This is a genomic window from Streptantibioticus ferralitis (assembly GCF_029223525.1).
Classification (GTDB): Bacteria; Actinomycetota; Actinomycetes; order Streptomycetales; family Streptomycetaceae; genus Streptantibioticus_A; species Streptantibioticus_A ferralitis.
In genome coordinates, this window is sequence record NZ_JARHTQ010000001.1 from 344,665 (window position 1) to 401,457 (window position 56,793).

The following is a 56,793-nucleotide window of genomic DNA, read 5'->3' on the forward strand; positions in this document are numbered from 1 at the left end:
AACTTCCTCGGCTGGCGGTCCGGGGGTGGTCCCCCGGGAAAATCCTGTGGCGAAGCCGTCCGGCTCGGAACCGCTCACCGTGCGGGCAGTACGAGTTCGGCGGCGAGCTCGGGCGCGGGCGCCGGGGTGCGCTGCTCCAGCGGTATCACCGGCGGTACGTTCGCCTGCCCGAGGAAGACATGGCGCACCACCCGCTCGGCGGCGTGGCCGTCGTCGAAGTCGCAGAACCTCCGGCGGAACTCGGCCCGCTTGGCGGTCGCGTGCTCATCGCGCCAGCCGCCGTCCAGGAACAGCCGCTCCATCTCCTGCTGGGTACGGCCGACCGCGCCGGGCGAGAGCTCGGTGAGGTCGAAGTAGACACCGCGGGTGACCGAGTAGGTCTCCCAGTCGTCCGCGAAGACCACTATCGGCCGGTCCAGGTTGGCGTAGTCGAACATCACCGAGGAGTAGTCGGTGATCAACGCGTCGGAGGCCAGGCCGAGTTCCTCCACCGAGTCGTACCGGGAGACGTCGATGATCAGGCCGCGCCGGTGCAACTCCTCCAGCGGGGACAGGCCCCGGTCGTAGAAGTAGTGGCCGCGCACCAGCAGGACGAAGTCCTCGCCGAGGTTGCGGGCCATCCGCTCCAGATCGAGCCGCGGCGTCCAGGCGGCCTCGTAGTCGCGGTGCGTCGGCGCGTACAGCAGCGCCTTGCGGCCCGGGGCGATGCCCAGCCGCTCGCGGATGCGCAGTACGTCCTCGGCGGTCGCGGTGTAGTAGACGTCGTTGCGCGGGTAGCCGTAGTCGAGCGAGGTGAACGGCACCGGGTAGGCGCGCTCCCAGGTCTCGGTCGAATGCGAGTTGGCCGAAACGCTGTAGTCCCAGCGGGCGCAGCGCTCCAGCAGTGCTTCGTAGTCGACACCGCGCGAGGTGGCCGGGAACGGGATCTGGTCGGTGCCCATCCGCTTCAGCGGGGTGCCGTGGTGGGTCTGTACGTGGATCTGGCCGGGCCGCTTGGTCACCGAGTCGGGGAAGTTGACGTTGTTGACCAGGTACTTGGCGCGCGCCATGACGCTCCAGTAGCGGCGGCTGCCCGGCACCACGTAGTCGACACCGGCCGGCACCAGCGGCACGTCCGCCCGCCGCACCACCCACACCTGCCGGATGTTCGGGGCGAGTTCGGCGAGCTTGGCCGAGATCGCCGCCGGGCTGCAGGTGACGCCGCGGTCCCAGTACGCGGAGAAGACCGCGAGGTCCTCCTCGATGGGGTGCCGCAGCTGCTCGCGGTAGGCGCTCTCCTTGGCCAGGTCAACGGCCTTGCGCTTGGCCTTGACTGCGAGCGTACGGACGGTACGGCGCTTGCGGTTGGCGGACTGCAGGGCGCGGTAGCCGGAGTAGGAGTTGCGCTCCAGCATGGCGTGCCGCACACCGTTGAGGTTCGACGGGCGCTGGTAGCCGTGCGGCTTGTAGCGCAGGAAGTGCTCGGAGGCGCGGTGGAAGAACGCCGCCTGCTCCCGCTCGTCCGGGCCGGGCAGGGTGAGCACCTTCAGATAGCGGCGGATCATGCCGCTGAAGACGATGGCCCGGTGCTCGGGCAGCACCGAGCGGCGGCCCAGCAGCTCCCACAGCGCGTCGTACTGCTCGAAGAGGTTGAACTGGCCGCGCTCGCGGACCGGCGTCTCGGGCTCGCGGCGGCGCAGGCAGACCTTGTCGAGTATGGCGATCCGGTCGGCGGCCAGCAGGCTGCCGATGGCGGGCAGCACCTCGGCGTACTCGTCCTTGTCGAACAGCTCGCGGTGCGCCTCGTAGAAGTCGGCGCGCAGCACGCGGTTGCTGACCGTGGGGGTCAGGTGCAGCGTCTCGGGCTGCTGGTAGACGGAGAAGACCTCGCGCCCCGGCGCGATGAACAGCCGACCGTCACCACTGGCGATCGCGTCGTTCCACCAGTGCGAGCGGACGTGGTCGAAGACGACCACGTCCGGTTCACCGGTCCCGGCGATCCGCTGGGCCAGCGCGCTGAGCGAGCCCTCGGTGAGGCAGTCCCGGCCGTCGATGAAGAGAAGGTAGTCACCCTTCGCCTGCTTCGCCGCGATTTCCCGCGCGGCGCCGGTGGGCAGCGGCTTGGGCAGGTGGACGGCGTGTACGCGGTCGTCCCGCTCGGCGTACTCGTCGACGATGGCTCTCGTGGCATCGGTCGAACCGTTGTCCACGGCGATGACCTCGACCCCCTCGGCGGGCAGGGCGAGGGCGCTGTCGAGGCACTCCCGGAGGTAGCCCTGGGCGTCGAGGGCGGTGACGATGACGCTGAACGTTGTCATGGAGTGACGGTTCCTGGTGGGCGCGGCGGGTATGAGGCGGCGGTGAGATCTGGGTGAATTTTTAGCTCTGAAATCCTACGGTAGGTAGTCCATGCCCCGCACATGTGTGTGCCCGGGCTTATCACGGACCGGCCACACCCTACGGGAGCCGCCCCTTAGGGTGTCTGCCATGACGTGGATGATTACAGGCGGTGCGGGGTACATCGGCGCGCATGTGGCGCGGGCCATGGCGGAGGCCGGGGAGCCGGTCGTCGTCCTGGACGACCTGTCCACCGGCTTCCCCGAGCGGCTGCCGCGGGAGATCCCGCTGGTGACCGGTTCCACACTGGACCGGGACGTACTGGACCGCACCATCGCGGAACACGGCGTGACCGGGGTGGTCCACCTCGCCGCGAAGAAGCAGGTGGCGGAGTCCGTCGAGCAGCCGCTGATGTACTACCGCGAGAACATCCACGGCCTGGAGGTCCTGCTCGGCGCCTGCGCGGCGGCCGGGGTCAGGCACTTCGTCTTCTCCTCCTCCGCCGCCGTCTACGGGATGCCGGATGTGGACCTCGTCACGGAGGACACCCCCTGCGTGCCGATCAACCCGTACGGCGAGACCAAGCTGGCCGGCGAGTGGCTGGTACGGGCGGCCGGGGCCGCGTACGGCATGGGCACGACCTGTCTGCGGTACTTCAACGTGGCCGGGGCCGCCCGCCCGGAACTGGCCGATGTGGGCGTGTTCAACCTGGTCCCGATGGTCTTCGAGAAACTGGACGCGGGGGCGCCGCCGATGGTCTTCGGCGCCGACTACCCGACCCCCGACGGCACCTGCGTCCGTGACTTCATCCACGTCCAGGACATCGCCTCCGCCCACCTCGCCGCCGCGCGCCGCCTCGCGGCCGGGGCGAGCGGCGACCTGACGGTGAACATCGGGCGCGGCGAGGGGGTGTCGGTCAGCGAGATGGTGGAACGCATCTGCGCCGTCACCGGACACCACGACGTAGAGCCGAAGGTCATGGACCGGCGCCCCGGCGACCCCGCCCGCGTGGTGGCGTCGGCGGACCGGATCAGCAGGGAACTGGACTGGTCGGCGCGGTACGACGTGGAGGAAATGATCGCCTCCGCATGGTCCGGCTGGCGCCTGCGCCGGGACGCCTCCCACGGGGTCGCCTCCCGCTGAGGGTTCGCTCGCTACCGGGGTGGCCGGGTCCGCCGCGCCGCTGGCGGGCTCGGCTGCGTTGCGGCGGTCCTTCGGGCGGTCGCGCCCGTGCGGCGGGTCTCCCGACCGGGTTGCGGTCGTCTCCACACCCGCCGGTCCACACCGTCATGGTTGCTCGCCGTCGCGGCGGAGAAGAATCCGGTCCCTGGCGGACCTCGTCGTAGCGGCCGAATCCCATCCGGCGAACCACGTCGTTGGGAACCTCGTCCCCGGCAACGCCTTCGCGTGGAAGGAAGCGCCGCCGTCGCAGCGTGAAAACCCTCCGCCGCGACGGCGAACAACCACGACGCCGGACTCCGGCGGTGCCGAACCCGCCGCGAGTGGGGCGGGGCGCGGGGCGGGCCGCAGCCCCACCCGAAACCCCGCCGGGAGGGCCTACCGCTTGAGGCGGCGTTGGAGTACCGACCAGGCGCCGCGCAGGCCGGGGGCGATTCGGAGCGCCATTGCGCCGTCGACCGTGGCGTAGGGCTGGACGAGGAGGGCGCCACCGTGCCGGCTGGGCACCATTGTGCGCCGTAGGCCGCCCTTGACCGCCTGCGCGGCGGTCAAGGTCTGCTCGCCGTCCGCGAAGTGCACGACCAGTCGTAGGTCCCGTACCGCAAGTTCGCCGCCGGCGAGCGCGGCCAGATCGACCGGCACCTCGGCCGTCCAGGCCGACTCCAACGCGCTGAGCCCGGTGGTGCTGGAGGTGATGGTGCGGCCGGTGTGGCGGTCGGTCCACTCGACGTCGACCGCCACCGGACGGGCGGCAGCGACCCGCCCGTACAGGTCGTACAGCCGCAGCCGCAGCGTGCTGCGCAGCGCACCGGTGGCCAGCAACGCCTCGGCGGCCAGCGGGAGTTCACCGACCGGGCGCTCCACCAGGTCGCCAAGGGCGACCTGCGGCAGCTCCGCGCTCCACACCTCCCCTCGCGGGTACGGCGGCAGCAACCGCGCGGGCCGGGCGGCCAGCCCGGCCAGCCTGGGCAGATCACGCGGTTCCGGCGCGGCCAGCACGACCTGGGCGATGATCCGCGCCGGGGCCGGGGCGGCGGCCAGGTCGCCCTCCTCGAAACCGCCGAGGTACTCCCGAGCCAACCGCCACCACTCACGGCGGTACTCGGCGCCGCGTCCGCCCAGTTCGCGTACGTACATCCGCACCGAGCGGTCGAGGAAACTCGCGCGGGCCGCGCGGGCCAGCGTCTTCTCCCCCGCTTCGGTGTGGATCGCGACCACCTGGCGGTGCGCTTCGATACGGGAGCGCCAGTTGTCGATCCCGGCGCGGTCAAGGGAGATCGACAACCGCTTGGCGGCGCGCCGCACATGCCACACGTACACGGTGTCGGGTACCAGGGCGACGCGCGGAGCGGCGGCCAGCACGCGGGCGGTGAAGACGAAGTCCTCGTAGATGAAACGGCCTTCGGGGAAGGCGATGGCGTGCTCGCGCAGGAATTCCGTGCGGTAGAGCTTGTTGACGCACAAGGTGTCGTCCACCAGGCGCGGTTCGGCGTCCGGGCGCTCGATCACGGCCGACGTCGCGTAGAGCTCCGGGCGCCAGCGGGTCTCGCGCCCCTCGGGCAGTTCACGGCGTACGCACTGGCCCGCGGTGACGTCCGCGTGAGTCATGCGGGCGGCGGCGAGCAGTGCGTCGACGGCGCCCGGCGGCAGTACGTCGTCGCTGTCCAGGAACATCAGATACGGGGAGGTGGCGGCGCGCACGCCGTCGTTGCGGGGGGTGCCGCAGCCACCGCTGTTCTCGGTCCGCCGCAGCACGCGCAGCCGGGGCTCGTCGGCGGCCAGCCGCTCCAGCACGTCACCCGTGCCGTCCGACGAGCAGTCGTCCACGGCGATCACCTCGGCGACGGCCGGGCCCTGGGCGAGCGAGGAGCGCACCGCGTCGCTGATGTACGCGGCGTCGTTGTAGCCGATCACCACGACGGTCACGGCGCCGCCACTGGACGTTTCGCTGGTCGTCATGCCCTAGACCGTACAGCGGCGCGAAGCGCCCCGATTGAGGGCGGTGGCGGGCGACGGGCGGGAGTACAGCGGCGCGAAGCGCCCCGATCGAGGGTGGTGGCGGGCGACGGGCGGGAGTACAGCGGCGCGCAGCGCCTACAGATACAGCGGTGGGCGCCGGTCCCCTTGTGGGGATCTCGGCGCCCACCGCTGTTGTGCGGCTCCCGGAATGGTCCTGGGTCAGCTCCGGTACACGTGCATACCGGGGATGGTCAGGGTGCCGCCGAACTGCCCGGCCTGGGTCACCGTGCAGTTGCTGAAGATGGCCAGCGGGACGTTGATCGGCGGCGGGCTCTGCGGGCTGAAGGTGACCGGGATCAGCCCGAAGAGGTTGCCGGAGATCTTCTCGGTGTACATGGTCACCGTGCCGTTGCGGATGGTCGACGTACTGCCGTCGCGCGCCTGCACGTTGTAGTGCGCGCCGAGCGACGCCTCCGTGATCTGGTGGAGGTTCTTGATGTCGACACCGGAGGAGGTGAACTTCAGGACGTCCTTGACGGTGCCATTGGCCGTCTTGACCTTCACGATGCCCTTGTAGTCCAGCCCCATCAGGGTCAGCAGATCCGTCTTGAGGATCCACGGCTGGTTCGGCAGCAGCGACGGCGTCTGCTCAAGTCCCGCCTCCGCCAGCGCCTTGGCGTTGTACGTCGGACACGGGAACGGCTGCGGGCCGGTGGACGACGACGGCGAGGGGGCGGTGGACGGGCTGTCCGACGGCGACGCCGAGGGCGCCGCGGACTTGGCCGCGTTGGCGGCGTTGTCCACGGTGCTCTTGACGGCACCGGTCGCCCCCTGGACCGTCCCGCCGCCCGAGCCCGCCGAGCCGTTGGCCGTGGGGCTGCTGCTCGGCGTGGGCGTGGCGCTGGGGGTGGGCGTCGCGGTGGGCGCCGACGTGGAACCGGACCCGGTGACGCCGCCCAGCAGACCCTTGAGGGCGTTGCCCACACCCAGCGGATCCAGGGGGTTCTGCGACTGGGTGGCCGACGGGGGCGGACTGGCGGCCGGCTGCGGCGCGTTGCCCGGCTTGGTGCCCTGGGTGGTGGCGCCGTGCGTCGGGCCGGCGGTCGGCTGACTGCTCTTGGATGTGTCGGCCTTCGGCGTGGCCGAAGCGCTGGCCGACGGCGACGGTGTGGCGGACGGCGACGCGGAGGGCGAGCTGTCCGGCGACGGGCTGTCGGACTGGCTGACGCAGTGGTCACCGCTGAACGGGTTCTTCGGCAGTTCGTCGGCCTGCGCGAGCCGGGGTGTCAGCCCCATGCCCATCAGGACGGCGGTGGGCATCGCGGCCAGGGCGATGGCCTTGCCGACGGGGGCACGGTTGAGCAGCGACCTACGCGGAGCCGCGTGGCGCGGCCCCGTTCTGGCACGAGGAGCGCTGCTCTCCTTCTCGGGTTGAGCCTCGTCACCCCGCACGGTTCCTCCCGTTCGTTGTCTCGTCGTCCAACCCGTTGCCGGAGAGCACGGGTCCGGCGATGACCGGCTCGGGTTCCGCTTCGGCGCCGGGCTGCGTCGGCGGCACACCGGGCGCCCACGCTACGGACAGGCCGCCGCCGATCAGGGCTAGCAGGAAGCCCATGAGGAAGCCGCCGAAGTTGGAGACCACCAGCGACACCAGGCCCAGCAGGATGGCGGCCACACCGGCGAAGACCCGGGCCGTCGACTGGAACCACATGGTGAAGCCGAGCACCACCAGCAGCACGCCGATGATCAGCGAGCCGGAACCGGCGGTGGTGGCCATCCGAACGGTCAACTGGCCGACGGTGAGGTTGGCATAGGGGAAGTACATGATCGGCAGTCCGCCCAGCAGCGTCAGCAGGCCCGCCCAAAAGGGGCGTTGGCCACGCCACGTACGGAAGGACCGGCGCCAACTGCCGATTCGGTCACGCAGTCCTCGCGACTCGGCGCTCATTGAAAACAGCTCCCTGCGACCGGCGATCGGTGAATCGATGGGGATGGCCGAGCGAGGGACAGCGGACCGTCCCCCACTCGCCCTTCTCAGTGCGAGTGCGTCAGTAGCACTCTTGGTCGCCCTTGAGGACGTGCATGGACAGGCCACTGAGCTTGAAGGTGCCCGCGCTGGTGGCCCAAGCGGTCTGCTTGACGCCGGTGAGCGTCGCAGAGTCGGCTTCCTGGGCGAAGCCGCCCGGGTCCGCGTGCTCGCCGCCGCCCTTCATGCCGGGGCCCTTGGTGCTGTCCCCGGCGGCGACGCCGATGTTGATGTTGTTGAACTGGGCGTCGGCGTTCAGGTTGTCCAGGTCGATGTAGAGGTTCTTCGCCTCGACCGCGGTCCCGTTACCACCCGCCTGCAGCTTCATCGTCACATCGCCGACCAGCGGGATGCCCGGAATGACCACGGACTGGCACATACCGGTGATGCTGGCGCTCTTGAACGACGAGACGGCGATGGGGATGTTCTTCCCACCGTGCTGGACGTCGTAGGCGCCGTACTGCAGGAAGCCGGTGCCCTCAAGCTTGTTGGCGCTGACCTTGAACTGCTGGCCGGAGACGCTGAACGACGCGGCGAGCGCGCCCTGCGCCAGCGCGACGCCGATCGCGGCGGTGGCCGCGACGCTCGGCACCATGACGACGGCGAACCGCTTCCATCTGGTACCGCCACGAGTCTGCTCTGACTGCATGACATTCCTCCTTCTCGGACGTACATCTCCGGTCCGGATCGACAGAGGATCCTGACCTGGGATGGGAGAAGTGCTACGTCCTCGGGAAGGAGAGCGCCGTCATCGGCGGCCGTCGCGTGCAGGCGGACGACGCGTCCGAAGTATCGGCGATCACCCCCGAGCGACAACCACTGGCCACGCTCTCGCGCAACCTTGCGGACAGGCCCTGCCCGGGTGAGGCGGGGACCCCCCTGTCCAAGAGCGGCGGCGGGTGGCCGCGCGCCCTGCTCGGTGGGGAATCCTTCACATGGCGCCGACTGGCTGCCGGGCTGTGTGACGGACCGAGCGTGCGCCTGATCGTGGTCCATTCGCGGCCGGGGCACAAGGCCTTTCATTACCAGCGAGTAACGCCGAGATATCCGCGGTGCGACCGAGCAGCATAGTGCAGACACGGAGAGTGTCCGAGGGGCGGTCGCCAGAGCCCGACATGAAGGGGCATAGCGGGACAGAAAAACTCGCTTGACTTACTAGGGGTAATGGCAGCCGCCTTTCATCAAGATTTGATAAAGGCGGCTACCGATCGCTATCCCACCCCGGCCCCTAGTGGCGCGGGGTGCCCGGACGTTGACGCCCGGTCATCAACTGCCGATGTCCGGTCAGAACAGCACGCGGGCCAGTGCGGCGCGCGCCGACACCACCCGCGGCTCCTCGGCGCCGACCACGTCGAACAGTTCGAGCAGATGGAGCCGGGCGCGCTCCCGGTCCTCACCCACGGTGCGCTTGACGGTGTCCACCAGCCGCCCGAAGGCGTCCTCGACATGGCCACCGACCAGGTCGAGATCGGCCGCCGCGATCTGGGCCTCCGGGTCGGCGGGGCTGTCGGCCGCCGCCTTCCGTACCGCCTGCGGGTCCGCGTCCTGCACCCGGCGCAGCAACTCGGCCTGCGCCAGCGCCAACTTGGCCTCGATGTTGCCCGGGTCACCGGACAGCACGTTCTTGTACGCCTGGATGGCGCCGCCCAGGTCACCGCGGTCCAGCGCGTCATGGCCGGCGGCCAGCGCCGGGTCGATCGGCGGCTCGTGCTCGGCGGCCGGAGCGGCGCCCTCGACCGGGATACCGGTGATGCCGAAGCGCTGCTCGGCCACCGCGATCAGTTGGTCGAACACCTCGCGGATCTGCGCCTCCGGCGCCGCGCCCTGGAACAGCGGCATCATCTGGCCGCCGATGACCGCGAAGACCGCGGGGATTCCCTGGACACCGAACTGCTGGAAGAGGAGCTGGTTGGCGTCGACGTCGATCTTGGCGAGCAGGATCCGGCCCGCGTACGACTCGGTGAGGCGCTCCAGCAGTGGACCGAGCTGCTTGCAGGGCTCGCACCACTCCGCCCAGAAGTCGATGACCACCGGGACCTCGTTGGAGCGCTCAAGCACATCGCGCTCGAAGGTCGCCTCGGTGACATCGATCACCAGCTGGGAGGGGGCGACGCCCTGGTCGTTCTGACCGGCTCCGCGGGCGGCCTGCTCCCGGCGGGCCTGCTCCGCCTTCTGCTTGGCCTCACCGGCCGCCTTCACCGCGGCGAGGTCGACCACGCCGCTCATGGACATGTTCCGTGGCTGCATGAGGCCAATCCTCCCCCCTCGCCGGGATAAGCGTGAACAGCCCCTGGATACCCCACCGGAATGCGGGATATCCGTAAACCGCTCACCTTGTTCGTCGCGTTTGCGTTATGCGCGGATCCCCACCCGCGCGCGTGGTTGTCGCTCTTTCGCTACGGGTCGTAGCGTAACTGGCCGGTACCCCGCCGCCGCAAGGGGGGACCGTGACTTTCACGTGATCTCCCTCACTGTCTACTTGGCGGTAGTGTCCGATGGGTGACCAGAACCGGACGCCCGCGCAGCGCGGAGACCGATCTGGCGATCCTGGAGGCGACCCGGGCCGCGCTGGTGGAGCTCGGCTGGGGCAAGCTCACGATGGGCGACGTCGCGGCGCGCGCCGGGGTCGCCAAGACCACGCTCTACCGTCGCTGGGCCAACAAGAACGAGTTGGTGCTCGACGCCGTCGCCGCGCTCTTCGACGAACTCCAACTGCCGGACAGGGGAAGCCTGTTGGCGGACGTCGAGGGTGTCGTCATGGAGTTCGCGGAGCTGCTGGAGCGGCCGGAGACCAAGACGGCGCTGATGGCGGTGATCGCCGAGTCCACGCATGACGAGGCGCTGCGGGTACGGATCCGCGAGGCCATCGTCGACCGGCAGAAACGCTTGGTCGTACTGGGGCGCCAGCGGGCCCAGGCCCGTGGCGAGCTGCCGCCGGACGTGCCGCCCGACGGCGGTCCGGACAGTCCGCTCGCCGAGCAGGCCGCCGCGCGCAACGCGGATCTGATCTTCGACGTGATCGCCGGGGCGGTAGTGCACCGCATTCTGGTCAGCGGCGAGCGGGTGGACTTCGCCTGGGCACGTATGTTTTCGGCCCTCCTGGTAGGCGGCCTCCCAGCGGCGATGGCCGTCGCCGCACGGTAACGCCTGCGGCGGGCGGGGGTGCGGTATCGCCTGCGGCGGGCGGAGGTACGCGCAGTTGCGGCGAGCCCCGGCGCGGTAACGCCCGCGGCAGGCGGAGGTACGCGCAGTTGCGGCGAGCCCCGGCGCGGTAACGCCCGCGGCAGGCGGAGGTACGCGCAGTTGCGGCGAGCCCCGGCGCGGTAACGCCCGCGGCGGGCGGGCGGGTTGCGATTGGGTTGCGGCGGGATCGACAGCGCCGAGCCACGCCGTTGTGGTTGCTCGCCATCGCGGCGGAGATCTTGTTTGCCGTCGCTGTGACGGCACTCACATCCCGCCGCGACGGCGAGCAACAACGACGCTCCAGACCGGCGGTCGTCGACTACCGCAGCCCAGGACCCCGACCGCCGACGCCCAACCAGCCGCAACCGGCCCGCTCCGCCCCCGATCCGCCGTGCCGGAACCGGCGCGAACGCCCCGCGATCCGGCCCGCCCCGGGCCGTAGGTGACCGGAACCCGCCGTACCGGCCCTAAAAGCGCGCCGGTTCCGTGTAGCTGCCCCACAGGTCGCGCAAGGCGTCGCAAATCTCGCCCAGTGTCGCCTCGGCGCGAACCGCGTCCAGCATGGGCGCGATCATGTTGCCGTCCCCGCGCGCTGCGGCCACCATGGCCGCCAGCGCGGAGCGCACCGCCGCGTCGTCGCGTGCGGCCTTGCGCGCCGCGAGGACGCGGACCTGTTCGCGCTCCACCTCATGGCTGACCCGAAGGATCTCCAGGTCCCCGGTGACCGATCCGCTGTGGCAGTTGACGCCGACCACTCGCTTGTCGCCCTTCTCCAGGGCCTGTTGGTACTGGAAGGCGGACTCGGCGATCTCGCCGGTGAAGAAGCCGTCCTCGATACCGCGCAGGATGCCGGAGGTGATGGGCCCGATGTGGTGCTCCCCGGTCGGCACGGCGCGGGCGCCGAGCTCCTTGATCTTGTCGAAGATCCGTTCCGCATCGGCCTCGATGCGGTCGGTCAGCGCCTCGACGTACCACGAACCGCCCAGCGGGTCCGCCACGTTGGCGACGCCGGTCTCCTCCATCAGCACCTGCTGGGTGCGCAGCGCGATCTCCGCGGCCTGTTCGCTGGGCAGCGCGAGGGTCTCGTCCAACGCGTTCGTGTGCAGCGAGTTGGTGCCGCCGAGCACCGCGGCCAGCGCCTCCACCGCGGTCCGCACCACGTTGTTGTACGGCTGCTGCGCGGTGAGCGAGACACCCGCCGTCTGGGTGTGGAACCGCAGCCACTGCGCCTTGTCGGACGTGGCGCCGTACACGTCCCGCATCCAGCGGGCCCAGATGCGGCGCGCCGCGCGGAACTTGGCGATCTCCTCGAAGAAGTCGACATGCGCGTCGAAGAAGAAGGACAGTCCGGGGGCGAAGGAGTTCACGTCCAGGCCGCGGGACAGGCCCAGTTCCACGTAACCGAAGCCGTCGGCGAGGGTGTAGGCGAGTTCCTGCGCGGCCGTCGCCCCGGCTTCGCGGATGTGGTACCCGGAGACCGAGAGCGGCTTGTACGCGGGGATACCGGCCGCGCAGTGCTCCATCAGGTCGCCGATCAGCCGCAGGTGCGGCTCGGGTGAGAACAGCCACTCCTTCTGGGCGATGTACTCCTTGAAGATGTCGGTCTGCAGGGTGCCGTTCAGGACCGAGGGGTCGACGCCCTGGCGTTCGGCGGCGACCAGGTACATGCAGAAGACCGGGACCGCGGGGCCGCTGATGGTCATCGAGGTGGTGACGTCGCCGAGCGGGATGTCCCTGAAGAGGATCTCCATGTCGGCGGCGGAGTCGATGGCGACGCCGCAGTGCCCGACCTCGCCCAGCGAGCGCGGGTCGTCGGAGTCGCGGCCCATCAGGGTCGGCATGTCGAAGGCGACCGACAGGCCGCCGCCACCGGCGGCCAGGATCATCTTGTAGCGCTCGTTGGTCTGCTCGGCGTTGCCGAAGCCCGCGAACTGGCGGATGGTCCAGGTCCGGCCGCGGTAGCCGGTCGGATGCAGGCCCCGGGTGAACGGGTACTCACCGGGCCAGCCGATCCGTTCGAACCCGGGCACCACGGCGCCCGTCGGCGGCCCGTACACCGGGTCCACGGGGTCCCCGGACAGCGTGCTGAAGTCGGCCTCGCGCTTCTTGGCCTGGTCGTAGCGGGCCTGCCAGCGACGGCGGCCTTCCGCAATGGCTTCGGCGTCCATGAGGCAAATTTACTTGGACGTCCTACTAATTGTCGATGGCTAACGCTCCCTGACTGGCAGGGAGCGTGTCGTCAGGCCTGGACCGGCTCCGCGACAGCCTCGAACTGCGGCTCCAGCTCGCGGGTGATCCGGCGCTCGACAAAGAACGCGGCGGTCGGGATGGTCCCGGCGAGCAGCATCCACAGCATCTTGCCGAACGGCATCTTGGCCTTGCTGCCCAGGTCGAAGGCGAGCACCAGGTAGATCACATAGAGCCAGCCGTGCGCGATACCCACGATGCTGACGAACCCGGTCGCCCCGCTGACGTTGAGCAGGTACTTCGCGACGCAGCCGATCGTCAGCAGGATCAAAAGGACACCGGTCACATACGCCATCACGCGGTACCGGGTCAGGACACTCCGCTTCATGACAGACGAGCGTACGCGGCCCTGGAAGCGATCTTTCCGCCAGCCCCACCCGGCGGCGCGGAGCGTTCGCGACTCACTCCTGCGTGAAGTCACCCGCCGCTATCCGCAGCGGCCGCAGCAGCGCGAAGATCTCCCCGCACTCGTGCGCACCGTAGGTACCCAGCCCGAAGTCCATCGCCATCAGGTCGCGGGTGGCGGCCTCGACGACCTCGCGGCCCTTGTCGGTGACGGAGGCGAGCGTGCCGCGCCCGTCGTTGGGGTTGGGGCGCTTGTCCACCAGTCCGGAACGCACCAGCCGGTCCACGGTGTTGGTGACCGAGGTCGGGTGGACCATCAGCCGTTCACCGATCTTGGACATGGGGAGTTCCCCGGCCTTGCTGAAGGTGAGCAGCACCAGCGCCTCGTAGCGGGCGAAGGTCAGCCCGTACGGCTTGACGACCGCGTCGACCTGACCGAGCAGAATTTGCTGGGCACGCATGATCGAGGTGATGGCGGCCATGGAAGGCACCGAACCCCACCTTTGCTGCCACAGTTCGTCGGCACGTGCGATGGGGTCGAAGGGCAGGCTCAACGGCTTTGGCACGCCCAGAGCCTACCCGGCGGCCACATGGCGGTCAGGTCCGTTCCGCGATCCGGGACGGACGGCTACCGTGCGAGATGCCGCTCGACCGTTTCGACCTTGCCGGTGAGCGCGTCGGTCACGCCCGGCCGGATGTCGGCCTTGAGCACCAGGGAGACCCGCGGGGCGCGGGCCTCCACCGCGGCGACGGCGCGCTTGACGACGTCCATCACCTCGTCCCACTCGCCCTCGATCGAGGTGAACATGGCGTCGGTACGGTTCGGCAGCCCGGACTCGCGGACCACCCGTACCGCGTCCGCGACGTACTCGCCGACGTCCTCGCCGACGCCGAGCGGGGTGACGGAGAAGGCGACGATCACGCGTTGATCACGCCTTCCTTGCGGGCCCTGGTGGCGATCACTCCGGCCTCCTCCTCCTTCTTGATCATGCGGTCACCGAAGAAGCCGCCGGTCGGAAGGACGGAGAGCAGGAAGAACAGGCCGACCCGGCCGCGCGTCCACTTGGCCTTGCTCCACACATCGGCGAGGAAGACCAGGTAGAGGATGAACAGCACGCCGTGGATCATGCCCAGCGGCATCACCAGGTTGATGCTGGAGACCCGGCTGAGCACCGAGCCGAGAAGCAGCAGCGCGAGGAAGGAGATGGCCTCGGCGATCGAGATGATGCGCAGGCGGCGCATGGCGGCGGCGGTCTTCACGTCCACGAGGTACCTCGTCTGGAAGCTGGGGCAGTGGTCCGGTCGATCTTGTGAACGGGGGTTCCCCATGCCGAAGGCCAGGGGCGCACAAGCTCAGCCATTGTCGCAGTCCGGTACCAGCCCGCCCGACAGGGGTCGGCTGTCGCCGCCCGCCACTAGCATCGTCCCGGAAAGTGATCTACGGCCCACGGGGGACGACCCAATGAAGCACGACTGGAACCGCCGCACCTGCGCCCGGCGCGGCCACATCACGTACGCGCCGCAGGAGCGGACGCTGCGCGAGCGGCTGCAGGCGACGACCGCCGCGGGCGAGGCGTGGCGCTGCCTGCGCTGCGGCGACTTCGCCCTGGGCGCGCCGCACGGCTCCGGTCCGGCGGACCAGGCACCGCAGGTGCTGCGCGGGCGGGCGCTGCGGGACCTGTTCATCCTGCGGCTGCTGGCCTTCGAGCGGGCGGTGCGCGGGGTGTTCATCGTGCTGGCCGCGGCGGCGGTGTGGAAGTTCAGCAACTCGCAGACGGCCGTGCACCAGTTCTTCGAGCAGAACCTGACCGTCATGCGGCCGGTCGCCCAGCACTTCGGTTACGACGTCGACCACTCCCCCATCGTCGACACCATCCGCAAGACCTTCGACTACAAGCACTCGACGCTGGTCATCGTGGCGGCCGCGCTGCTCGCCTACGCGCTGATCGAGCTGGTCGAGGGCGTGGGGCTGTGGTTCGCCAAGCGCTGGGCGGAGTATCTGACGGTGGTGGCCACCGCCGCGTTCCTGCCGCTGGAGATCTACGAGCTGGCCGACAAGGTCAGCGGCCTCAAGATCGCCACACTGGCCCTCAACGTCATCGCGGTGCTCTACATCGCCTTCGCCAAGCGGTTGTTCGGGCTGCGCGGCGGCGCCAGGGCCTTCGAGGCTGAGCGGCGCGGCGCCTCGCTGCTTGAGGTCGAGCAGGCCGCGGGGACGGTCGGCGAGCCCGGAGCGGCCGGTGCGCAGGGCGCGGCGATGGCTTGATCGACCATGCTCCGGGACAGCCGGCACGGCTTCGGATTGTGAGGAGTGGCCTGCGGAGTGTAATGTCGAACAATTGTCGGCATGATCACTTACCGGTACGCCATTTATTCAAAATTCAACTTAATTGGGTAGACTGGACGCTATGGAGACCGAGAACGGCGCCCGCTGGCTCAGCGACGAGGAACAGCGCACCTGGCGGACCCACCTTGAGGTGTCGCGGCTGCTCACGTACCAGCTCGAACGGGATCTGCAGCCATTCGACCTGACCTACAACGACTACGAGATCCTGGTCAACCTCTCCGAGGCCGAAGACCACCAGATGCGGATGAGCGACCTGGCGCGCGCCACGCTCCAGTCCAAGAGCCGTCTGTCGCACCAGATCACCCGGATGGAGAACGCCGGGCTGGTCCGGCGGGAGAACTGCGAGTCCGACCGCCGCGGACTGTTCGCGGTGCTCACCGACTTCGGCTGGGAGACCATGAAGCGGGTGGCACCGCATCATGTCGCCGCGGTGCGCGAGCACTTCATCGACCTGCTGTCGGCTGATGGGCTCATGGCGTTGCAGGAGGCGTTGGAGCCGGTCGCCAAGCATCTGCGCGCCACGCGCGGGCGGGGTTGACCGCCCGCCCCCGCACGCGTTGCGAACGTTCCCGCCCGCCCGTTGACCGTGACGGGCAGGCGGCATGGGAACCGGGACCTACGACCCGTTCGTCAGGCCCTCGATGAGCTCGTCGGCCGCCGTGTAGGGGTCCGTCTCCCCGGAGATGATCCGCTCGGCCAGCGCGTCCAGTCGGCGGTCGCCGTGCAGGTCGCCGATTCGCCGGCGCAAGGCCGTGACCGCGATGTGCTCCACCTCGAGCGCGGCCCGCCGCCGTCGCCGGTCCGCCAGGACCCCCCGCTCCTCCATCCAGGCCCGGTGCTTCTCCAGCGCCTCGACCACCTCGTCGATGCCCTCACCGCGCGCGGCGACGGTCTTGACGATGGGCGGCCGCCAGTCGCCGGGCCCGCGGGCCTCGCCCAGACCCAGCATGTGGTTCAGCTCCCGCGCCGTCGCGTCCGCGCCGTCCCGGTCGGCCTTGTTGACCACGTAGACATCGCCGATCTCCAGGATTCCGGCCTTGGCCGCCTGGATGCCGTCGCCCATTCCGGGCGCGAGCAGCACCACCGAGGTGTCCGCCTGTGCGGCGATCTCGACCTCGGACTGGCCGACGCCGACCGTCTCCACGAGGATCACCTCGCAGCCCGCCGCGTCCAGCACCCGGATCGCCTGCGGCGCGGCCCAGGCCAGGCCGCCGAGATGGCCGCGGGTCGCCATGGAGCGGATGTAGACACCGGGGTCGGAGGCGTGGTCCGACATCCGGACCCGGTCGCCCAGCAGCGCGCCGCCGGAGAACGGCGAGGACGGGTCCACCGCCAGCACCCCGACCCGCTTGCCGCGCTTGCGGTACGCGGTCACCAGCGCCGACGTCGAGGTGGACTTGCCGACGCCCGGCGACCCGGTGAGCCCGACCACGTACGCGCCGCCGGTCAGCGGCGCGAGCGCGGCCATCACCTCGCGCAGTTGCGGGGACGCCCCCTCCACCAGTGAGATCAGCCGGGCCACAGCGCGCGGCCTACCGTCGCGCGCCTGCTCGACCAGCGTGGGGACGTCCGCCATCGGTGCTCCGTTCCTGAAAGGGACTGGCCGCTTACTTGGCCGGTACGTGGATGATCAGCGCGTCGCCCTGACCACCGCCGCCGCACAGTGCCGCCGCGCCGGTCCCGCCGCCGCGCCGCTTGAGCTCCAGCGCGAGATGCAGCACCAGACGCGCACCGGACATCCCGATGGGGTGGCCGAGCGCGATGGCGCCGCCGTTGACGTTCACCGTTTCGACGGAAACGCCCAGGTCCTTCATTGACTGCACGGCGACGGCCGCGAACGCCTCGTTGATCTCGATCAGATCGAGGTCGTCAACCGTCAGCCCGGCCTTGGTCAGCGCGTGCTTGATCGCGTTGGACGGCTGCGACTGCAGCGAGTTGTCGGGACCCGCCACGTTGCCGTGCGCGCCGATCTCGGCGATCCAGTCCAGGCCCAGCTCCTGCGCCTTGGCCTTGCTCATCACGACCACGGCGGCGGCGCCGTCGGAGATCTGCGAGGCGGAGCCCGCGGTGATGGTGCCGTCCTTGCTGAACGCCGGGCGCAACTTGCCGAGCGATTCGGTGGTGGTCTCGGCGCGGATGCCCTCGTCCTTGCTGAAGACGACGGGCTCACCCTTGCGCTGCGGGATCTCCACCGGAGTGATCTCGGCCTCGAACAGGCCGTTCTTCTGGGCGGCCGCGGCCCGCTGGTGGGAGAGGGCGGCGATCTCGTCCTGCTCGGCACGACCGATGCCCAGGCGGGTGTTGTGCTTCTCGGTCGACTCGCCCATCGGGATGTTCTCCCACGGGTCGGTCAGACCGTCGTACGCCATCGCGTCGAGCATCTCGACGGCGCCGTACTTGAAGCCCTCACGGGACTTCGGCAGCAGGTGCGGGGCGTTGGTCATGGACTCCTGGCCGCCGGCGACCACGATGTCGAACTCGCCGGCGCGGATGAGCTGGTCGGCCAGCGCGATCGCGTCGAGGCCGGAGAGGCAGACCTTGTTGATGGTGAGCGCGGGAACGCTCATCGGGATCCCGGCCTTCACCGCGGCCTGCCGGGCCGGGATCTGGCCCGTGCCCGCCTGCAGCACCTGGCCCATGATCACGTACTCGACCTGGTCGCCGCCGATGCCCGCCCGGTCCAGCGCCGCCTTGATGGCGAGACCGCCGAGATCCGATCCGGAGAAGCTGCGCAGGGATCCGAGGAGACGGCCCATGGGTGTCCGCGCACCGGCGACGATCACGGACGTACCTGACTGGCTGGTCATGGCGCTGACCCCTTTGCGATGGGGAGTTAACGAGGGTTAAGGCCAATGTACTTACGGGTAGGACGCCGGTCACCGGCGATTCGATGTGATCGCGCGCACGTTGCGTGATCGCGCGTGTGAGCGGTGCACTGGAGCCATGCTGACGCGTATCGACCACATCGGGATCGCCTGCTTCGACCTCGACAAGACCGTCGAGTTCTACCGTGCCACGTACGGCTTCGAGGTGTTCCACACCGAGGTCAACGAGGAGCAGGGCGTTCGCGAGGCCATGTTGAAGATCAACGAGACCTCCGACGGCGGCGCCTCCTACCTCCAGTTGCTGGAGCCGACCCGCGAGGACTCCGCGGTCGGCAAGTGGCTGGCCAAGAACGGCGAGGGCGTCCACCACATCGCCTTCGGCACCGCGGACGTGGACGGGGATGCCAGTGACATCCGCCAGAAGGGCGTGCGCGTCCTCTATGATCAGCCCCGCACCGGATCCATGGGATCCCGGATCACCTTCCTGCACCCCAAGGACTGCCACGGGGTCCTCACCGAGCTGGTGACATCGGCCCAGGACCCCGCCGAAGATCACTGACCGGTCGGGCCACCGCCCAGGTTCACTGACCGGGAGGGTCCCGCCCCGGTACTGTGTCCCCCGGGGCTGGGTGCCGGGGGACGGGCCCGGACTGCGGTGAAGATCTGACACCATTCTCCTGAATGGCTATGTTCACCGGAGAGCTCACCCGGTTGGCGGGTGGGCAGTCCAGGAGACGGATGGGACCGCGGAGTGCGGGGCTACGACCGCTACGAGGCTGACGACCACCTCTCGCAGTTCGAGGCCGAGATGGAGCGGCTGAGGACGGAGCGGGACAAGGCCGTCGACCACGCAGACGATCTCGGCTACCAGGTCGAGGTGCTGCGCGCCAAGCTGCACGAGGCGCGGCGTCAGCTTGCCCAGCCGCGGGCGTACGAGAACGTCAGCCACCAGGCCGAGCAGTTGCTGCGCAACGCGCAGATCCAGGCCGACCAACTGCGTGCGGACGCCGAGCGCGAGTCGCGTGAGGCCCGCGCCAACACCCAGCGGATGCTCCAGGAGCAGGCCGAGCGGCAGTCCCAGCTGGAGGCCGAGTGGCATGCCGAGGCGGTCGCCCGGCGCCGCCGCCTCGACGAGGAACTGGCCGAACGCCGCAGCACTGTCGAGACCCACGTCAACGAAAACGTGGCGTGGGCCGAGCAGTTGCGCGCCCGCTCCGAGTCGCAGGCGCGCCGTCTGATGGACGAGTCGCGCACCGAGGCCGAGGCGGCACTGACCGCCGCCCGCACGGAAGCGGCCAGACTGGCCGAACAGGCCCGCGATCGGCTGGAGTCGGCCGCCGTCGAGGCCCGCACCGAGGCCGAGACGATCTTGCGCCGGGCCCGTACCGACGCCGAGCGGCTGCTGACCCTCGCCGGGACGCAGGCCCAGGAAGCCACCGACCACGCCGAGCAGTTGCGCACCGGGGCGCGTACCGAGTCCGAGGAGGCGCGCCGCGAGGCCGCCGAGCTGGGCCGCCGCTCCGAACAGGCGCTGGCCGAGGCGGAGAGCGCCCTGCGGGAGGCGCGCGCCGAGGCCGAGCGGCTGCGGTCCGAGGCCGAGGAGACCGCCGCCAAGCGGCTGGCCAACGCCGAGGCGGACAACGAACAGCGCACCCGTACCGCGCGCGCCCAGATCGCCCGACTGGTGGCCGAGGCCACCAAGGAGGCGGAGGCACTCAAGGCGGAGGCCGAGCAGGCCCGCGACGACGCCCGCGCACAGGCCGAGCGGGCGGTCGCCGAGGCCCAGGAGGCGGCCCGGTCCGCGGCGGCCGAGGAGGCCACGGAACGGCTGGCCAAGGCCGCCCGTAGCGCCGAGGAGATCCTCGCCAAGGCCTCGCACGACGCCGAGGCGACCACCAAGTCGGCGGCAGAGGAGGCCGAACGGATCCGGCGCGAGGCCGACGCCGAGGCCGAACGGCTGCGCGCCGAGGCCGCGGAGACCGCCGAGCAGCTCAAGGGCGCGGCCAAGGACGACACCAAGGAATACCGCGCAAAGACCGTCGAGTTGCAGGAGGAGGCGCGCCGACTGCGCGGCGAGGCCGAGCAGTTGCGCGCCGAGGCCGTCGCCGAGGGCGAGCGGATCCGCGGTGAGGCACGCCGGGAGGCGCTGCAGCAGATCGAGGAGGCGGCGGGCACCGCCGAGGAACTGCTCGCCAAGGCCCGTACCGACGCCGACGAGCTGCGCCAAGGCGCCGCCACCGAGGCCGACCGGGTACGCGCCGAGGCCGTCGAGCGCGCCGCGACGCTGCGCCGCCAGGCCGAGGAGGCGCTGGAGCGGGCGGGCGGCGAGGCCGAGGAATTGCGCGGCGAGGCCGAGGAGGCCGCCGGGCAGCTCAGGGACGACGCCGAGCGGGCGGCCCAGCAGGTGCGCGAGGACGCCGAGGAGGCGGCGCGCCGGCTGCACGAGGATGCCCGCGCGGACCTCGAACGGCAACGTGCCGAGCTCCAGCAGCGGTTGACCGCGGCTGAGGAGGCCCTGCACGCCGCGGGTGACGAGGCGGACCGGCTGCGTCGCGAGGCGGCCGAGGAGGCCGAGCGGCTGCGCACCGAGGCGGCTGAGCGGGCCCGGGCGCTCAGCACCGAGGCCGAGGAGGAGGCCGAGCGGCTGCGCACCGAGGCGGCGGCCGACGCCTCCCAGGCGCGCGCCGAAGGCGAGGCGATCGCGGTACGGCTGCGCGGTGAAGCCACCGCGGAGGCCGAGGAGTTGCGTACCCAGGCGCGCGAGGCGGCCGACCGGCTGCGCACCGAGGCGGCGGCCACCGCGGAGCGGACCGAGGCCGAGGCGGCCGAGGCGCTGGCGGCGGCCCGCGAGGAGGCGGCCAGGCGCCGCCGGGAGGCCGAGGAGCTGCTCGCCGACGCGCGCGCCGAGGCGGAGCAGGAGCGCGGCCAGGCACGCGAGCAGAGCGAGGAGTTGCTGGCCGCCGCCCGCAAGCGGGTGGAGGACGCGGACGCGGAGGCCGAGCGGCTGGTCGCCGAGGCGGAGCAGCGTGCCGCGGAGCTGGTGGCGGCGGCCGAGCAGACCGCCCAGCAGGTACGGGAAGCGGTCGCCGGGCTGCACGAGCAGGCCGAGGAGGAGATCGCCGGGCTGCGGTCGGCGGCCGAGCACGCCGCGGAGCGGCTGCGCATCGAGGCCCGCGAGGACGCCGACCGGCTGCACGCCGAGGCCAACGCCGAGCGGGAGCGGGCGGGTTCGGACGCGGTACGCATCCGGAGCGAGGCCCACGAGGAGGCCCAGCTCGCCAAGGCGCTCGCCGAGCGGACCGTCACCGAGGCTCTCGCCGAGGCCGAGCGGATCCGCGACGAGGCCCGCGAGGACGCCAACCGCAAGCGCAGCGAAGCCGCGCAGCAGGCCGACGAGTTGGTCTCCGGCGCCGCCACCGAGGCCGAGCGGCTGCACGCCGAGGCCGAGGAGCGGGTGGCGCGCGCGGAGCGGGACGCCGAGCGCATCACCATCGGGGCGGAGAAGCTGCGTGAGGCGGCCGAGGAGCACGCCGCGCAGACCCGCGCCGAGACCGAGCGGGCGGCGGCAGCGGCGACCGCCGAAGCCGAGCGCATCGTCGACGAGGCCCGCGAGGTGGCCAACCGCAAGCGCAGCGAAGCCGCCGAGCAGGCCGACGAGTTGATCGGCAAGGCGACCACCGAGGCCGAGCGGATCAGCAACGAGGCGCAGGAGGCGGCGGTCAGGGCCGCCGCCACCGCGGAGGAGCAGGCGGACGCCATGGTCGGCGCCGCCCGCGCCGAGGCCGAACGCGTCATCACCGAGGCGCGCGGCGAGGCCAACGCCATGGTGGAGCAGTCCCGCACCGACGCGGACACGCTGCTGGCCGAGGCCCGCAGGGACGCCACCTCCACCAGGGAGCGGACCGACGAGCTACGCGCCCGGGTGGAGGCCGAGGTCGAGGAGTTGCACGAGCGGGCCCGCAAGGAGTCCGCGGAGGCGATGAAGTCGGCGGGCGAGCGGGTCGACAGGCTGGTGACCGTCGCCACCGAGCAGTTGACGGAGGCCGAGGAGAAGGCCCGCAAGCTCGTCGCGGACGCCGAGGAGGCGGCCGAGGAACTGTCGACGGCGGCGAACAGCGAGGCGAGCAAGGTCCGCATCGCGGCGGTGAAGAAGGCCGAGGGGCTGATCAAGGAAGCCGGTCAGAAGAAGACCGAGGCCGAGCGGACCGCGGAGCGCACCATCGCCGAGGCCCGCGCCGAGGCGGAGCGTATTGTCGACGAGGGCCGTCGCGAGCTCGATGTCCTCAAGCGCCGCCGCGAGGACATCAACGCGGAGATCTCCCGAGTTCAGGATGTGTTGGAGGCACTGGAGTCGTTCGAGGGAACCGGGTCCGGCGGGAGCAAGAAGTCGGGTGACCGCAGGGACGGACAGGGCGCGGTAAAGGCGGGTGCCGGCGCCGGTGTCACTCGTTCGGGTGGCAAGCGCTCCGATGACACGCCACTCGATTGAGCGCACATTCTCCAGATCCCTAGCGCAATGACTCGATGACACGCCGTCCTCACCCCTAGGATTCCCTCTATCACCTCACCGGCCTGAATTGACAGGAACCCCATGAGCGACACTTCCTCCCCCTTCGGCTTCGAGCTCGTGCGGCGTGGTTACGACCGCGGACAGGTGGACGACCGCATCACAAAGCTCGTCGCCGACCGAGACAGTGCACTGGCCCGGATCAGCGCCCTGGAGAAGCGCATCGAGGAACTGCACCTCGAAACCCAGAACGCGCAGGCCCAGATCAACGACGCCGAACCGTCGTACGCCGGTCTCGGCGCCCGCGTAGAGAAGATCCTCCGGCTCGCCGAGGAGGAGGCCAAGGACCTGCGCGAGGAGGCCCGTCGCGCCGCCGAGCAGCACCGTGAGTTGGCGGAGGGGGCCGCCAACCAGGTGCGCGCGGATGCCGAGTCGTTCGCCGCCGAGCGCAAGCAGAAGGCCGAGGACGAGGGCTCGCGGATCGTCGAGAAGGCCAAGACCGACGCGAGCCAGCTGCGGGCCGAGGCGAACAAGGACGCGCAGAACAAGCGCGAGGAGGCGGACGCCCTCTTCGAGGAGACTCGCGCCAAGGCCGCCCAGGCCGCCGCCGACTTCGAGACCAACCTCGCCAAGCGCCGCGAGCAGTCCGAGCGCGACCTCGCCTCGCGTCAGGCCAAGGCGGAGAAGCGTCTCGCCGAGATCGAGCACCGCGCCGAGCAGCTGCGCTTGGAGGCGGAGAAGCTGCGTACCGACGCCGAGCGCCGGGCCCGCCAGACGGTGGAGACCGCGCAGCGCCAGGCGGAGGACATCGTGGCCGACGCCAACGCGAAGGCGGACCGTATCCGCAGCGAATCCGAGCGCGAGCTGGCGGCGCTCACCAACCGCCGCGACAGCATCAACGCCCAGCTGACGAACGTCCGAGAGATGCTGGCCACGCTGACCGGCGCGGCGGTGGCGGCAGCCGCCGCCCCCGACGACGAACCGATCTCCCGCGGCGTGCCCGCACAGCAGAGCCGCTGACGCCCGGTCCAGTCCAGTCCAGAAGCCCCCGCCTTCGGCGGGGGCTTCTTGCTGGGGTTGCGGGTTCCTTCCGGGGGCAAGCCCCCGGACGCCCTGAAGGGTGGGTGGGAAGAACCCGCCGCAGGCGAAAAGCTCGCGACCGCGGCCCCGCCCCCTTAGCGTGTTGAACATGATCGAGCTGCAAGCTCTGACCAAGCACTTCGGCGACAAGGTGGCCGTGGACCACCTCACGTTCACCGTGCGGCCCGGCATCGTCACCGGCTTCCTCGGCCCCAACGGCGCGGGCAAGTCGACCACCATGCGGATGATGCTGGGGCTGGACCTGCCCACCGCCGGTGATGTGCGGATCAACGGCAAGCACTACGCGGATCTGCGGGAGCCGCTGACCTACATCGGCGCGCTGCTGGAGGCCAAGGCCTGGCACCCGGGGCGCAGCGCGTACCACCATCTGCTCTGCCTGGCGCAGTCCAACCGCATCCCGGCGCCACGGGTGCGCGAGGTACTCGACACCGTGGGGCTGACCTCGGTGGCCAAGAAGCGCACCAAGGGCTTCTCGCTCGGTATGGGCCAGCGCCTCGGCATCGCCGCCGCACTGCTCGGCGACCCGCGGGTGCTGCTCTTCGACGAACCGGTCAACGGCCTTGACCCCGAGGGCATCCACTGGATCCGCAACATGATGAAGGGTCTCGCGGCGCAGGGCCGTACGGTGTTCGTCTCCAGCCACCTGATGAGCGAGATGGCGCTCACCGCCGAACACCTGGTGGTGATCGGCCAGGGCAGGCTGCTGGCGGACACCTCGATGGCGGAGTTCATCGCGCAGAACGCACGCTCGTTCGTACGGATCCGCACCCCGCAGCCCGAGGCGTTGCGCGACGCCCTGCATTCGACCGGGATCACCGCGATGGCCTCGTCCGACGGCGCGTTCGAGGTCTCCGACGCGAGGGCGGCGCAGCTGGGCGAGCTGGCCGCCGAGCACCGGATCGTGCTGCATGAGCTGTCACCGCAGCAGGCCTCGTTGGAGGAGGCGTTCATGCGGCTCACCGCGGAGACGGTGGAGTACCACGCACACGACGGCGAGGAGCCGCCCGCCGAGGGGCGACCCGCCTGGGGCGAGGGCTGGAAGCAGAGCGAGGGAGCTTGACGATGGCGGCGACAGCGGCGGTCCTGAAGTCGGAGTGGACCAAGATCCGGTCAGTACGGTCCACGGTGTGGACACTCTCGCTCGCGGCGGTCATCACCATCGGACTCGGTCTGCTGATCTCGCTGCTCGCCAACAACGAGTTCCGCAAGATGCCGCTGCAGGAGCGGCTGACCTTCGACCCTACGTACATCAGCTTCGCGGGGATGGGTATCGGCCAGTTGCTGATGATCGTCTTCGGTGTCCTGGTGGTCTCCAACGAGTACTCCACCGGCATGATCCGCAGCTCGCTGGCGGCGGTACCGCAGCGCGGCCAGTTCCTCTTCGGCAAGATCACTATCGCCACCCTGCTGGCCCTGGTGGTCGGGGAGATCACCTCCTTCATCGCCTTCTTCGTCGGCCAGGCGATGCTGGGCAGTCACCGTACCCAGATCAGCAACCCCGGAGTGCTGCGCGCGGTGGTCGGCGGCGGGCTGTACATGGCGCTGATCGCGATGTTCGCGATGGGCTGCGCGGCGATGCTGCGCAGCCCGCTGCTGTCGCTGTCGATCCTGATGCCGTTCTTCTTCCTGATCTCCAACATCCTCGGCAGCGTCAGCGCCACCAAGAAGGTCGCCCGCTATCTGCCGGACCAGGCGGGCCAGAAGATCATGATGGTGGTCACCCGCAACGACGGGCGGCCGTACGGGCCTTGGGTGGGCCTGCTGATCATGGCGGCCTGGGTGGCCGCCGCGTTGCTCGGCGGATACGCGCTGTTGAAGAAGCGCGACGCCTGAGCGCTACGCTCCCGGTGTGGTGACACAACCGCGGCCGCGCAGCCTGGAGGCGCTCGGGCTGGACACCATCGCCGCGCAACAGCCGCTCAGCTACCCCGGCACGCCGGTCCACGAGCCCGGCCTGCTGCACCGCGGCGAACTGCTGCCGCTGCGCCCGCTGCCCGGCCCGGTGGGCCACTGGCGCGTCGACCCGCCGGGCCGCCGACTGGACGAACTGCTGGCGGAGTTGGAGCTGCCGCCGGTCGCCGAACGCGTCCCGGTCATGGCGGTCGGCTCCAACGGCTCCCCCGGCCAGCTGCGGAACAAGCTCACCTCGGCCGGGCTCGTCGCGACGGTCCCCATGATCCCGGTCCGGATCACCGGCATCGCGGTCGGTGTCTCCGCGCACATCAGCGTTCTGGGGTACGTCAGCGCCTCCCCGTACCTGGACAGCGGACGGGAGTCGACGCTGGTCGCCTCCTGGCTGGACGTCGATCAGCTCAGCACGATCGACGCCTCCGAAGCGCTCAACTTCCGCCGGATCGAGGTCTCCGGCGATCGCTTCCCGATGCGGCTGCCGTCCGGAGACGCACTGGCGGTGGCGTATTTGTACGCCAACATCCACGGCGTCCTCGCGCTGAACGGCCGCACCCCGCACCCCACCGGGAAACAGCGGGCCCTGCTGACCGAACTGCTGCGCGCCTCGGACCGGTTGCGTGAGCTGTTCGGACCCGATCCGGGCAGCTGGGTGGAGCGGGCCGCCGCGGATCCCCGGGCGCGCGCCGAGGGCAAACGGGTCTTCGTCGAGGAGGGCTGGACGCTACCCCAGCCCGGGCTGCTCGCCTTGCCGGGAACCACCACGCCCCCGGTAGCCTCCTAGGCACGGGGGGACGGGGGGCATCGCCCCATCTGCCGGTAGCGGGCGGAGCACGATCGAGGCACCGGGCCATACCAAGCGATACGGCGAGAAGACGGCCGTCTACACCCTGTCGTTCCAGGTACGTCCGGACACCGTCACCGGCTTCCCGGTCCCAACAGCGGGACCCGGGGCCGCAGCCCCAAAGCGGGGACCCAGAGCCGCAACCCCCAAAACAGGCCCGGGGGCGCAGCCCCAAAGCGGGGGCCAGGGGGCGCAGCCCCAAAGCGGGGGCCAGGGGGCGCAGCCCCAAAGCGGGGGCCAGGGGGCGCAGCCCCAAAGCGGGGGCCAGGGGCGCAGCCCCGAAGCGGGGGCCAGGGGGCGCAGCCCCAAAGCGGGGGCCAGGGGCGCAGCCCCCAAAGCGAGGCCGGGGCCGGAGCCCCCAAGCGAGGCCGGGGGGCGCAGCCCCCAAGCGGGGCCCGGGGCCGGAGCCCCCAAGCGGGGGCCCGGGGGCGCAGCCCCCGGTTAATGGCGTGGTGCATTACGGGACCGCTGGAGCTTCGCACTCCGGCGGTCCCTCGCATTCCAGCAAGCCCGATGCCAGTGCCGTCGGTCGTCCACTCCCCCGTACTCCGGCCAGGCCACGACATGGCCGACGCCCGGCGGGATCTCCTGGTCGCAACCGGGGCAACGGTAGGTCTTGCCGACGCTCCCCGCGACCGGGCGCATCACCCACTCCTCGCCCTGCCAACTCTCGGTGCGTTCAAGGCCGTGCCGGTCGCCCTCCGGCCGCGGATCGAGCTTGTCGGCCCGGTACGGGCGATTTCGGCGCGGCGACACGGGACACCTCACGGACAGGCGGCTTTCAACGGGTCCCCACCAGCGTACGCGGCACCGTCCCGCCCGGGTAACCAGCGGAATCCCGATCGACACCGGTCGGACAATCACGCAGTCACGAAATAACGGCGCTCACCCGTGCCTTCGGCACGTGTCGCGCGTTAATGCCACTGGGGAGCCTCGTCGGGCAGGGAAGAGGTGAATCACAATGCGCGTAGGGGTATTCGCGCTCTCGGCCCAGTTCCCGGGCCAGGGCCATCTGGAAGCGCTGCACCGCACGCTGCGGACCGCGGGTGCCGCCGAAGCCGCCGGACTCGACGCCGTATGGCTGGCCGAACACCACTTCATGCCATACGGGGTGTGCCCACAAGCCGCCACGCTGGCCGCGATGCTGCTGGGCCGTACCCGGCGGATCGGCGTCGGCACCGCGGTCAGCGTGCTGCCGACCGCACACCCGGTCACCCTCGGCGAGCAGGCGGCACTGCTGCATCTGACCTCCGGCGGGCGGTTCACGCTGGGGATCGGTCGCGGCGGTCCATGGCAGGACCTGGAGGTCTTCGGCACCGGCGTCGGAGCGTACGAGGAGGGCTTCCCCGAAGCACTTGACCTGCTGCTGCGCTGGCTGCGGGAACCGCGCGTCGGCGCGGACGGGCCGCGCTTCCGGTTCCGCGAGGTCCCGGTGGTGCCCCGCGCCGATGAGTTGGAGGAGTCATCGGGCCCGCCCGTGGTGATCGCCTGTACCTCGCCCGCGAGCGTGCGGCTCGCGGCGCAGCGGGGTCTGCCGATGCTGCTCGGCATGCACTGCGGGGACGAGGAGAAGGCGGAGATGACCGCGCTGTGGCGCAACACCGCGCTGGCGCTGGGACGTTCACCCGAAGAGGTGGCACAGGTAGCGCATGTCTCCGCCGGAGTCGTCCAGTTGGCGGACACCGAACGGGACGCCGTCGAGACGCTGAGCAAGGCGATGCCGGAGTGGCTGCGGCAGGGTCTGGCCGCTCATGTGACGGTGGACGGGCGGGTACGGCCGAAGCGTGACGCGGACGCGTACACGGAGTTGCTCTGCCGGCTGCACCCGGTGGGCACTCCCCGGCTGTGCGCCGACCGGCTCGCGGCGACCGCGGAGCGCACCGGAATCAGCCGTTTCGCGCTGCTCGCCGAGGGCTCCGGCGATCTGACCGGTACTGAGTTGAACGTCGCACGGCTGGGCAGTGAAGTGCTCCCGCTGCTGACGTAGCAGCGGGAGCGTCAAGAGTGCACAGGAGTCTCAGCAGTCCCTCAACTCCGGGGACTGGTTGAGCAGTTGTGCCCGCACCGAGGTGAAACGGGCATACGTCGGGTCGACGGAGGAGTCGAGCGGGAAGACGGCGACCCGATGGCAGTTCTGGAATGCGAGCCGGACCCCGAAGTGCCGCTGCAGAGCGCCTCGTATGGCGTCGCTGGCAAGCGCGCGCAGCAGCTGGCCACGCGCCTGCTCATCCGGCGGCGGAACCTGGTTGTCGGCGAACTCGCCGCCGTCCACCTTCAGTTGGGCCACCAGTGAGCTGATCATCTCCCATGCGAACGGCAGGGAGGTCCGGACGCAGTCGACGAATTGGGCTTCGTCGACCTCGCCTCGCTCGGCCTGTTCGAGGAGGGCCGGTGAGACGTCGAGCGACATGGGGTTCTCCTCTCGCGACCCCGCGCGGCGCACGGGGCCTAACGGGTGTCGGAGGGAAGCCGCCGAAAAATCTCCCGCACGGCGGACTCCCGCTACCCACCGTAGGGGGATCGGTACTGCCGCACCAGAAGCTTGCGCCCACAACCGGCCAACCTCGCATGCCCGCCCTGTCCCCGAATGCGCATCCTGTCGCCGGATCCGGAGCACCGGCCGCCGATGCCGCACGGCTGGAAGATCAGAATGCGCGCCAGGGGGAGGTTCGAGTAGCGTTGCGGACCGTGCGTCTCGTCATTGCTCGTTGCTCCGTGGACTACGCAGGTCGGCTTACCGCCCACCTGCCGTCGGCGCCGCGACTTCTGCTGATAAAAGCCGATGGCAGTGTGTCGATCCATGCGGATGACCGTGCCTACAAACCCCTCAACTGGATGTCGCCGCCGTGCACCCTCAAGGAGGGGGACGGCGTCTGGACAGTGGTCAACAAGGCGGGGGAACAGCTCATCATCACCTTGGAGGAGGTGCTGCACGACTCCTCCCACGAGTTGGGCGTAGACCCCGGCCTCATCAAGGACGGTGTGGAGGCACACCTCCAGGAACTCCTCGCCGACCGCATCGAAACCCTCGGCGAGGGCTGGACGCTTATTCGGCGTGAATACCCCACGGCCATCGGCCCGGTCGACATCCTGTGCCGGGACGCCGACGGCGGAACGGTCGCGGTGGAGATCAAGCGGCGCGGCGAGATCGACGGTGTGGAGCAGCTCACCCGCTATCTGGAACTGCTCAACCGCGATCCGCACCTGGCCCCGGTGAAGGGTGTCTTCGCCGCCCAGGAGATCAAGCCGCAGGCGCGGGTGCTCGCCACCGACCGCGGTATCTCCTGTGCCGTGCTCGACTACGACGGACTGCGCGGCATCGAGGACGACAAGCTGCGGCTGTTCTAGTCCCGCGGGTACGGAAGAGCCCCGGCGCACCATGCGCCGGGGCTCTTCTGTTGGCCGGGGGCCGCTGGACAGGCGCTAGGCGGCGCTGCCGCTGAGGGCTGTGCTGGGAGTCGTCGTCCCGCGGCCGGAACCGGACTCGCTGGGAGCCGCACCGCTGGCCGTGGTCGACGTCCCCGAGCTCGGGGTGATCGGGGGCTTGGACGTCGGCGGAGGGGGCGGGGTGGAACTCTGCGACGGCGAGGATGACTTGGTGGGGGGCGGCGGCGGGGGCGTCTGGGACGTCGGAGGCTGCGAGCTCGGCGGCTGGGTCGGCCCGGTGCCGCTCGGAGTGGTCGCGCCGCCGTCCGGCGATCCGGTGGACGGTGTCCCGGGCGCCGGGCCGGTGGAGGCACGGTGGCCCGGGGAGCCGGGCTGTGCGGAGTGCCGCGGTGTGTGGCCCGCGGGCGTGGGCTGGCCGGCGGGGAGGTCGCCGTCGCCGCCGATGTCCTGCGTGGCCGATTCCGAGGGGTTGACGTTCATCGGCGTGTTCTGCGTGGCCTTGTGGTCGGACGTGGCGCCGAGCGTGACGACCGTGCCGAGTACCGCGGCGAGCACCGCTCCCGCGCCCGCCGCGATCAGGTTCCGGCGCGATCCGGCGAGCAGCGCGATGCGCCGACGCGGCGGGGCGGCCACCGGTTGCCGGGTGACGACGGTCGGGGCGGTCTGCTCTACGGGATGCGGCGGCCGTAGGGTCAGCGGGGACTGCGATGCCTCGCTACGGGAGATGGGGATCTCCTCGGCGGCCTGGGTACGCACCGGCGTCGGCCCGGCCGCCCGGTCGGTGACCAGTGCGAGGGTGCGGCGGCCGACGATGGTGCCCTGCCGGTCGGCGAGCACGCCGCGCATGCCGATGGACGCCTCCAGCTCGGTGCGCGCCCGGTCCAGATTGCCGGTGCACAGCGCGAGGACGCCCAACTCGTGGTGGAAGTAGGCCTCTTCACCGACCTCACCGGCGAGTCGTGCGGCCTCCTGCCCGACCCGCAGCGCGCGCTCCCACGCGCTCCAGTTCAGCGCGGCGGCGAACGCCGGGGCGGCGGTGTGCGCCAGCAGCACCGCGGAGCTCGGGTGGCCGCCGTCGCGGCTGGCGGACATCGCGGCCAGGATGGCGTCCGCCTCGTCGGCGACCCGCTCCGCGTCGACCGACGGATGCCCGGCCCACCATGCGTAGTGCTGGGCGGGCGCCTGCGCCCGTTCCCGCTGCCCGGCGTCGCCCGCCGCGGTGAGCTGCTGGAGCACCCCGGCGGCGAGCCGGAAGTGCGAGGCGACCGGAGTGGCCAGACCGCAGGCGACGAGTTCGGCGAGCGCGGAGTCGGCGTGTGTGTCACCGACCAGCGCGGGCAGATGCGACTGGTGGGGGCACTCACCGCCGAGCGCGATGGCGAAGGACAGTACCTCGCTGGCGTTCGAGCTCAGCCGGGAGGCGAGCAGTTGGGCCGGGGCGGCGCTCTCCGCCAGTGACGGCAGTGGGGCTCGGCCGGGCACCGCGTCGGGATCGAACGGGTTGTCATCCACCTGGTCGTCGGACTGGTCCGCGCGCTGCCGCAGGGCGGCACGCTGCCGCAGCAGCGCTCCGGCCTGGACGAAGCGCAGCGGCAGGCCCTCGGACTCGAACCACAGGTCCGCCGCCCAGGCGCCCTCATCCTCGGTGAGCGGGCGTTCGACGGCCCGCTCCAGCAGCTCCACACAGGCGGCCTTGGACAGGCCGGGGAGGAAGACCTCCTCGATCTGCGAGTCGGCGGAAGGGGCGGCGACCTCGGGGGTGGCGGAGATCAGGAAGGCGCATTCGGGCGCCGAGCCGAGGAGTTCCTCAAGGGCCGCGCCACCGAAGTCGATGTCGTCCAGGACGACGACGGCGCCGATGTCGCCCGCGAGTTCCCGCAGCCACGCCCGGTCGGGGAGGTGGTGGTTGGCGCGGTACACGGCCGCGTAGAGGTCGTGCAGCAGATCGCCGGGGGTACGGCGGTAGCCGGAAAGGCGTATGACGCCGTCGGGCGCCAGGCCGACACACCGGTCGGCTATGGCGGCGAGCAGTGCGGTGCGGCCGCAGCCCGAGGGCCCGGTGACCCGTACCGAGCGGCCTCGGCCGAGCAGCCGTACCAGCCGCTCGCTCTCCTCCGACCGCTCCAGCAGCGGCGGTTCCGGCGCCGACGGACCGGCGGACGCCACCGGCCGGGCGGCGCGGTCGCGGGCCGCGCGCTCCTCGGGGGTGCGCCGGACCGCCGTGGGTATCCGGTCCGGCGGGCAGAGGACGACCTCGCTGCCGTCTATGGGGTTGACGGTGAGCAGGTAGTCGCCCGCCACGAGCTGGGCGACGCGGGCGGTGCCAGGACCGTTCCCCGCGCCGGGCTGCGCTCCGGCTGACTCCCGCGACGGACGTGGTGGTCGCCGGGTCGACAGGGTGTCCTCACCGCCCGCCACCGGGTGGTCCCCGGGCATTGGCGATCCGAAGGCGTCATGGTCCTCGGGTCCACGGCTTTGTGGGTCCATCGTCTCCGCCCCCCAGAGCGATTCGCGTACGGGATGTCGTACCGGAAGCCCGTACGTCCGAACTTGGGACCGGCCCGGTTGCCTTGCAACGGCGTGCCGGGCGGCACGCCGGGAACCGAACCCTACTGTGTTCTCCCAGGGACTGTTACACCAGCGCCGGCACCGCGGGCCCCGGCCCCCCGGCCCGCACAGTATGGCCGCACAGCCGGGACGGCAGGCCCTGGGCGGCCCGCCCGTCCGCGGCACTAGGGGCGCGTCGACGGGTCCGCCGTGAGCCCCCGCTCGATGGTGAGGATGCGGTGCAGTCGCGTCGCCACCAGCAGCCGTTCCATCTGCGGGGGCACACCGCGCAGCACCAGCCGTCGGTTCGCCCGTCCGGCGCGCCGGTGTGCCCCCATGATCACGCCAAGGCCCGTGGCATCCCACGAGTCCAGTTCGGTCAGATCCAGCACCAGGTCACCTTGGCCGGAGTCGACAGCGGAATGCAGGACGGTACGGGCGTCCGCCGCGCTCCGGACATCGAGGCGGCCCCCGACGCTGAGCTGGGCGTGGTCGCCCCAGATGTGCATGCTCGCTCCCAAGGTGTGTGGATCCCCGTTGTCCGTGCCGATCGTCTCTCCAGTCTCACCGCAACTGACGATTCGTCGCATCCAAGGGTTGCCGTCCGTGAGCGAACCGATACCGAATTCACTCTTCGGGGTGAAGGCGTAGGCCGCGACGCGGTCGCCCGCGCTGGTACTGGCGCGCCGTCCGCCGCTTCAGTAGCGGTAGAAGCCCTGGCCGCTCTTGCGACCGATGTCGCCCGCGTCAACCATGCGCCGCATCAGCTCCGGCGGGGCGAACTTCTCGTCCTGCGACTCGGTGTAGATGTTGCTGGTGGCGTGCAGCAGGATGTCGACACCGGTGAGGTCGGTGGTGGCCAGCGGACCCATGGCGTGTCCGAAGCCGAGCTTGCAGGCGGTGTCGATGTCCTCGGCCGAGGCGACGCCGGACTCGTAGAGCTTGACGGCCTCCACCACGAGGGCGGAGATCAGCCGGGTGGTGACGAAGCCCGCGACATCGCGGTTGACGACGATGCAGGTCTTGCCGATCTCCTCGGCGAAGGTCCGGGCGGCGGCCAGCGTCTCGTCACTGGTCTTGTAGCCGCGGACCAGCTCGCACAGCTGCATCATCGGCACCGGCGAGAAGAAGTGCGTGCCGACCACCCGCTCCGGCCGCTCGGTCACCGCGGCGATCTTGGTGATCGGAATGGCCGAGGTGTTGGAGGCGAGGATCGCCTCCTCGCGGACGATCTTGTCGAGGGCGCGGAAGATGTCCTGCTTGACCTCGATCTTCTCGAAGACCGCCTCGACGACGATGTCGGCGTCGGCGACCGCGTCGAGGTCGGTGGTCGTGGTGATGCGGCCGAGCGCGGCCTCGGCGGTGGCGGCGTCCAGCTTGCCCTTGGCGACGAACTTCTCGTACGACGCCTGGATGCCGCCCTTGCCCCGGGCCAGTGCCTCGTCGGTGACATCACGCAGCACGACCTCGTAGCCCGCCTGGGCCGATACCTGTGCGATGCCGGAGCCCATCAGACCGGCTCCGATGACGGCGAGCTTCTTCGCCACGACACACCCCTCTATTGGACGTCTTTGGGCGGACCTTAACGTCCGTTCACCACTGCGCGCAGTATGAAGAGGCTCGCGTCACTATGTGTTCTTCGCCGCATAGTTGAGAACCCGCTCGCCCAACAGGTCCTCCATCTCGTCGAGGAGGTCGAGTGCCTCCCTGGAGACCTCCGCGGGCTTGCGGCCCGCCACCATCTCGCGGCCGACGTATCCCATGAGCGTGGTCTGCAACCAGGCGAGTTGGGAGCCGACAAGGAGCGGCAGCGGATCGTCGGGGGCGGCCGCCATCTCCTCACGCAGGGTCCGCTCGACGGATTCGACGACCTCCTGCTGCAGGTACCACAGGCGCGCCTTGAGGGCGTGTGATTCCTCGATGACGCGCATGAAGCGGTCATATCCATCGAACAGCCCAACGGACGGCGACACTTCCTCCACCTGTCCGCGCAGCTCGCGCAGTACGGCCGCGGCGGCCGACTCCCCCTTGCCGCGGCCTCGCACATACCGGGGAAGGCGGTCGATCACGCCCTGGCTCCGATCGAAGAAGAGGTCCTCCTTCGCGGGGAAGTAGTTGTACACGGTGTTGACGGAGACATCGGCGGCGGCGGCGATCTCCGCGATGGTCACCGCGTCGAACCCGCGCCCCAGGAACAGCCCGGTCGCGATGTCCGAGATGTTCTGCCGGGTCCGCCGCTTCTTCCGCTCCCTGAGCCCCTCTTCCGCCATGCCCCCATCCTAGCTTTGCTGGGGCTGATGAAATTTTGGAGGCATTGCAAAATTTAAGAGACCCTGCTTTTCTTGCGCCATGGCAGTCATCAGTACGTCCGGGCTCGCCCGGACCTTCCAGACCAGGAGCGGCCCGGTCCAGGCCGTACGCGGCATCGACCTCACCGTGCAGGCCGGCGAGATCCTGGGCTTCCTCGGCCCCAACGGCGCCGGAAAGACCACCACCTTGCGGATGCTCACCACGCTGCTCGCGCCGACCGGTGGAGCCGCCACCGTGGCGGGCTGCGACCTCGTCCGCGATCCGGCCGGGGTACGGCAGAAGACCGGGTATGTCGCCCAGTCAGGCGGCGTCGACCCGAGCATCTCCGTACGGGAGGAACTGGTCACCCAGGGACGGCTCTACCGGCTGTCCAAGGCCGAAGCCGAGGCGCGCGCCGAGGAGTTGGCCCGCGAGCTCGACCTGACCGAACTTCTGGAGCGCAAGTGCGCCGCATTGTCCGGCGGACAGCGGCGGCGGCTGGACATCGCCATGGGCCTCGCCCACCGGCCCGCGGTGCTCTTCCTGGACGAGCCGACCACCGGACTCGACCCGGGCAGCCGCTCCGACCTGTGGGACCTGGTCCGGCTCATCCGCGCGCAGTGGGGCACCACCGTCTTCCTCACCACGCACTACCTGGACGAGGCCGACGCGCTCTCCGACCGACTGGTCATCGTCGACCAGGGCCGGATCGTCGCGGACGGCACCCCGATCGCCCTCAAGAGGCGATACGCGGGCTCGCCCGACGCGACCTTGCAGGACACCTTCCTCGCCATCACCGGGCGCGGGGTCACGCCCCAGGACGCCACCCCCGTCGCCGTCTAGGAGCCCTCGTTGACCACTTTCCTCGCCGACACCGCGCTGGTCTTCGGGCGTTACGCCCGTCAGACGCTGCGCTCCAAGATTCAGATCCTCTTCGGCGCCCTGATGCCGGTGCTCTACCTGCTGCTCTACGGACCGCTGCTGACCGGAATGCCGCTGGCCTCCCGCGGCAGTTCCTGGCAGGTGCTGGTCCCTGGTCTGCTGCTGCAACTCGGGCTGTTCGGCGCCGCGTTCTGTGGTTTCGCCATCATCATCGAGAAGCAGCACGGCGTCGTGGAGCGGATGCGGGTCACCCCGGTCAGCAGGCTCGCGCTGCTGCTGGGCAGGGTGCTGCGGGACGCGGCGCTGTTCGTCTTCCAGGCCGTGCTGGTGATCCTCGTCGCGTTGGCCATGGGTCTGCGCGCACCGCTGTTCGGCATCGTTCTCGGCTTCGCGTTCGTCGCCGCGATGGCGGTCTCGCTCGCCTCGCTGTCGTACTCGCTCGCGATGCGGGTGTCCACCCCGCAGTCGTTCGGCCCGCTGGTCAACGCGGTCAACATGCCCGCGATGCTGTTGTCCGGCCTGATGCTGCCGATGTCGCTCGCGCCCGGCTGGCTGAACGTGCTCTCGCACCTCATGCCGTTCCGCTATCTGGTCGACGCGGTACGGGCCGCCTTCGTCGGCGACTACGGCGGCAGCACGATGCTCTACGGGGTGCTGGTGGCCGCGGCGCTCCTGGCCGTCTCGGTGACCACGGGGACGCGGCTGTTCCGTAAGGCCGAGGCCTGACCATCGTCCGCCGGACAGGCCATAGGCTCGTCTCATGGTCAATCTGACGCGCATCTACACCAGGACCGGCGACAACGGCAGCACCGCCCTCGGCGACATGAGCCGGGCCCCCAAGACCGACCCGCGGATCGCGGCGTACGCCGACGCCAACGAGGCGAACGCCGCGATCGGCGTGGCGATCGCGCTGGGCGCACTGCCGGGGGAGGTCGCCAACGTCTTGGTCCGGGTGCAGAACGACCTGTTCGACGTCGGGGCGGACCTCGCCACACCGGTCGTGGAGAACCCCAAGTACCCGCCGCTGCGCGTCGAGCAGAGCTACATCGACAAGCTGGAAGCCGACTGCGACCGCTTCCTGGCCGACCTGGAGAAGCTACGCAGTTTCATCCTGCCCGGCGGCACCCCGGGCGCCGCACTCCTCCACCAGGCCTGCACGGTGGTCCGCCGCGCCGAACGCACCACCTGGGCCGCCCTGGAGTCCCACGGCGAAACGATGAACCCGCTGACCGCGAAGTACCTGAACCGCCTCTCCGACCTGCTGTTCATCCTGGCGCGGACAGCGAACAAGGAACGCGGCGACGTCCTGTGGGTACCCGGAGAAAACCGCTGACACCTGACAGCAGGACATCGCGTAAGGCCGGGGACCGCTTCCCTACCACCGGCCCCCAGCGCCGCGGCCACTCACCACCGCGGCAGCAGCATGACACACAGCCACAAACCCGAAACCCCTCTCCCACCCGGCCAGGGGTCCGGGGGTCGCCCCCGAAAAACACAGCATCCTGGCGCGGACAGCGAACAAGGAACGCGGCGACGTCCTGTGGGTACCCGGAGAAAACCGCTGACACCTGACAGCAGGGCATCGCGTAAGGCCGGGGACCGCTTCCCTACCGCCGGCCCCCAGCCCTGCGGCCACTCACCACCGCGGCAGCAGCATGACACACAGCCACAAACCCGAAACCCCTCTCCCACCCGGCCAGGGGTCCGGGGGTCGCCCCCGAAAAACACAGCATCCCGGCGCGGACAGCGAACAAGGAACGCGGCGACGTCCTGTGGGTACCCGGAGAAAACCGCTGACACCTGGCGGGCCGGGTTCGGCGTGAGGTCGCGGCCGGTGCGGAACCCCCGGACCGCGCCGTCCTGGTTGCTCGCCGTCGCGGCGGAACAATCTTCGGGGCGTCCCAAAAGAAGATCGCCGGGGGGCGTTCCCCCCAAAAAGAAAACCGCCGCGACGGCGAGAAGCCCCCACGGCGGGAAACCGGCGGTAGCCAACCAAGCGCACCCCAGAAGCGGATCCGCCGGGAGGGCGCCGACACTACGCCACGTTCACCCGTTGCCCCGGAGGCGCTGCCTCCAGCCAGGCGAGGAAGCCCGTCAGGGCGTCATCGCTCATCGCCAGTTCCAGACGGGTGCCCCGGTGCGTACAAACCAGCACCACGGAGTCGGAGAGCAGCGCCAGCTCCTCCTCGCCCTGCGGGGTGCGGCGCTCGATGACCTCGATGGCGGAGCGTTCGAGAACGCGACGCGGGCGCGGCGCGTAGGAGAAGACCCGGAACCACTCGACGCGGTCGCCGCTGTACCGGGCCACGCCGTACACCCAGCCCTTGCCGGTGGGCTCGACCGCCGTCTCCTCGACGGACCGCAGACTGCAGTCGAAGGTGCCGCCCGGCCGCTGGATCAGCCTGCGGCGCAGTCCGAAGACGAAAAGGCCGATCGCGGCCACCGCGACGGCCAGTCCGAACAGCTGCAAAGCGAGGACCATGCCCACTGACCTCCTCGCTTCACGTCCGGGGTGGCCGGACACCTGTTACAGACAGCTCCTGCTGCGGCCGGGCCGCGGATCGCCGGTCTGGCGGTCCGCGGCCTCAGGTCGCGTCTCAGTACGTGCCGGTAGCGACACGCAGTCGTGCGGCGGCCTTGAGCTCCGCCGCCGCGTCCGCCTCCGCCTTGGCGACCTCAAGCTCACGCTCGGCGCGCTCGACGTCGATCTCGTCCGCGAGCTCGGCGATCTCCGCGAGAATCGAGAGCTGGTTGTCCGCGAACGAGATGAACCCGCCGTGCACCAGCGCGACGACCGGGCCGTCGGCGGTACGGATGGTTACCGGACCGAACTCCAACACACTGAGCAGCGGCTGGTGGCCCGGCATGATGCCTACGTCGCCCGACACCGTGCGCGCGACGACGATGTTGGCTTCGCCGGTCCAGACCTTGCGGTCGGCGGCGACCAGCTCGACGTGCAGCTCGGCCAAGATGGCTCCTCGGGTCTCCACCCACCGCTGCCGGCAGGTGTTGGGTCACAGAATAACGGGGTGCGAGACGGGGGGCGGGACCAGCCCGCCCCCCCATCACGCGTCGAGGCTCCGGGCGTCAGGAGACGCCGAGCTCCTTGGCGTTGGCCTTCAGGTCCTCAAGGCCACCGCACATGAAGAACGCCTGCTCCGGGAAGTGGTCGTACTCACCGTCGGCGATCGCGTTGAACGCGCTGATCGACTCCTCCAGCGAGACGTCCGAACCGTCCACACCGGTGAACTGCTTCGCCGCGTGGGTGTTCTGGGACAGGAACCGCTCGATGCGACGGGCGCGGTGGACGGTGAGCTTGTCCTCCTCGCCCAGCTCGTCGATACCGAGAATGGCGATGATGTCCTGGAGGTCCTTGTACTTCTGCAGGATCCCCTTGACGCGCATGGCGCAGTCGTAGTGGTCCTGCGCGATGTAGCGCGGGTCCAGGATGCGGGACGTGGAGTCCAGCGGGTCCACGGCCGGGTAGATGCCCTTCTCCGAGATCGGCCGGGAGAGCACCGTGGTCGCGTCGAGGTGCGCGAAGGTGGTCGCCGGGGCCGGGTCGGTCAGGTCATCCGCCGGAACGTAGATCGCCTGCATCGAGGTGATCGAGTGGCCGCGGGTCGAGGTGATGCGCTCCTGCAGGATGCCCATCTCGTCGGCGAGGTTCGGCTGGTAGCCCACCGCGGACGGCATACGGCCGAGCAGGGTGGAGACCTCGGAACCGGCCTGGGTGAAGCGGAAGATGTTGTCGATGAAGAACAGCACGTCCTGCTTCTGCACATCGCGGAAGTACTCCGCCATGGTCAGACCGGCCAGCGCGACCCGCAGACGGGTGCCCGGGGGCTCGTCCATCTGGCCGAAGACCAGCGCGGTCTTGTCGAGGACGCCGGACTCCTCCATCTCCTGGATGAGGTCGTTGCCCTCACGGGTGCGCTCGCCGACACCGGCGAACACCGACACACCCTCGTGCAGCTTCGCCACACGCATGATCATTTCCTGGATGAGGACCGTCTTGCCGACGCCCGCACCACCGAACAGACCGATCTTGCCGCCCTTGACGTACGGGGTCAGCAGGTCGACGACCTTCAGACCGGTCTCGAACATCTCGGTCTTCGACTCAAGCTGGTCGAAGGCCGGGGCCTTGCGGTGGATCGGCCAGCGCTCGGTGACCTCGACCGTGGACGGGTCCACGTTCAGGATCTCGCCGAGGGTGTTGAACACCCGGCCCTTGGTGACATCGCCGACCGGCACGGAGATGCCGGCGCCGGTGTCGGTCACCTCGGCCTGGCGGACCAGGCCGTCGGTGGGCTGCATCGAGATCGCGCGGACCAGTCCGTCGCCCAGGTGCTGGGCGACCTCAAGGGTCAGCGTGCGCTTCTCCCCGGCGTTGGCCGGGTCAGCGACCTCGACGTGCAGCGCGTTGTAGATCTCGGGCATCGCGTCGACGGGGAACTCCACGTCGACGACCGGGCCGATGACCCGCGCGACGCGGCCCGTCGCCGTAGCCGTCTCAACAGTGGTGGTCATGGTTATCGGTCACTCCCCGCGGTCGCGTCGGCCAGGGCGCTCGCGCCACCGACGATCTCGCTGATTTCCTGGGTGATATCGGCCTGGCGGGCCGCGTTGGCAAGCCGCGAAAGCGACTTGATGAGTTCCTCGGCGTTGTCGGTCGCCGACTTCATCGCCCGGCGGCGGGCGGCGTGCTCGGAGGCCGCCGCCTGCAGCAGTGCGTTGTAGACCCGGCTCTCGACGTACCGCGGCAGCAGTGCGTCCAGCACACCTTCCGCGGACGGCTCGAACTCGTAGAGCGGCATCGGCTTGCCGGCGTGCTCGACCGCCTCCTCGACCGCCTCCGCGGTCTTCTCAAGGCTGATCGGCAGCAGCCGGTCGTCCATCGGTGACTGCGTCATCATCGACACGAACTCCGTGAAGACGATGTGCAGTTCATCGACGCCGCCCTCATCCGAGCCCGCGATCACGGACTCGATCAGGGGGTCGGCGACCCGCTTGGCGTCCGCGTACGTGGGGCTGTCGGTGAAGCCGGTCCACGAGCCCGCGGCGTCACGTCCGCGGAAGTTGTAGTACGCCACACCCTTGCGGCCCACGATGTACGGCACGACCTCCTTGCCCTCGGAGCGCAGCCGCTCCGTGAGCCCTTCGGCCGCCTTGATCGCGTTGGAGGAGTACCCGCCGGCCAGACCGCGGTCGCTCGTGATGAGCAGCACCGCGGCGCGCGTCGGGTTCTCGTTCTCGGTGGTCAGCGGGTGCTTGTCGGTGGAGCCCGTGGCCACCGCCGCCACCGCGCGGGTCAGCGCCTTGGCATACGGAGTGGAGGCGGCCACCGCGCGCTGCGCCTTCACAATGCGCGCCGCGGCGATCATCTCCATCGCCTTGGTGATCTTCTTGGTGGCGGTGACGGAGCGGATGCGGCGCTTGTAGACCCGAAGTTGAGCGCCCATGCTCAGCCCTCACCCAGCAGCTTGCCGTCCGAGGTCTCGAACTGCTTCTTGAAGGTGTCGACCGCCTCGGAGATGGCCTCGATGGTCGCGTCGGACATCTTGGCGCCCTCGCGGATGCTGGTCAGCAGGTCCTTCTTCTCGCGCTCCATCCAGTCCAGGAGTTCGCGCTCGAAGCGGCGGATGTCCACCACCGGGACGTCGTCCAGCTTGCCGTTGGTACCGGCCCAGATGGAGACGACCTGCTCCTCGACCGGGTACGGCGAGTACTGGCCCTGCTTGAGCAGCTCGACCATGCGCTTACCGCGCTCCAGCGCCGCCTTGGAGGCCGCGTCCAGGTCGGAACCGAAGGCGGCGAACGCCTCCAGCTCGCGGTACTGGGCGAGGTCCACCCGCAGCCGGCCGGAGACCTGGCGCATCGCCTTGTGCTGGGCGGAGCCACCGACACGGGAGACCGAGATACCCACGTTCAGCGCCGGGCGCTGGCCCGCGTTGAACAGGTCGGACTCCAGGAAGCACTGGCCGTCGGTGATGGAGATGACGTTGGTCGGAATGAACGCCGAGACGTCGTTGGCCTTGGTCTCCACGATCGGCAGACCGGTCATCGAACCGGCGCCCATGTCGTCGGAGAGCTTGGCGCAACGCTCCAGCAGACGGGAGTGCAGGTAGAAGACGTCACCCGGGTAGGCCTCACGGCCCGGCGGGCGGCGCAGCAGCAGGGACACCGCACGGTAGGCGTCGGCCTGCTTGGACAGGTCGTCGAAGACGATCAGGACGTGCTTGCCCTGGTACATCCAGTGCTGGCCGATGGCGGAACCGGTGTACGGGGCGAGGTACTTGAAGCCCGCCGGGTCGGACGCCGGGGCCGCGACGATCGTCGTGAACTCCAGGCAGCCCGCCTCCTCCAGCGCACCGCGCACGGACGCGATGGTGGAGCCCTTCTGGCCGACGGCCACGTAGATGCAGCGGACCTGCTTGTTCGGGTCGCCGGAGCGCCAGTTGTCGCGCTGGTTGATGATCGTGTCGACGGCGAGCGCGGTCTTACCGGTCTGCCGGTCGCCGATGATCAGCTGGCGCTGGCCGCGGCCGATCGGGGTCATCGCGTCGACGGCCTTCAGACCGGTCTGCATCGGCTCGTGCACCGACTTGCGAACCATGACGCCCGGGGCCTGCAGTTCGAGGGCGCGGCGACTGTCGGTCTCGATCTCGCCGAGGCCGTCGATCGGGTTGCCCAGCGGGTCGACAACGCGGCCGAGGTAGCCCTCGCCCACGGCCACGGACAGCACCTCGCCGGTACGACGGACGGTCTGCCCCTGCTCGATGCCGCTGAACTCACCGAGGACAACGGCGCCGATCTCCCGCTCCTCAAGGTTGAGGGCGAGGCCGAGGGTGCCGTCCTCGAACTTCAGCAGTTCGTTCGCCATGGCCGAGGGCAGGCCCTCGACGTGCGCGATGCCGTCGCCGGCATCGCTGACCGTTCCGACCTCCTCGCGCGAGGCCGCGTCCGGCTTGTACGACTGGACAAAGTTCTCCAGCGCGTCCCGGATCTCCTCCGGCCGGATCGTGAGCTCCGCCATCTGGGTTCCCTGCTCTCCTTGTTGGGCCCTAAGTATCTTTACGGCCCAACTCGGGCCGCTTCAGTGCTACGCGTGTTCTTCGGGGGCTGTCCCCAGTCCCCATCGGTGGCTGGTCAGCCGGTCAGCCGCCGGGTCGCCTCTTCGAGGCGGCTGGCGACCGTGCCGTCGATGACCTCGTCGCCGATCCGCACGCTGATCCCGCCGAGGACCTCGGGGTCCACGTCCAGGTTCAGGTGCACCTGGCGGCCGTACAGCTTGGCCAGCGCCGCACCGAGACGCTGCTTTTGCTGGTCGGACAGCGGAACCGCCGAAGTGACCACCGCGACCATCCGACCGCGGCGCTCCGCGGCCAGCTTGGAGAGGGCGTCGAGCCCTGCCTCCAGGCTACGGCCCCGCGGATGTGCCACAAGGCGCGCGACAAGACGGACGGTGACGGGGTGCGCCCGGCCGCCCAGCAGCCTGGTGATCAACTCCGCCTTGGCCGAGCCGCTGGTCGCGCCACCGGTCAGCACGGCACGCAGCTCGGGGGTCGAGCCGATGATCCGCGCGATGCGGAACAGCTCGTCCTCCACGTCGTCGAGCGCATCGGCGCGCTCGGCGACGATGAGCTCCGCGACGTCCGAGAGGTTCTCCACCGCGTCGACCAGGTCGCGCGACGCCGACCAGCGCGACCGGACCATGCCGGCGACCAGGTCGACGGTCTCGCCGCTGACCTGCCCGCCCAGCAGCCGCTGTACGAGTTCGGCCTTGGCCTCGCCGCTCTGCGCCGGGTCGGTGAGGAGCCGGCGCAGCGACACCTCGCGGTCGAGCAGCGCCGTTACGGCAGCCAGTTCCTCGGCGAGCTGCGCCGCGTCGACGGCCGTGTTGTCCGTCAGCGCGTCGAGCCGCTCGCGTGCGGCGGCCAGTGCCTCGCGGCTTGCCCTGTTCATCGGTCGCGCTCCCCTTCTCGCTCGCTGCGCTCGCTCGTCGGCTCGGCTGCTCCGGCGTTCATCGCGTGGCCTCGGCCTTCTCCGCAAGCTCGTCGAGGAAGCGGTCGATGACACGGCTCTGCCGGGCGTGCTCCTGGAGCGCCTCGTCGACCAGCTTGCTGGCCAGTTCGACGGCGAGCTTGCCCACGTCCTGGCGCAGGGCCAGCGCGGCCTGCTTGCGGTCGGCCTCGATCTGCGCGTGGGCAGCGGCGATGATCTCCTCGCGCTGGCGCTGGCCTTCGCTGCGCATCTCGGCGATGAGCGCGGCACCCTGCTCCTGCGCCTCCTGGCGCAGGCGGTTGGCCTCGTGGCGAGCCTCGGCGAGCTGCTGGCGGTACTGCTCGAGCAACGCCTGTGCCTCGGCCTGGGCGGCCTCGGCCTTCTCCATTCCGCCTTCGATGGCCTCGTGCCGCTGCTCGAGCACCTTGTTGATGCGCGGCAGCAGCATCTTGGCCAGGAAGCCGAAGACGATAAGGAAGGCGACCAGGCCGATGACCAGCTCCGGGAGCGGTGGGATGAGCGGATTCTCCGCCTCGTCCGCCGCAATCTGCAGGAGAGTCACATCGGGACCTTTCGTCGGTTAAGGGCTGTCGGTCGGTTCGGTCAGTTCTGGCCGAACACGAACGGCATGACGATGCCGATGAGGGCGAGCGCCTCACAGAGCGCGAAGCCCAGGATCATGTTCTGACGGATCAGGCCGGTCGCCTCAGGCTGGCGGGCCATGGCCTGGACACCGTTACCGAAGATGATGCCGATACCCACGCCCGGGCCGATGGCGGCGAGGCCATAGCCGATGGAGGCGACGGAGCCGTAGACGTGCGTCTTGGGCGTGGCCGCAGCAGCGAGGGTGACGAGCTGGTCCATCATGTCGTTTTCTTCCTTAGTGTCTTTTTCCAGCTGGTGGGCGGGCCACCGAGGGCGGGTCAGAGGTTTGGGGGGACGCGGCGTCCGTCAGTGACCGGCGATCGCGCCGCGGACGTAGTCCGAGGCAAGGACGACGAACACATAGGCCTGCAGAGCCTGGATGAACAGCTCGAAGAGGGTCAGCACGACGACCATCACGAACGCGACGGCCGAGTACGCGATGCCGATGCCGTTCAGCGTGTACCAGGCGCCGACCGTGAAGATCAGCAGCAGCAGGTGGCCGGCGAACATGTTCGCGAAGAGTCGCACCGTGTGCGTGAACGGCCGGATGATCGTGTTGGAGAGGAACTCCAGCGGGAACACCAGGAAGGCGACGGCACCGAGGCCCTTCTGGTAACCGCAGAGGCTCTTCATCCCTCCGACGAAGCCGTGTCGCTTGAAGGTCAGCGTCATCCACGTCAGGTAGACGATCGCCGCGAGACCGGCCGGGAAGGCGATGATCGAGGTCACCGGGAACTGGGCGATCGGGATGATCGCCCACAGGTTCATGATCCAGATGAAGAAGAACAGCGTGACCATCAGGGGGACGAACTTCTCCCCCTCCTTGCGGCCCATCGTCTCGTGGACCACGCCGCGACGCACGAAGTCGTAGCCGGCCTCACCGACCATCTGCAGCTTGCCGGGCAGCAGCTTGGGCCTGGCGAAGGCCGCCCAGAAGAACCCGACCACAACGATCGTGGAGAGCACGGCGAGCAGCATCGGCTTGTTGAAGTGGACGCCGCCGACCGTGAAGAGAGGCTTGAAGACGAAGGAGTTCAGGCCCGGAGACGGGAAGCCGCAACCGCTGAAGATGTGGCAGTTGGTCTCGAAGGCGAGCATCTGGGGGTCAGCACTCACCACGGGCTCCTTCGGCGGCTTGACGCATGGTTACGGCAACCTCGGTGTGTCGGCGTGACGCGTGGCCACGGTGCGGCACTGGACTGGTCTCACTGATCGGGGGGTGGGACCGCAGCGGGCCAAGAGGACCGGCGGTCAGCGGCAGCGGGGGCTGTCGCACCGAGTGATGGCGCGACGTCGCCCGGATCCGCACATCCGCGTGCTGGCACGGACCATAGCAGGACGTGAGTACCGCATAAGCACGGGGGATCACCGTCCGGAAGCGGTTCGCCATGATCATGGCTTGCGCTCCGCTACGGGCTGTACGTAAAAGGTCTTCGCCTTCATATGGCCGCGGGTCTGACCGACGAGCCAGACCACCGTGGCGGCGATCACGGTGAAGGCGAACGCCCGGGGGCTGAGAAAGCTGACGCGCTCGAAGACGGCGATCAGGATGGCCATGGCCAGCAGCTGAGTCATGTACATCACCAGTCCCGCGGCCATGAACATCTCCGGGAACTTCTCCGCCGCCTTGTTCAGGCCGATCACGGCGAGACCGAAGAACAGCCCGGCGACCGCGACTCCGATCACGGAGCCGATCGCGCCTTTGCCGCCGGCGAGGACGGTGCTGAGGACGATCGCGATGACACCCACGGCGAGCGTGGGGATCGCGGCGCTCCGCAGGATCCGGGCGTCGTTGGACTGCATGGGGGCGGCTCCGAGCTGGAGTCGGGGGCGGGGATTGGGGCGATCGTACAACCGGGCGGAAGGCATTCTTCCGGCCGGAAGACCGTCTCGGTGGGGTCTTTCGGCTGTGGTCCCTGGTTTCGTGAACCGTATCACAAACTATTTGATGAGGTCTTTACCTACATCGTGTGCTCACTGTCACACCAATGGGCGACAGATGAGCGCATGCGGCTGACAGCCACCCCAGCCGCCTGGTATGCGGTAAAACAAGTAGTTCTGTCGGGTGGAAATCAGCGCGCGCTGCTGACTCGGCGACGATCGGGCAGTCGCGAGCGGTCGCCGATCGCGGTGGCGCCGTGCAGCCCTGCGCCGGACAGCTGCTGCTCCGCGCTGGTCGCGGCGAGCGCCGCCTCGGCTTCGGCGGCCGCCTTCGCCGCGGCCACCGCCCGCCGCCGACTGCTGCGGTAGCGCGGCGGAACGAAGGACTCCGCCCAGCGCGGCGCGCGCGGCTTGAAGCGCGGCAGCAGCAGGACGACCAGGCCGACCGCGCTGAGCGCGACGACCACCAGCACGATCCACAGGCTGGACGAACGCGCCGAGAACGCGACCGTGCCGAAGGCGATCAGCGCCGACCAGAAGTACATGATCAGCACCGCCCGGCTGTGCGAGTGCCCGATCTCCAGCAGCCGGTGGTGCAGATGGCCGCGGTCGGCGGCGAACGGCGACTGGCCGTTCCAGGTGCGCCGAACGATCGCCAGCACCAGGTCGGCGGCCGGAATCGCGATCAGCGTCAGCGGCAGCAGCAGAGGGATGTAGACCGGCACCATCGCGTGCACGGCCTCCCGCACCGAACCCGCGTTGCTGGTGATCACATCCGGGTCCACCTGGCCGGTGATCGAGATCGCTGACGCGGCCATCACCAGGCCGATCAGCATGGATCCCGAGTCCCCCATGAAGATCCGCGCCGGGTGGATGTTGTGCGGCAGGAAGCCCATGCAGATGCCGATGAGGATGGCGCTGAACAGGGTCGCGGGCGCGGCGTTCTCCACCCCGTACCCGAACCACAGCCGGTACGCGTACATGAAGAACGCGATGGCGGCGATGCCCACCATGCCCGCGGCCAAGCCATCAAGCCCGTCAACGAAGTTGACGGCGTTGATGGTGATGACGACCAGCGCCACGGTCAGCAGCGTCGACTGCATCGGGCTGAGCGACACCGGCCCGATGCCCGGCACCGGCAGGTACAGGATCGTCAGGCCCTGCATCACCATCACGCCCGCGGCGATCATCTGCCCGCCGAGCTTGATCAGCGCGTCCACGCCCCACTTGTCGTCCAACACGCCGAGCAGCCAGATCAGCCCGGCTCCCGACAGCAGTGCGCGCGGCTCGTTGGAGAGTTTGAACACATCACCGAGATTGGGCAGCGCGGAGGCCACCAGCAGTCCCGCGCACAGACCCCCGAACAGCGCGATCCCGCCCAGTCGCGGAGTGGGCTCACGGTGCACGTCACGTGCCCGGATCTCCGGCATCGCGCCCGCGGCAATGGCGAACTTCCGCACCGGGCCGGTCAGCAGATACGTGACGGCCGCTGCGACGCAGAGTGTCAGGAGGTATTCGCGCACAGCGTCACACCTTATTCGCCTCCGAGCCAGGAGCGTGAACAAAGATGAGGACACACAGGAACCCCGAACGGTTCCATCGCGTCTTCACAATGTTCACAGTGGTGATCAGGCGAGCCGCCAAAGGGCACGTCACAGCCGGGTGTACGGCGGGAACGCGGCTGCCAGCTCGGCGACCTCCACCGCCACTCCTCCCTCTCCCCGCAACGCCCGTCCCACCAGTTTCGCGATCCGCTCCATCTCCGATTCCCGCATGCCCTGCGTGGTGACCGCCGCCGTCCCGAGCCGTATCCCGGAGACCGAACCGGTCGGTACCGGGTCGGACGGCAGGGCGCACTTGTCCAGCGAGATGCGGGCCGCGGCGCACCGCCCGCGCGCCAGCAGGCCGGTGAGGTCGAGCGCCGAGACGTCCGCGGTGATCAGATGGGTGTCGGTACCGCCGGTCTGCGGGGGCAGCTCCTGGGCGGCCAGCGCCCCGGCGAGCACCTGGGCGTTGGTGACGACCTGGTGCGCGTACTCGGCGAAGGCGGGCGTGGCGGCCTCGCCGAGGGCGACGCCGGTGGCCGCCACGGTGTGCATCTGCGGGCCGCCCTGGGTGAACGGGAAGACCGCGCGGTCGATACGGGCGGCGAGCTCGGAGCCGCACAGGATGATGCCGCCGCGCGGGCCGCGCAGCGTCTTGTGCGTGGTGGCGCACACCACGTCCGCGTACGGCACCGGGCTGGGCGCGGCGCCGCCCGCGACCAGGCCGAGGGTGTGCGCGGCGTCCACGATCAGATACGCCTCCACCTCGTCGGCGATCTCGCGGAAGGCCGCGTAGTCGATGTGCCGCGGGTACGAGGTGGAGCCCGCCACGATCGCCTTGGGGTGGCGGGTGAGCGCGAGGTCGCGCAGCTGGTCGTAGTCGATCAGTCCGGTACCGGGACGCACCCCGTACCCGGCGAAGTCGAACCACCGGCCGGAGAAGTTCGCCGGGCTGCCGTGCGTGAGGTGGCCGCCGTGCGGCAGCGACATCGCCAGAACGGTGTCGCCGGGCACCAGCAGGGCCGCGTACGCCGCCAGGACGGCTGAGGAGCCGGAGTAGGGCTGCACATTGGCGTGCGCGCAGCCGAAGAGCGCACAGGCCCGCTCGATGGCCAGCCGCTCCGCGAGGTCCACCAGTTCGCAGCCGCCGTGGTGGCGCTGGCCCGGATAGCCCTCCGCGTACTTGTTGGTGAGCGGCGAGCCGAGCGCCGCGAGTACGGCGGGAGAGGCGAAGTTCTCGGCCGCTATCAGCTGCAGTCCGGCCGTCTGGCGCTCGTACTCGGCGAGCAGTACGCCGGCCAGCTCCGGATCCTGGCGGCGCAGTGCGTCGAAGTCGGCGGCGTGCGCGGCGGCGTACGGCGCCGTGCGCGCGTCCGTCTCAGGGGTGGTTCCGGCAACCGCCATGGCGCCCGCTCCCGGCCTGTCTCAGGTGACCTGCCAACCACTCTAGGCGCGGCGCCCCCGCACCGCGCCCTGACGGCGCCGTTGCGCGTCCGCCACCAGACGGTACCGGGGCTCTCCCCGCGCGTCGGGAGGAACCGGAACCGGCGGCCGGCCCCGGACCGGTGCTCAGCTCACCCGTGACGGGACGCCCGTGAGGGCGGTGACCACGGGATCCAGCGCGCTGTGGATCTCCGCGCCGATGTGCCGGAACACCGTCACCGGCGCGCCGTAGGGGTCGTAGACCTCGTCGGCTTCCGCGTTGGGCGCCAGTAGCCAGCCGCGCAGCGCCGCCGCGGCGCGGACCAGCGCGCGGGCCCGGTCGATCACGCAGCCGTCGGGCAGCGTCGCCGGGTCTATGGCCCGGACCAGCCGGGTGAACTCCTTGAGCGTGAAGGTGCGCAGACCCGCCGCATGGCCCATCGACACCACCTGGGCGCGGTGGTCACGGGTGGCGGTGAGCACCAGGTCGGCCTCGATGACATGGTCGTCGATGAGCTCCCGGCCGTGGAAACCGTCGGGGTCGGCGCCGTACTCGGCCAGTACGGTGGCGGCGTGCGCCTCCATGGGCGCGCCGACATGGCCCCAGGTGCCCGCGCTGCGCACCGCGATCTGCGCGGCGCCGTCGCCGAGCCTGCGGTCGAGTTCCAGGCGGGTCAGCCGTTCGGCCATGGGAGAGCGGCAGACGCTTCCGGTGCACACGTAGAGCACACGGAAACGGTCCTCCCCCACTGCGCCGCCCGTTATGCCCCGCTCGTCGGGGCTGGTCAGCACCATGGGTCCGCCCCGACGCGATAGCAGCTGTCGGTGCCGCTCACGCCACTTCCTCCAGGTCGGGTACGACCTCGCGGAGCTGCTCGGCGCTCAGCGCGCCGGCCCGCAGCAGCACCGGGACCTTGCCGGTGACGTCCACGATCGAGGACGGTACCGCGTCCGGGGTCGGACCCCCGTCGAGGTAGACGGAGACCGAGTCGCCGAGCATGTTCTGCGCGGCCTCGCAGGTCTGCGGAGACGGGTGTCCCGTCAGGTTGGCGCTGGAGACCGCCATCGGGCCGGTCTCGGTGAGCAGTTCGATGGCGACCGGATGCAGCGGCATTCGGATCGCGACCGTGCCGCGGGTGTCGCCCAGGTCCCACTGGAGCGACGGCTGGTGGCGGGCGACCAGGGTCAGCGCACCGGGCCAGAACGCGTCCACCAGTTCCCAGGCCTGCTCGGAGAAGTCGGTGACCAGACCGTGCAGGGTGTTCGGGGAGCCGACGAGCACCGGCGAGGGCATGTTGCGGCCCCGGCCCTTGGCCTGCAGCAGATCGCCGACGGCCTCGCCGTTGAAGGCGTCCGCGCCGATGCCGTACACGGTGTCGGTGGGCAGCACCACGAGCTCACCGCGGCGCACCGCCGAGGCGGCCTCGCGCAGCCCGGTGGCGCGGTCGGACGCGTCGGAGCAGTCGTAACGCCGAGCCATTAGCTGTCCTCCATCTGATGGGCCTGGGTGTCGAGGGTGGAGACCGGGTTCACGGTGTCGCCTTGCGGGCCGAGGTGGTCCGACGTCCCGGGAGGCGACCGGGCGCGATCATGGGGTGGCCTTTCGGGCCGAGGTGAAGCGGGGTCGGTTGTTCAGGTCGCGGTGGTCGGCCGCGTCGGCCCAGCCGGTCTCCTCGTTGAAGATCCACGGGACCTGGCCGCCCTGGGTGTCGGCGTGTTCCACCACCACGCAACCGCCGGGCCGCAGCAGCCGGTGCGCGGTGCGCTCCAGGCCGCGGATGGTCTCCAGACCGTCCTCGCCGGAGAAGAGGGCGAGCTGCGGATCGTGGTCCCTGGCCTCGGGCGCCACGAACTCCCACTCGGTCAGCGGGATGTAGGGCGGGTTGCTGATCACCAGGTCGACCTGGCCGTTCAGTTCCGGCAACGCGGTCAGCGCGTCCCCCTGGTGCAGCGTCACCCGGGAGCCCTCGACGTTCTTGCGCGTCCAGTACAGCGCGCCCTCGTCCAGCTCGACCGCGTGCACCCGGGAGCGCGGCACCTCTTGGGCCAGCGCCAGCGCGATCGCGCCGGAGCCGGTGCACAGGTCCACGATGAGCGGCTCCGCGACATCCATGGCCCGCACCGCGTCTATGGCCCAGCCGACCACCGACTCGGTCTCCGGACGGGGCACGAACACCCCCGGGCCCACCTGGAGTTCCAGGTACCGGAAGAAGGCGCGACCGGTGATGTGCTGCAGCGGCTCGCGGTTCTCCCTGCGGGCCACCGCTTCCCAGTACCGGGCGTCGAAGTCGGCGTCGGCGACGTTGTGCAGCTCACCGCGCTTGACCCCGTGCACGTACGCGGCCAACTCCTCCGCGTCGAAACGGGGCGAGGGCACACCGGCATCGGCCAACCGCTGGGTGGCCTGGGCCACCTCCGCGAGCAGCAGGTTCACGCGCGATCCGTCCTTCTCGGTGAGCCGTGGTAGGCGGGCTTACTGGGCCGCGGCCAGCTTCGCCGCGGAGTCGGCGTCGACGCACGCCTGGATGACGACGTCGAGGTCCCCGTCGAGTACCTGGTCCAAGTTGTACGCCTTGAAGCCCACCCGGTGGTCGGAGATCCGGTTCTCCGGGAAGTTGTACGTCCGGATCCGCTCCGAGCGGTCCACCGTGCGGACCTGGCTGCGGCGCGCGTCCGACGCCTCCCGCTCGGCCTCCTCCTGGGCGGCGGCCAGCAGCCGGGAGCGCAGGATGCGCAGCGCCTGCTCCTTGTTCTGGAGCTGGCTCTTCTCGTTCTGGCAGGAGACGACGATGCCGGTCGGCAGGTGCGTGATGCGGACCGCGGAGTCGGTGGTGTTGACGGACTGGCCGCCGGGGCCCGACGAGCGGTACACGTCGATGCGCAGGTCGTTGGCGTTGATCTCCACCTCGACCTCCTCGGCCTCCGGGGTGACCAGCACGCCCGCGGCCGAGGTGTGGATACGGCCCTGGGACTCGGTGGCCGGCACCCGCTGTACGCGGTGCACCCCGCCCTCGTACTTCAGCCGGGCCCACACGCCCTGGCCGGGCTCGGCGTTGCCCTTGGCCTTGACCGCCACCTGTACGTCCTTGTAACCGCCGAGGTCGGACTCGTTGGCGTCGAGGATCTCGGTCTTCCAGCCGACCCGCTCCGCGTACCGCAGGTACATCCGCAGCAGGTCACCGGCGAACAGCGCGGACTCCTCGCCGCCCTCGCCCGCCTTGACCTCAAGGATCACGTCCTTGTCGTCGCTGGGGTCGCGCGGCACGAGCAGCAGCCGGAGGCGGTCCGTGATCTCCTCACGGTGCTGCTCCAGCTGCTTGACCTCCGCGGCGAACTCCGGGTCGTCCTGACCGAGTTCGCGAGCGGTCTCGATGTCGTCGCCGGTCTGCTTCCATTCCCGGTACGTGCCGACAATGGGCGTGAGCTCGGCGTAACGCTTGTTGAGCTTGCGCGCCTCGGCCTGGTCGGCGTGGACCGCCGGGTCGGCAAGCCGCTTTTCGAGGTCGGCGTGCTCGCCGATCAGTTCCTCGACCGCCTCGAACATCTTCGGTTCCCTTGGTACGTACGGGACTGGGGGACGAACGCCAAAAAGCCGGTCCGGCCGCCCCCGTGGCAGGGGCGGCGAGGACCGGCGTGCGAACCGCTACTTCTTGGCGGAACCGGCGTTCTTGCCGAAGCGGGCCTCGAAGCGGGCGACACGGCCGCCGGTGTCGAGGATCTTCTGCTTGCCGGTGTAGAAGGGGTGGCACGCCGAGCAGACGTCCGCACGGATGGCGCCGTCAGTCTTGGTGCTCCGGGTGCTGAACGAGGCGCCGCAGGTGCAGGTGACCTCGGTGACCACGTACTCCGGGTGAATCTCGCGCTTCAAGGGGTTCTCCTAGGTTCGGGAGGGCACCGGGTCGTACCGCGGGATTGCGGGACGTGAACCGGGGCCGACGTACCAGTCTGCCAGGACCGGCCCGTACTCCCAAAACCGGGCCCCGGGCGATGCTATTCCCCGGGCCGACCCAGGCCCCCGGAAACGGGGGCCGGGGGGCTCCGCCCCGAGATGAAGCCCTTACTTCACCCAGCCGCGCGCCAGCGCACCATCCCCGGCGGAACCGTGCTTCGCCGCAGCCGGGACCGGGCGGTCACCCCGCAGGGCCGACCAGACCAGCGCGGACTTGCTCTCCATCGGGACGACCCGGTTCGGGTCGGCCTGGTCGTACTGGACCGGCATGGTCACCATGTCGAGGTCGCCGGACTTGATGTTCCTCAGCCCCTCCGCGAAGCCGACCAGCGCGTTGACCGACGCCAGTTCGGAGTCGGTGGTGAGCGCCTTGGTCGCGGTGTCGGCGACCTTGTACAGCTTGGCCGGGTTGGTCAGCGTGCCCACGCTGTGCGCCTGGGCCAGCAGCGCCTTCATGAATGCCTGTTGGAGCTGGATGCGGCCCAGGTCGCTGCCGTCGCCGACGCCGTGCCGGGTGCGGACCAGGCCGAGCGCCTGCTCGCCGCCCAGCGTGTGGGTACCGGCGGGCAGGTCGAGGTGGCTGTCGCGGTCGTTGATCGGCTTGGTGGTGGTGATCGGAACGCCGCCCATGGCGTCGATCAGGTTCTTGAAGCCGGTGAAGTCGACCTCGATGTAGTGGTCCATGCGGATGCCGGTCATCGACTCGACGGTCTTGACCGCACAGGCCGGGCCGCCGACCGAGTAGGCGTCGTTGAACATGTCGCTGCTCGACGCGGGGACGGAGGTCCCGTCGGAGCTCGTACAGGCCGGGCGGTGCACCAGGGTGTCTCGCGGAATGCTGACCACGGTGGCCTTCTGGTGGCCCTTGTACAGGTGCACGATCATCGCGGTGTCGGAGCGGGCGCCGCCCTCGTCCCGGCCGTACTGCCCGTTCTTCCCGGCCCGTGAGTCCGAGCCGAGTACGAGGATGTCCATCGAGCCGTTGTCGATGTTCTTCGGGCGGTCCTTGCCCAGCTGGGCGTTGATGTCGACGCCGGTGATGTTGCCGTTCAGCCGGAGGTAGACGTATCCCAGGCCCAGGCCGCCGAGTGCGACGGCCCCGGCGAGCGTCCAGGCGGTGATCCGCAGGGCCTTGCTCCGGGGCCTGCGGCGGCGTCCGGGGCCGCGCAGCGCGGCCATCCGGCCGGTCGTCGGCCTGTCGTTCTCGCCCATCAATCCTCGCTTCTTCCTTCGGCTACCCCCTGCCGCCCGCAAGAAATGCAGTGGGAACGGTCTGTTCCGCAGTGTCAGACGTCTGCTCGCGCCACCCGGGTTCCAGTCCCAGAAGTGGTGAACGTCTCCTATGCCGCCATTGCGCTCACGCACAGCCGCGGCACAGCCGACACAGACAAGGGGCCGCCCCCGGCACCGAAGTGACGGGGGCGGCCCCTTGACGGCAACTCGCCTGTCAGTCGCCGCCGTTGCCCGGCGTCGTCTTGGCGATCTGCATCAGGAACTCGGCGTTGGACTTGGTCTGCTTCATCTTGTCCAGCAGCAGCTCGATGGCCTGCTGCGAGTCCAGGGCGTGCAGCACCCGGCGCAGCTTCCAGACGATGCTGAGCTCCTCCGGCGCAAGCAGGATCTCCTCCTTGCGGGTGCTGGACGCGTCGACGTCCACCGCCGGGAAGATGCGCTTGTCGGAGAGCTTGCGGTCCAGGCGCAGCTCCATGTTGCCGGTGCCCTTGAACTCCTCGAAGATCACCTCGTCCATCCGCGAGCCGGTCTCGACCAGCGCGGTGGCCAGGATGGTCAGCGAACCGCCGTCCTCGATGTTGCGCGCGGCGCCGAAGAACTTCTTCGGCGGGTAGAGCGCGGTGGAGTCCACACCACCGGACAGGATGCGGCCGGAGGCAGGCGCCGCGAGGTTGTACGCGCGGCCCAGACGGGTGATGGAGTCCAGCAGCACGACCACGTCATGGCCCAGCTCCACCAGGCGCTTGGCGCGCTCGATGGCCAGCTCCGCGACCGTGGTGTGGTCCTCCGCCGGGCGGTCGAAGGTCGAGGAGATGACCTCGCCCTTGACCGACCGCTGCATGTCGGTGACCTCTTCCGGACGCTCGTCGACCAGGACGACCATCAGGTGGCACTCGGGGCTGTTGTGGGTGATCGCGTTGGCGATCGCCTGCATGATCATGGTCTTACCGGTCTTCGGCGGGGCCACGATCAGACCACGCTGGCCCTTGCCGATCGGCGCGACCAGGTCGATGATCCGCGGGGTCAGCTGGTTCGGCTCGTTCTCCAGCCGCAGCCGCTCCTGCGGGTACAGCGGGGTGAGCTTGCCGAACTCCGGCCGCCCACGGCCGGTTTCGGGCGCCATGCCGTTCACCGAGTCAAGCCGGACAAGGGCGTTGAACTTCTCGCGCCGCTCGCCGTCCTTGGGCTGCCGCACCGCACCGGTGACGTGGTCGCCCTTGCGCAGGCCGTTCTTGCGGACCTGGGCGAGCGAGACGTACACGTCGTTCGGGCCCGGCAGATAGCCGGAGGTGCGGATGAACGCGTAGTTGTCCAGGATGTCGAGGATGCCGGCGACCGGGATCAGGACGTCGTCCTCGGCGAGCTGCGGCTCGCCCGCGGCGAAGTCGTCACGGCCACGGCGGCCACGGCGGTCGCGGTAGCGGCCGCGACGGCCGCGGCGGCCGCCCTCGAAGTCGTCATCGACCTGGCCCTGACCCTGGCCCTGGCCCTGGCGGTCGCCGCCGCCCTGGCTGGCGGCGCCCTCCTCGCCACGGCGGCGGTCACGCTGGCGGTCCCGGCGGCCGCCCTCACGGTCACCGCGGTCGCCCCGCTCCTGGCGGTCGCCCTTCTGGCCGCGCTCGCCCTGGCGGTCCCGGCGGCCCTCACGGTCGCCCTGGCCCTGCTCGGCACCGGCCTCGCCCTTGGCCGGCTCCTCGGCCTTGGCGGCCTTCGGCTCGGCGGTGGCGGTGGCCGTGGCGGCGGGCTGCTCGGCGGCCTTCGGCTCGGCCTTCTCGGTGACGGTCTTGTCGGCGGCGGCCGTACGGCGGCCACGGCGCTCGGCGACCGGCTTGTCGCCGGCGGGCTGGCCCGGAATGTCAATCTGCTGCTGGCCCTCGGCGGACGCGGCGGCCGCGGGCTCCGCGGCGGCCTCGCCGGTACGCGCTCGCGAGGTCGTGCGGCGCTTGGGCTTCTCGGCGGCGGGGGCGGCGGTGGTCGAGCCGCCGCCCGCCTGCCGCTCCTTGATGACCTCGATCAACTGGCCCTTGCGCATCCGCGCGGTGCCCTTGATTCCGAGTGCCGAGGCCACCTGCTGGAGCTCAGCCAGAACCATGCCCTCAAGGCCGGTGCCAGACCGGCGACGCCTGGGGGCACTACCGGTGGCAGTACCGGTGGCAGGCGCGGCGGCATCGGATGCGGCGGCAGCGCTGTCTGCGCGTACGCCCATCAGATCGGTGGTGTCGC

At 70.2% G+C, this 56,793-nt stretch carries 53 protein-coding genes (1 of these 53 only partly in view); 15 read left to right on the forward strand and 38 right to left on the reverse strand.

The window, feature by feature from the left end; translation table 11 throughout:
• Positions 1-74 precede the first annotated feature (74 nt).
• On the reverse strand, positions 75-2,297 hold the full coding sequence (locus tag P2L57_RS01565) for a bifunctional glycosyltransferase family 2 protein/CDP-glycerol:glycerophosphate glycerophosphotransferase (RefSeq protein ID WP_275806899.1): 2,223 nt from the start codon (positions 2,295-2,297) through the stop codon (positions 75-77).
• A gap of 169 nt (positions 2,298-2,466) precedes the next feature.
• Between P2L57_RS01565 and galE the strand changes: the two genes are divergently transcribed.
• Positions 2,467-3,459, forward strand: coding sequence for a UDP-glucose 4-epimerase GalE (galE, locus tag P2L57_RS01570; RefSeq protein WP_275806902.1), 993 nt, complete (start codon positions 2,467-2,469; stop codon positions 3,457-3,459).
• Positions 3,460-3,873: 414 nt separating this feature from the next.
• On the opposite strand, the gene P2L57_RS01575 is transcribed toward galE, so the two are convergent.
• The 5 genes from P2L57_RS01575 to P2L57_RS01595 all read right to left on the reverse strand — a co-directional run bounded on the left by P2L57_RS01575 (position 3,874) and on the right by P2L57_RS01595 (position 9,727).
• Positions 3,874-5,454 carry a glycosyltransferase family 2 protein gene (locus tag P2L57_RS01575; RefSeq protein ID WP_275806905.1) on the reverse strand — a complete coding sequence of 527 codons (1,581 nt, stop codon included), beginning with the start codon at positions 5,452-5,454 and terminating at the stop codon, positions 3,874-3,876.
• A 219-nt stretch (positions 5,455-5,673) separates the two neighbouring features.
• On the reverse strand, positions 5,674-6,906 hold the full coding sequence (locus tag P2L57_RS01580; RefSeq protein WP_275806908.1) for a hypothetical protein: 1,233 nt from the start codon (positions 6,904-6,906) through the stop codon (positions 5,674-5,676).
• A complete protein-coding gene (locus tag P2L57_RS01585; RefSeq protein ID WP_275806911.1) occupies positions 6,896-7,402 on the reverse strand; it encodes a DUF6114 domain-containing protein in 507 nt (168 codons plus the stop codon). Before P2L57_RS01585 ends, P2L57_RS01580 begins: the two co-directional genes overlap by 11 nt.
• Positions 7,403-7,502: 100 nt before the next feature.
• Positions 7,503-8,129: a DUF6230 family protein gene (locus P2L57_RS01590; RefSeq protein ID WP_275806914.1), complete on the reverse strand. Its 627-nt coding sequence runs from the start codon at positions 8,127-8,129 to the stop codon at positions 7,503-7,505.
• Between the two features lie 635 nt (positions 8,130-8,764).
• Positions 8,765-9,727 carry a tetratricopeptide repeat protein gene (locus P2L57_RS01595; protein ID WP_275806917.1) on the reverse strand — a complete coding sequence of 321 codons (963 nt, stop codon included), beginning with the start codon at positions 9,725-9,727 and terminating at the stop codon, positions 8,765-8,767.
• A gap of 252 nt (positions 9,728-9,979) precedes the next feature.
• Here P2L57_RS01595 and P2L57_RS01600 point away from each other — a divergent pair, with 252 nt between their 5' ends.
• Positions 9,980-10,624 carry a TetR/AcrR family transcriptional regulator gene (locus P2L57_RS01600; RefSeq protein ID WP_275806919.1) on the forward strand — a complete coding sequence of 215 codons (645 nt, stop codon included), beginning with the start codon at positions 9,980-9,982 and terminating at the stop codon, positions 10,622-10,624.
• A 506-nt stretch (positions 10,625-11,130) separates the two neighbouring features.
• Here P2L57_RS01600 and icmA read toward each other — a convergent pair.
• From icmA to P2L57_RS01625, 5 genes are all read right to left on the reverse strand, one after another.
• Positions 11,131-12,831: a coenzyme B12-dependent isobutyryl-CoA mutase large subunit gene (icmA, locus tag P2L57_RS01605; protein WP_275806922.1), complete on the reverse strand. Its 1,701-nt coding sequence runs from the start codon at positions 12,829-12,831 to the stop codon at positions 11,131-11,133.
• A gap of 71 nt (positions 12,832-12,902) precedes the next feature.
• Positions 12,903-13,238, reverse strand: a complete 336-nt coding sequence (locus tag P2L57_RS01610; protein ID WP_275806924.1) for a DUF3817 domain-containing protein — start codon at positions 13,236-13,238, stop codon at positions 12,903-12,905.
• Positions 13,239-13,311: 73 nt separating this feature from the next.
• Positions 13,312-13,821: a MarR family winged helix-turn-helix transcriptional regulator gene (locus P2L57_RS01615; RefSeq protein WP_275806928.1), complete on the reverse strand. Its 510-nt coding sequence runs from the start codon at positions 13,819-13,821 to the stop codon at positions 13,312-13,314.
• Positions 13,822-13,883: 62 nt separating this feature from the next.
• A complete protein-coding gene (locus tag P2L57_RS01620; protein WP_275806931.1) occupies positions 13,884-14,177 on the reverse strand; it encodes an MTH1187 family thiamine-binding protein in 294 nt (97 codons plus the stop codon).
• A complete protein-coding gene (locus P2L57_RS01625) occupies positions 14,174-14,521 on the reverse strand; it encodes a DUF3817 domain-containing protein (RefSeq protein WP_275806934.1) in 348 nt (115 codons plus the stop codon). The genes P2L57_RS01620 and P2L57_RS01625 overlap by 4 nt, the downstream gene beginning before the upstream one ends.
• Positions 14,522-14,717: 196 nt before the next feature.
• Here P2L57_RS01625 and P2L57_RS01630 point away from each other — a divergent pair, with 196 nt between their 5' ends.
• The gene (locus tag P2L57_RS01630; protein WP_275806937.1) at positions 14,718-15,521 is read left to right on the forward strand and encodes a DUF2127 domain-containing protein; all 804 of its coding nucleotides are present in this window, start codon (positions 14,718-14,720) and stop codon (positions 15,519-15,521) included.
• 142 nt (positions 15,522-15,663) lie between these two features.
• A complete protein-coding gene (locus P2L57_RS01635; protein WP_275806940.1) occupies positions 15,664-16,140 on the forward strand; it encodes a MarR family winged helix-turn-helix transcriptional regulator in 477 nt (158 codons plus the stop codon).
• 78 nt (positions 16,141-16,218) lie between these two features.
• Here P2L57_RS01635 and meaB read toward each other — a convergent pair whose 3' ends face one another.
• Both meaB and P2L57_RS01645 read right to left on the reverse strand, forming a co-directional pair.
• Positions 16,219-17,178 carry a methylmalonyl Co-A mutase-associated GTPase MeaB gene (gene meaB / locus P2L57_RS01640; protein ID WP_275806943.1) on the reverse strand — a complete coding sequence of 320 codons (960 nt, stop codon included), beginning with the start codon at positions 17,176-17,178 and terminating at the stop codon, positions 16,219-16,221.
• 31 nt (positions 17,179-17,209) lie between these two features.
• On the reverse strand, positions 17,210-18,385 hold the full coding sequence (locus P2L57_RS01645; RefSeq protein ID WP_275807596.1) for an acetyl-CoA C-acetyltransferase: 1,176 nt from the start codon (positions 18,383-18,385) through the stop codon (positions 17,210-17,212).
• A 160-nt stretch (positions 18,386-18,545) separates the two neighbouring features.
• Between P2L57_RS01645 and mce the strand changes: the two genes are divergently transcribed.
• The 6 genes from mce to P2L57_RS01675 all read left to right on the forward strand — a co-directional run bounded on the left by mce (position 18,546) and on the right by P2L57_RS01675 (position 26,727).
• Positions 18,546-18,986 carry a methylmalonyl-CoA epimerase gene (mce, locus tag P2L57_RS01650; RefSeq protein ID WP_275806946.1) on the forward strand — a complete coding sequence of 147 codons (441 nt, stop codon included), beginning with the start codon at positions 18,546-18,548 and terminating at the stop codon, positions 18,984-18,986.
• A gap of 192 nt (positions 18,987-19,178) precedes the next feature.
• Positions 19,179-22,916 carry a polarized growth protein Scy gene (gene scy / locus P2L57_RS01655; RefSeq protein WP_275807598.1) on the forward strand — a complete coding sequence of 1,246 codons (3,738 nt, stop codon included), beginning with the start codon at positions 19,179-19,181 and terminating at the stop codon, positions 22,914-22,916.
• Between the two features lie 102 nt (positions 22,917-23,018).
• Positions 23,019-23,954 carry a coiled-coil domain-containing protein gene (locus tag P2L57_RS01660; RefSeq protein ID WP_275806949.1) on the forward strand — a complete coding sequence of 312 codons (936 nt, stop codon included), beginning with the start codon at positions 23,019-23,021 and terminating at the stop codon, positions 23,952-23,954.
• Between the two features lie 169 nt (positions 23,955-24,123).
• Positions 24,124-25,095, forward strand: coding sequence for a DUF8746 domain-containing protein (locus P2L57_RS01665; protein WP_275806952.1), 972 nt, complete (start codon positions 24,124-24,126; stop codon positions 25,093-25,095).
• A gap of 2 nt (positions 25,096-25,097) precedes the next feature.
• Positions 25,098-25,868: an ABC transporter permease gene (locus P2L57_RS01670; RefSeq protein WP_275806955.1), complete on the forward strand. Its 771-nt coding sequence runs from the start codon at positions 25,098-25,100 to the stop codon at positions 25,866-25,868.
• A gap of 16 nt (positions 25,869-25,884) precedes the next feature.
• Complete coding sequence (locus tag P2L57_RS01675) at positions 25,885-26,727, forward strand: hypothetical protein (protein ID WP_275806958.1); 843 nt, start codon at positions 25,885-25,887, stop codon at positions 26,725-26,727.
• 501 nt (positions 26,728-27,228) lie between these two features.
• Here the strand turns inward: P2L57_RS01675 and P2L57_RS01680 are convergent.
• The gene (locus P2L57_RS01680) at positions 27,229-27,543 is read right to left on the reverse strand and encodes an Rv1322 family protein (RefSeq protein WP_275806961.1); all 315 of its coding nucleotides are present in this window, start codon (positions 27,541-27,543) and stop codon (positions 27,229-27,231) included.
• A 205-nt stretch (positions 27,544-27,748) separates the two neighbouring features.
• Here P2L57_RS01680 and P2L57_RS01685 point away from each other — a divergent pair, with 205 nt between their 5' ends.
• A complete protein-coding gene (locus P2L57_RS01685; RefSeq protein WP_275806964.1) occupies positions 27,749-28,774 on the forward strand; it encodes an LLM class flavin-dependent oxidoreductase in 1,026 nt (341 codons plus the stop codon).
• A gap of 30 nt (positions 28,775-28,804) precedes the next feature.
• On the opposite strand, the gene P2L57_RS01690 is transcribed toward P2L57_RS01685, so the two are convergent.
• The gene (locus P2L57_RS01690; RefSeq protein WP_275806967.1) at positions 28,805-29,197 is read right to left on the reverse strand and encodes an SCO5389 family protein; all 393 of its coding nucleotides are present in this window, start codon (positions 29,195-29,197) and stop codon (positions 28,805-28,807) included.
• Between the two features lie 278 nt (positions 29,198-29,475).
• On the opposite strand from P2L57_RS01690, the gene nucS reads away from it, so the two are divergent.
• Entirely contained in the window at positions 29,476-30,135 is a 660-nt protein-coding gene (gene nucS / locus P2L57_RS01695; protein WP_275806970.1) for an endonuclease NucS, read from the forward strand.
• A 75-nt stretch (positions 30,136-30,210) separates the two neighbouring features.
• Here nucS and P2L57_RS01700 read toward each other — a convergent pair whose 3' ends face one another.
• The 4 genes from P2L57_RS01700 to P2L57_RS01715 form a co-directional block, all read right to left on the reverse strand.
• Positions 30,211-32,610 carry an ATP-binding protein gene (locus tag P2L57_RS01700; protein ID WP_308292422.1) on the reverse strand — a complete coding sequence of 800 codons (2,400 nt, stop codon included), beginning with the start codon at positions 32,608-32,610 and terminating at the stop codon, positions 30,211-30,213.
• Positions 32,611-32,906: 296 nt separating this feature from the next.
• Positions 32,907-33,230: an STAS domain-containing protein gene (locus P2L57_RS01705; RefSeq protein WP_275806976.1), complete on the reverse strand. Its 324-nt coding sequence runs from the start codon at positions 33,228-33,230 to the stop codon at positions 32,907-32,909.
• Positions 33,231-33,419: 189 nt separating this feature from the next.
• Positions 33,420-34,268 (reverse strand): 3-hydroxyacyl-CoA dehydrogenase family protein, encoded by an 849-nt coding sequence (locus tag P2L57_RS01710; RefSeq protein WP_275806979.1) that lies wholly within the window; start codon positions 34,266-34,268, stop codon positions 33,420-33,422.
• A gap of 81 nt (positions 34,269-34,349) precedes the next feature.
• Complete coding sequence (locus P2L57_RS01715) at positions 34,350-34,991, reverse strand: TetR/AcrR family transcriptional regulator (protein WP_275806983.1); 642 nt, start codon at positions 34,989-34,991, stop codon at positions 34,350-34,352.
• A 79-nt stretch (positions 34,992-35,070) separates the two neighbouring features.
• Between P2L57_RS01715 and P2L57_RS01720 the strand changes: the two genes are divergently transcribed.
• Genes P2L57_RS01720 through P2L57_RS01730 form a run of 3 tightly spaced genes read left to right on the forward strand, consistent with a single transcriptional unit; the run spans position 35,071 to position 37,225 of the window.
• Positions 35,071-35,853 (forward strand): ABC transporter ATP-binding protein, encoded by a 783-nt coding sequence (locus P2L57_RS01720; RefSeq protein ID WP_275806986.1) that lies wholly within the window; start codon positions 35,071-35,073, stop codon positions 35,851-35,853.
• A 9-nt stretch (positions 35,854-35,862) separates the two neighbouring features.
• A complete protein-coding gene (locus P2L57_RS01725) occupies positions 35,863-36,618 on the forward strand; it encodes an ABC transporter permease (RefSeq protein WP_275806989.1) in 756 nt (251 codons plus the stop codon).
• A 34-nt stretch (positions 36,619-36,652) separates the two neighbouring features.
• Entirely contained in the window at positions 36,653-37,225 is a 573-nt protein-coding gene (locus P2L57_RS01730) for a cob(I)yrinic acid a,c-diamide adenosyltransferase (protein WP_275806991.1), read from the forward strand.
• 702 nt (positions 37,226-37,927) lie between these two features.
• Here the strand turns inward: P2L57_RS01730 and P2L57_RS01735 are convergent.
• From P2L57_RS01735 to rho, 19 genes are all read right to left on the reverse strand, one after another.
• Positions 37,928-38,374 (reverse strand): DUF2550 domain-containing protein, encoded by a 447-nt coding sequence (locus P2L57_RS01735; RefSeq protein ID WP_275806993.1) that lies wholly within the window; start codon positions 38,372-38,374, stop codon positions 37,928-37,930.
• Positions 38,375-38,489: 115 nt separating this feature from the next.
• Positions 38,490-38,864 (reverse strand): F0F1 ATP synthase subunit epsilon, encoded by a 375-nt coding sequence (locus P2L57_RS01740; protein WP_275807601.1) that lies wholly within the window; start codon positions 38,862-38,864, stop codon positions 38,490-38,492.
• Positions 38,865-38,979: 115 nt separating this feature from the next.
• Positions 38,980-40,422 (reverse strand): F0F1 ATP synthase subunit beta, encoded by a 1,443-nt coding sequence (atpD, locus tag P2L57_RS01745; RefSeq protein WP_275806995.1) that lies wholly within the window; start codon positions 40,420-40,422, stop codon positions 38,980-38,982.
• A 2-nt stretch (positions 40,423-40,424) separates the two neighbouring features.
• Positions 40,425-41,354 (reverse strand): F0F1 ATP synthase subunit gamma, encoded by a 930-nt coding sequence (locus P2L57_RS01750; RefSeq protein WP_275806997.1) that lies wholly within the window; start codon positions 41,352-41,354, stop codon positions 40,425-40,427.
• Between the two features lie 2 nt (positions 41,355-41,356).
• Entirely contained in the window at positions 41,357-42,928 is a 1,572-nt protein-coding gene (gene atpA, locus P2L57_RS01755; RefSeq protein ID WP_275806999.1) for a F0F1 ATP synthase subunit alpha, read from the reverse strand.
• 113 nt (positions 42,929-43,041) lie between these two features.
• Positions 43,042-43,857, reverse strand: coding sequence for a F0F1 ATP synthase subunit delta (locus tag P2L57_RS01760; protein WP_275807001.1), 816 nt, complete (start codon positions 43,855-43,857; stop codon positions 43,042-43,044).
• A 58-nt stretch (positions 43,858-43,915) separates the two neighbouring features.
• Positions 43,916-44,458 carry a F0F1 ATP synthase subunit B gene (locus P2L57_RS01765; RefSeq protein ID WP_275807003.1) on the reverse strand — a complete coding sequence of 181 codons (543 nt, stop codon included), beginning with the start codon at positions 44,456-44,458 and terminating at the stop codon, positions 43,916-43,918.
• 41 nt (positions 44,459-44,499) lie between these two features.
• Positions 44,500-44,760 carry an ATP synthase F0 subunit C gene (gene atpE / locus P2L57_RS01770; protein ID WP_275807604.1) on the reverse strand — a complete coding sequence of 87 codons (261 nt, stop codon included), beginning with the start codon at positions 44,758-44,760 and terminating at the stop codon, positions 44,500-44,502.
• Between the two features lie 87 nt (positions 44,761-44,847).
• Positions 44,848-45,639 carry a F0F1 ATP synthase subunit A gene (gene atpB, locus P2L57_RS01775; RefSeq protein WP_303655874.1) on the reverse strand — a complete coding sequence of 264 codons (792 nt, stop codon included), beginning with the start codon at positions 45,637-45,639 and terminating at the stop codon, positions 44,848-44,850.
• Positions 45,640-45,933: 294 nt separating this feature from the next.
• A complete protein-coding gene (locus tag P2L57_RS01780) occupies positions 45,934-46,344 on the reverse strand; it encodes a Cg1360 family ATP-synthase-associated protein (protein WP_275807007.1) in 411 nt (136 codons plus the stop codon).
• 269 nt (positions 46,345-46,613) lie between these two features.
• Entirely contained in the window at positions 46,614-47,945 is a 1,332-nt protein-coding gene (locus tag P2L57_RS01785; protein ID WP_275807009.1) for an MraY family glycosyltransferase, read from the reverse strand.
• Positions 47,946-48,074: 129 nt separating this feature from the next.
• Complete coding sequence (glyA, locus tag P2L57_RS01790; RefSeq protein ID WP_275807011.1) at positions 48,075-49,370, reverse strand: serine hydroxymethyltransferase; 1,296 nt, start codon at positions 49,368-49,370, stop codon at positions 48,075-48,077.
• Positions 49,371-49,535: 165 nt separating this feature from the next.
• Positions 49,536-50,177 carry an arsenate reductase/protein-tyrosine-phosphatase family protein gene (locus P2L57_RS01795; RefSeq protein ID WP_372515584.1) on the reverse strand — a complete coding sequence of 214 codons (642 nt, stop codon included), beginning with the start codon at positions 50,175-50,177 and terminating at the stop codon, positions 49,536-49,538.
• Positions 50,178-50,220: 43 nt separating this feature from the next.
• Positions 50,221-50,868 (reverse strand): L-threonylcarbamoyladenylate synthase, encoded by a 648-nt coding sequence (locus P2L57_RS01800; RefSeq protein WP_275807015.1) that lies wholly within the window; start codon positions 50,866-50,868, stop codon positions 50,221-50,223.
• Positions 50,869-50,976: 108 nt separating this feature from the next.
• Positions 50,977-51,822, reverse strand: a complete 846-nt coding sequence (prmC, locus tag P2L57_RS01805; protein WP_275807017.1) for a peptide chain release factor N(5)-glutamine methyltransferase — start codon at positions 51,820-51,822, stop codon at positions 50,977-50,979.
• A gap of 39 nt (positions 51,823-51,861) precedes the next feature.
• Complete coding sequence (prfA, locus tag P2L57_RS01810; RefSeq protein WP_275807019.1) at positions 51,862-52,932, reverse strand: peptide chain release factor 1; 1,071 nt, start codon at positions 52,930-52,932, stop codon at positions 51,862-51,864.
• Between the two features lie 99 nt (positions 52,933-53,031).
• Positions 53,032-53,256 (reverse strand): 50S ribosomal protein L31, encoded by a 225-nt coding sequence (gene rpmE, locus P2L57_RS01815; protein ID WP_275807021.1) that lies wholly within the window; start codon positions 53,254-53,256, stop codon positions 53,032-53,034.
• Between the two features lie 189 nt (positions 53,257-53,445).
• A complete protein-coding gene (locus P2L57_RS01820; RefSeq protein ID WP_275807023.1) occupies positions 53,446-54,549 on the reverse strand; it encodes an LCP family protein in 1,104 nt (367 codons plus the stop codon).
• Positions 54,550-54,784: 235 nt separating this feature from the next.
• A protein-coding gene (gene rho / locus P2L57_RS01825) for a transcription termination factor Rho (RefSeq protein WP_275807025.1) crosses the window boundary here: on the reverse strand, positions 54,785-56,793 show its 3' portion. The gene runs 4 nt beyond the window's last position; only the last 2,009 of its 2,013 coding nucleotides appear in the window; the start codon falls outside the window, past its right edge; its stop codon occupies positions 54,785-54,787.

What these genes read in the sequence shown, in the direction of transcription:
- P2L57_RS01565 (WP_275806899.1), bottom strand. Translation starts at nt 2,297, where the DNA reads ATGACAACGTTCAGCGTCATCGTCACCGCCCTCGACGCCCAGGGCTAC.
- galE (WP_275806902.1), top strand. Translation starts at nt 2,467, where the DNA reads ATGACGTGGATGATTACAGGCGGTGCGGGGTACATCGGCGCGCATGTG.
- P2L57_RS01575 (WP_275806905.1), bottom strand. Translation starts at nt 5,454, where the DNA reads ATGACGACCAGCGAAACGTCCAGTGGCGGCGCCGTGACCGTCGTGGTG.
- P2L57_RS01585 (WP_275806911.1), bottom strand. Translation starts at nt 7,402, where the DNA reads ATGAGCGCCGAGTCGCGAGGACTGCGTGACCGAATCGGCAGTTGGCGC.
- P2L57_RS01590 (WP_275806914.1), bottom strand. Translation starts at nt 8,129, where the DNA reads ATGCAGTCAGAGCAGACTCGTGGCGGTACCAGATGGAAGCGGTTCGCC.
- P2L57_RS01595 (WP_275806917.1), bottom strand. Translation starts at nt 9,727, where the DNA reads ATGCAGCCACGGAACATGTCCATGAGCGGCGTGGTCGACCTCGCCGCG.
- icmA (WP_275806922.1), bottom strand. Translation starts at nt 12,831, where the DNA reads ATGGACGCCGAAGCCATTGCGGAAGGCCGCCGTCGCTGGCAGGCCCGC.
- P2L57_RS01610 (WP_275806924.1), bottom strand. Translation starts at nt 13,238, where the DNA reads ATGAAGCGGAGTGTCCTGACCCGGTACCGCGTGATGGCGTATGTGACC.
- P2L57_RS01630 (WP_275806937.1), top strand. Translation starts at nt 14,718, where the DNA reads ATGAAGCACGACTGGAACCGCCGCACCTGCGCCCGGCGCGGCCACATC.
- P2L57_RS01635 (WP_275806940.1), top strand. Translation starts at nt 15,664, where the DNA reads ATGGAGACCGAGAACGGCGCCCGCTGGCTCAGCGACGAGGAACAGCGC.
- meaB (WP_275806943.1), bottom strand. Translation starts at nt 17,178, where the DNA reads ATGGCGGACGTCCCCACGCTGGTCGAGCAGGCGCGCGACGGTAGGCCG.
- mce (WP_275806946.1), top strand. Translation starts at nt 18,546, where the DNA reads ATGCTGACGCGTATCGACCACATCGGGATCGCCTGCTTCGACCTCGAC.
- P2L57_RS01660 (WP_275806949.1), top strand. Translation starts at nt 23,019, where the DNA reads ATGAGCGACACTTCCTCCCCCTTCGGCTTCGAGCTCGTGCGGCGTGGT.
- P2L57_RS01665 (WP_275806952.1), top strand. Translation starts at nt 24,124, where the DNA reads ATGATCGAGCTGCAAGCTCTGACCAAGCACTTCGGCGACAAGGTGGCC.
- P2L57_RS01670 (WP_275806955.1), top strand. Translation starts at nt 25,098, where the DNA reads ATGGCGGCGACAGCGGCGGTCCTGAAGTCGGAGTGGACCAAGATCCGG.
- P2L57_RS01685 (WP_275806964.1), top strand. Translation starts at nt 27,749, where the DNA reads ATGCGCGTAGGGGTATTCGCGCTCTCGGCCCAGTTCCCGGGCCAGGGC.
- P2L57_RS01690 (WP_275806967.1), bottom strand. Translation starts at nt 29,197, where the DNA reads ATGTCGCTCGACGTCTCACCGGCCCTCCTCGAACAGGCCGAGCGAGGC.
- P2L57_RS01700 (WP_308292422.1), bottom strand. Translation starts at nt 32,610, where the DNA reads ATGCCCGGGGACCACCCGGTGGCGGGCGGTGAGGACACCCTGTCGACC.
- P2L57_RS01705 (WP_275806976.1), bottom strand. Translation starts at nt 33,230, where the DNA reads ATGCACATCTGGGGCGACCACGCCCAGCTCAGCGTCGGGGGCCGCCTC.
- P2L57_RS01715 (WP_275806983.1), bottom strand. Translation starts at nt 34,991, where the DNA reads ATGGCGGAAGAGGGGCTCAGGGAGCGGAAGAAGCGGCGGACCCGGCAG.
- P2L57_RS01720 (WP_275806986.1), top strand. Translation starts at nt 35,071, where the DNA reads ATGGCAGTCATCAGTACGTCCGGGCTCGCCCGGACCTTCCAGACCAGG.
- P2L57_RS01730 (WP_275806991.1), top strand. Translation starts at nt 36,653, where the DNA reads ATGGTCAATCTGACGCGCATCTACACCAGGACCGGCGACAACGGCAGC.
- P2L57_RS01735 (WP_275806993.1), bottom strand. Translation starts at nt 38,374, where the DNA reads ATGGTCCTCGCTTTGCAGCTGTTCGGACTGGCCGTCGCGGTGGCCGCG.
- atpD (WP_275806995.1), bottom strand. Translation starts at nt 40,422, where the DNA reads ATGACCACCACTGTTGAGACGGCTACGGCGACGGGCCGCGTCGCGCGG.
- P2L57_RS01750 (WP_275806997.1), bottom strand. Translation starts at nt 41,354, where the DNA reads ATGGGCGCTCAACTTCGGGTCTACAAGCGCCGCATCCGCTCCGTCACC.
- atpA (WP_275806999.1), bottom strand. Translation starts at nt 42,928, where the DNA reads ATGGCGGAGCTCACGATCCGGCCGGAGGAGATCCGGGACGCGCTGGAG.
- P2L57_RS01760 (WP_275807001.1), bottom strand. Translation starts at nt 43,857, where the DNA reads ATGAACAGGGCAAGCCGCGAGGCACTGGCCGCCGCACGCGAGCGGCTC.
- atpE (WP_275807604.1), bottom strand. Translation starts at nt 44,760, where the DNA reads ATGGACCAGCTCGTCACCCTCGCTGCTGCGGCCACGCCCAAGACGCAC.
- atpB (WP_303655874.1), bottom strand. Translation starts at nt 45,639, where the DNA reads ATGCTCGCCTTCGAGACCAACTGCCACATCTTCAGCGGTTGCGGCTTC.
- P2L57_RS01780 (WP_275807007.1), bottom strand. Translation starts at nt 46,344, where the DNA reads ATGCAGTCCAACGACGCCCGGATCCTGCGGAGCGCCGCGATCCCCACG.
- glyA (WP_275807011.1), bottom strand. Translation starts at nt 49,370, where the DNA reads ATGGCGGTTGCCGGAACCACCCCTGAGACGGACGCGCGCACGGCGCCG.
- P2L57_RS01800 (WP_275807015.1), bottom strand. Translation starts at nt 50,868, where the DNA reads ATGGCTCGGCGTTACGACTGCTCCGACGCGTCCGACCGCGCCACCGGG.
- prfA (WP_275807019.1), bottom strand. Translation starts at nt 52,932, where the DNA reads ATGTTCGAGGCGGTCGAGGAACTGATCGGCGAGCACGCCGACCTCGAA.
- P2L57_RS01820 (WP_275807023.1), bottom strand. Translation starts at nt 54,549, where the DNA reads ATGGGCGAGAACGACAGGCCGACGACCGGCCGGATGGCCGCGCTGCGC.